Annotated in this window: 53 protein-coding genes and 1 tRNA gene (1 of these 54 running past the window's edge); 27 read left to right on the forward strand and 27 right to left on the reverse strand. The window is 62.7% G+C overall.

The features are described from left to right. Positions 1-583, reverse strand: partial view of an aminopeptidase N gene (pepN, locus tag IHE39_RS02130; protein ID WP_184769291.1) — the beginning only. 2,063 nt of this gene lie to the left of the window's left edge; the window shows 583 of its 2,646 coding nt (coding positions 1-583); the start codon lies at positions 581-583; the stop codon falls past the left edge of the window. Positions 584-732: 149 nt separating this feature from the next. Here pepN and IHE39_RS02135 point away from each other — a divergent pair, with 149 nt between their 5' ends. The 3 genes from IHE39_RS02135 to IHE39_RS02145 all read left to right on the forward strand — a co-directional run bounded on the left by IHE39_RS02135 (position 733) and on the right by IHE39_RS02145 (position 5,074). Beyond that, positions 733-3,042, forward strand: a complete 2,310-nt coding sequence (locus IHE39_RS02135) for a xanthine dehydrogenase family protein molybdopterin-binding subunit (RefSeq protein ID WP_192565360.1) — start codon at positions 733-735, stop codon at positions 3,040-3,042. Continuing rightward, complete coding sequence (locus tag IHE39_RS02140) at positions 3,039-3,986, forward strand: DMT family transporter (protein WP_343070048.1); 948 nt, start codon at positions 3,039-3,041, stop codon at positions 3,984-3,986. The genes IHE39_RS02135 and IHE39_RS02140 overlap by 4 nt, the downstream gene beginning before the upstream one ends. Before the next feature lie 86 nt (positions 3,987-4,072). Then, positions 4,073-5,074: a Stealth CR1 domain-containing protein gene (locus tag IHE39_RS02145; RefSeq protein ID WP_192565361.1), complete on the forward strand. Its 1,002-nt coding sequence runs from the start codon at positions 4,073-4,075 to the stop codon at positions 5,072-5,074. Here the strand turns inward: IHE39_RS02145 and IHE39_RS02150 are convergent. Further along, positions 5,052-5,846 (reverse strand): helix-turn-helix domain-containing protein, encoded by a 795-nt coding sequence (locus IHE39_RS02150; protein ID WP_184769288.1) that lies wholly within the window; start codon positions 5,844-5,846, stop codon positions 5,052-5,054. The genes IHE39_RS02145 and IHE39_RS02150 overlap by 23 nt on opposite strands. Positions 5,847-5,982: 136 nt before the next feature. On the opposite strand from IHE39_RS02150, the gene IHE39_RS02155 reads away from it, so the two are divergent. Continuing rightward, complete coding sequence (locus IHE39_RS02155) at positions 5,983-6,387, forward strand: hypothetical protein (protein WP_184769287.1); 405 nt, start codon at positions 5,983-5,985, stop codon at positions 6,385-6,387. Positions 6,388-6,398: 11 nt separating this feature from the next. On the opposite strand, the gene IHE39_RS02160 is transcribed toward IHE39_RS02155, so the two are convergent. Next, positions 6,399-7,271, reverse strand: coding sequence for a uracil-DNA glycosylase (locus IHE39_RS02160; protein ID WP_192565362.1), 873 nt, complete (start codon positions 7,269-7,271; stop codon positions 6,399-6,401). Between the two features lie 36 nt (positions 7,272-7,307). Further along, a complete protein-coding gene (locus IHE39_RS02165; protein WP_343070049.1) occupies positions 7,308-7,949 on the reverse strand; it encodes a hypothetical protein in 642 nt (213 codons plus the stop codon). A gap of 265 nt (positions 7,950-8,214) precedes the next feature. Between IHE39_RS02165 and IHE39_RS02170 the strand changes: the two genes are divergently transcribed. Then, complete coding sequence (locus IHE39_RS02170; protein ID WP_192565363.1) at positions 8,215-9,897, forward strand: electron transfer flavoprotein-ubiquinone oxidoreductase; 1,683 nt, start codon at positions 8,215-8,217, stop codon at positions 9,895-9,897. 67 nt (positions 9,898-9,964) lie between these two features. On the opposite strand, the gene IHE39_RS02175 is transcribed toward IHE39_RS02170, so the two are convergent. Further along, positions 9,965-10,999 carry an endonuclease/exonuclease/phosphatase family protein gene (locus IHE39_RS02175; RefSeq protein ID WP_246485363.1) on the reverse strand — a complete coding sequence of 345 codons (1,035 nt, stop codon included), beginning with the start codon at positions 10,997-10,999 and terminating at the stop codon, positions 9,965-9,967. Between the two features lie 226 nt (positions 11,000-11,225). On the opposite strand from IHE39_RS02175, the gene IHE39_RS02180 reads away from it, so the two are divergent. Together IHE39_RS02180 and IHE39_RS02185 are read left to right on the forward strand one after the other, a co-directional pair. Continuing rightward, positions 11,226-11,828, forward strand: coding sequence for a DUF922 domain-containing Zn-dependent protease (locus IHE39_RS02180; protein ID WP_192565364.1), 603 nt, complete (start codon positions 11,226-11,228; stop codon positions 11,826-11,828). Between the two features lie 128 nt (positions 11,829-11,956). Further along, a complete protein-coding gene (locus tag IHE39_RS02185; RefSeq protein ID WP_192565365.1) occupies positions 11,957-13,117 on the forward strand; it encodes a hypothetical protein in 1,161 nt (386 codons plus the stop codon). A gap of 26 nt (positions 13,118-13,143) precedes the next feature. On the opposite strand, the gene IHE39_RS02190 is transcribed toward IHE39_RS02185, so the two are convergent. Continuing rightward, positions 13,144-14,646: an AMP nucleosidase gene (locus IHE39_RS02190; protein WP_184769282.1), complete on the reverse strand. Its 1,503-nt coding sequence runs from the start codon at positions 14,644-14,646 to the stop codon at positions 13,144-13,146. A gap of 64 nt (positions 14,647-14,710) precedes the next feature. Beyond that, positions 14,711-14,905: a hypothetical protein gene (locus tag IHE39_RS02195; protein ID WP_192565366.1), complete on the reverse strand. Its 195-nt coding sequence runs from the start codon at positions 14,903-14,905 to the stop codon at positions 14,711-14,713. Positions 14,906-15,246: 341 nt separating this feature from the next. On the opposite strand from IHE39_RS02195, the gene IHE39_RS02200 reads away from it, so the two are divergent. Further along, positions 15,247-15,969, forward strand: coding sequence for a glutathione S-transferase family protein (locus IHE39_RS02200; RefSeq protein ID WP_192565367.1), 723 nt, complete (start codon positions 15,247-15,249; stop codon positions 15,967-15,969). A gap of 98 nt (positions 15,970-16,067) precedes the next feature. Here the strand turns inward: IHE39_RS02200 and IHE39_RS02205 are convergent, their stop codons facing one another. Continuing rightward, positions 16,068-16,409, reverse strand: a complete 342-nt coding sequence (locus IHE39_RS02205; RefSeq protein WP_184769530.1) for a DUF2147 domain-containing protein — start codon at positions 16,407-16,409, stop codon at positions 16,068-16,070. A gap of 438 nt (positions 16,410-16,847) precedes the next feature. On the opposite strand from IHE39_RS02205, the gene IHE39_RS02210 reads away from it, so the two are divergent. From IHE39_RS02210 to IHE39_RS02225, 4 genes are all read left to right on the forward strand, one after another. Beyond that, the gene (locus IHE39_RS02210; RefSeq protein ID WP_067964272.1) at positions 16,848-17,114 is read left to right on the forward strand and encodes an SEL1-like repeat protein; all 267 of its coding nucleotides are present in this window, start codon (positions 16,848-16,850) and stop codon (positions 17,112-17,114) included. 403 nt (positions 17,115-17,517) lie between these two features. After that, a complete protein-coding gene (locus tag IHE39_RS02215; RefSeq protein ID WP_184769279.1) occupies positions 17,518-18,603 on the forward strand; it encodes a DUF1353 domain-containing protein in 1,086 nt (361 codons plus the stop codon). Between the two features lie 167 nt (positions 18,604-18,770). Continuing rightward, a complete protein-coding gene (locus IHE39_RS02220) occupies positions 18,771-19,889 on the forward strand; it encodes an ABC transporter substrate-binding protein (RefSeq protein WP_192565368.1) in 1,119 nt (372 codons plus the stop codon). A 150-nt stretch (positions 19,890-20,039) separates the two neighbouring features. Beyond that, positions 20,040-20,702 (forward strand): peroxiredoxin, encoded by a 663-nt coding sequence (locus IHE39_RS02225; protein ID WP_184769277.1) that lies wholly within the window; start codon positions 20,040-20,042, stop codon positions 20,700-20,702. Between the two features lie 52 nt (positions 20,703-20,754). Here IHE39_RS02225 and IHE39_RS02230 read toward each other — a convergent pair whose 3' ends face one another. The 5 genes from IHE39_RS02230 to IHE39_RS02250 form a co-directional block, all read right to left on the reverse strand. After that, positions 20,755-21,375 carry a YitT family protein gene (locus tag IHE39_RS02230; protein ID WP_184769276.1) on the reverse strand — a complete coding sequence of 207 codons (621 nt, stop codon included), beginning with the start codon at positions 21,373-21,375 and terminating at the stop codon, positions 20,755-20,757. Positions 21,376-21,483: 108 nt separating this feature from the next. Continuing rightward, entirely contained in the window at positions 21,484-23,439 is a 1,956-nt protein-coding gene (locus IHE39_RS02235) for an acetyl/propionyl/methylcrotonyl-CoA carboxylase subunit alpha (protein ID WP_192565369.1), read from the reverse strand. Between the two features lie 14 nt (positions 23,440-23,453). Further along, positions 23,454-25,061 (reverse strand): carboxyl transferase domain-containing protein, encoded by a 1,608-nt coding sequence (locus IHE39_RS02240; RefSeq protein WP_192565370.1) that lies wholly within the window; start codon positions 25,059-25,061, stop codon positions 23,454-23,456. A 118-nt stretch (positions 25,062-25,179) separates the two neighbouring features. Next, the gene (locus tag IHE39_RS02245; RefSeq protein ID WP_343070050.1) at positions 25,180-25,551 is read right to left on the reverse strand and encodes a type II toxin-antitoxin system VapC family toxin; all 372 of its coding nucleotides are present in this window, start codon (positions 25,549-25,551) and stop codon (positions 25,180-25,182) included. Positions 25,552-25,553: 2 nt separating this feature from the next. Continuing rightward, positions 25,554-25,892, reverse strand: coding sequence for an AbrB/MazE/SpoVT family DNA-binding domain-containing protein (locus tag IHE39_RS02250; RefSeq protein ID WP_184769273.1), 339 nt, complete (start codon positions 25,890-25,892; stop codon positions 25,554-25,556). A 122-nt stretch (positions 25,893-26,014) separates the two neighbouring features. On the opposite strand from IHE39_RS02250, the gene IHE39_RS02255 reads away from it, so the two are divergent. Next, positions 26,015-26,329 (forward strand): hypothetical protein, encoded by a 315-nt coding sequence (locus tag IHE39_RS02255; protein WP_184769272.1) that lies wholly within the window; start codon positions 26,015-26,017, stop codon positions 26,327-26,329. Positions 26,330-26,370: 41 nt separating this feature from the next. Here IHE39_RS02255 and IHE39_RS02260 read toward each other — a convergent pair whose 3' ends face one another. The 8 genes from IHE39_RS02260 to IHE39_RS02295 all read right to left on the reverse strand — a co-directional run bounded on the left by IHE39_RS02260 (position 26,371) and on the right by IHE39_RS02295 (position 36,743). Next, positions 26,371-27,531 (reverse strand): isovaleryl-CoA dehydrogenase, encoded by a 1,161-nt coding sequence (locus IHE39_RS02260; protein ID WP_192565371.1) that lies wholly within the window; start codon positions 27,529-27,531, stop codon positions 26,371-26,373. Further along, positions 27,497-28,141, reverse strand: coding sequence for a TetR/AcrR family transcriptional regulator (locus IHE39_RS02265; protein ID WP_192565372.1), 645 nt, complete (start codon positions 28,139-28,141; stop codon positions 27,497-27,499). Before IHE39_RS02265 ends, IHE39_RS02260 begins: the two co-directional genes overlap by 35 nt. 95 nt (positions 28,142-28,236) lie before the next feature. After that, positions 28,237-29,661, reverse strand: a complete 1,425-nt coding sequence (locus IHE39_RS02270; protein WP_192565373.1) for an HlyD family type I secretion periplasmic adaptor subunit — start codon at positions 29,659-29,661, stop codon at positions 28,237-28,239. A gap of 2 nt (positions 29,662-29,663) precedes the next feature. Further along, on the reverse strand, positions 29,664-31,403 hold the full coding sequence (locus IHE39_RS02275; RefSeq protein WP_192565374.1) for a type I secretion system permease/ATPase: 1,740 nt from the start codon (positions 31,401-31,403) through the stop codon (positions 29,664-29,666). A gap of 84 nt (positions 31,404-31,487) precedes the next feature. Continuing rightward, entirely contained in the window at positions 31,488-32,732 is a 1,245-nt protein-coding gene (locus IHE39_RS02280) for a CAP domain-containing protein (RefSeq protein WP_192565375.1), read from the reverse strand. Between the two features lie 195 nt (positions 32,733-32,927). After that, positions 32,928-34,040 carry a pyridoxal phosphate-dependent aminotransferase gene (locus IHE39_RS02285; protein WP_192565376.1) on the reverse strand — a complete coding sequence of 371 codons (1,113 nt, stop codon included), beginning with the start codon at positions 34,038-34,040 and terminating at the stop codon, positions 32,928-32,930. Positions 34,041-34,491: 451 nt separating this feature from the next. Further along, complete coding sequence (locus IHE39_RS02290; protein WP_246470721.1) at positions 34,492-35,367, reverse strand: tyrosine-type recombinase/integrase; 876 nt, start codon at positions 35,365-35,367, stop codon at positions 34,492-34,494. 317 nt (positions 35,368-35,684) lie between these two features. Beyond that, positions 35,685-36,743: a porin gene (locus tag IHE39_RS02295; protein WP_192565377.1), complete on the reverse strand. Its 1,059-nt coding sequence runs from the start codon at positions 36,741-36,743 to the stop codon at positions 35,685-35,687. Between the two features lie 451 nt (positions 36,744-37,194). Between IHE39_RS02295 and IHE39_RS02300 the strand changes: the two genes are divergently transcribed. Continuing rightward, positions 37,195-37,285: transfer RNA gene (locus IHE39_RS02300), tRNA-Ser, on the forward strand. A 149-nt stretch (positions 37,286-37,434) separates the two neighbouring features. After that, on the forward strand, positions 37,435-38,412 hold the full coding sequence (locus IHE39_RS02305; RefSeq protein WP_192565378.1) for a porin: 978 nt from the start codon (positions 37,435-37,437) through the stop codon (positions 38,410-38,412). Positions 38,413-38,614: 202 nt separating this feature from the next. Here IHE39_RS02305 and IHE39_RS02310 read toward each other — a convergent pair whose 3' ends face one another. Both IHE39_RS02310 and IHE39_RS02315 read right to left on the reverse strand, forming a co-directional pair. Then, entirely contained in the window at positions 38,615-39,544 is a 930-nt protein-coding gene (locus IHE39_RS02310) for an alpha/beta fold hydrolase (RefSeq protein WP_192565379.1), read from the reverse strand. Positions 39,545-39,644: 100 nt separating this feature from the next. Then, positions 39,645-41,687, reverse strand: a complete 2,043-nt coding sequence (locus IHE39_RS02315; protein WP_192565380.1) for a lytic transglycosylase domain-containing protein — start codon at positions 41,685-41,687, stop codon at positions 39,645-39,647. Positions 41,688-41,918: 231 nt separating this feature from the next. Between IHE39_RS02315 and dapA the strand changes: the two genes are divergently transcribed. The 4 genes from dapA to IHE39_RS02335 all read left to right on the forward strand — a co-directional run bounded on the left by dapA (position 41,919) and on the right by IHE39_RS02335 (position 44,935). Further along, on the forward strand, positions 41,919-42,800 hold the full coding sequence (gene dapA, locus IHE39_RS02320; RefSeq protein WP_192565381.1) for a 4-hydroxy-tetrahydrodipicolinate synthase: 882 nt from the start codon (positions 41,919-41,921) through the stop codon (positions 42,798-42,800). A 234-nt stretch (positions 42,801-43,034) separates the two neighbouring features. Beyond that, positions 43,035-43,514 (forward strand): SsrA-binding protein SmpB, encoded by a 480-nt coding sequence (gene smpB / locus IHE39_RS02325; RefSeq protein ID WP_184769260.1) that lies wholly within the window; start codon positions 43,035-43,037, stop codon positions 43,512-43,514. Between the two features lie 562 nt (positions 43,515-44,076). Then, on the forward strand, positions 44,077-44,295 hold the full coding sequence (locus tag IHE39_RS02330) for a hypothetical protein (protein ID WP_192565382.1): 219 nt from the start codon (positions 44,077-44,079) through the stop codon (positions 44,293-44,295). Positions 44,296-44,713: 418 nt separating this feature from the next. Further along, positions 44,714-44,935, forward strand: coding sequence for a hypothetical protein (locus tag IHE39_RS02335; protein ID WP_192565383.1), 222 nt, complete (start codon positions 44,714-44,716; stop codon positions 44,933-44,935). Between the two features lie 234 nt (positions 44,936-45,169). On the opposite strand, the gene IHE39_RS02340 is transcribed toward IHE39_RS02335, so the two are convergent. Together IHE39_RS02340 and IHE39_RS02345 are read right to left on the reverse strand one after the other, a co-directional pair. After that, positions 45,170-45,835, reverse strand: coding sequence for a uracil-DNA glycosylase (locus tag IHE39_RS02340; RefSeq protein ID WP_192565384.1), 666 nt, complete (start codon positions 45,833-45,835; stop codon positions 45,170-45,172). Further along, positions 45,835-46,416, reverse strand: a complete 582-nt coding sequence (locus IHE39_RS02345; protein ID WP_184769256.1) for a LabA-like NYN domain-containing protein — start codon at positions 46,414-46,416, stop codon at positions 45,835-45,837. The genes IHE39_RS02340 and IHE39_RS02345 overlap by 1 nt, the downstream gene beginning before the upstream one ends. A gap of 276 nt (positions 46,417-46,692) precedes the next feature. Between IHE39_RS02345 and rpoZ the strand changes: the two genes are divergently transcribed. The 7 genes from rpoZ (at position 46,693) to era (ending at position 53,291) form a co-directional block, all read left to right on the forward strand. Beyond that, positions 46,693-47,088: a DNA-directed RNA polymerase subunit omega gene (gene rpoZ / locus IHE39_RS02350; RefSeq protein WP_184769255.1), complete on the forward strand. Its 396-nt coding sequence runs from the start codon at positions 46,693-46,695 to the stop codon at positions 47,086-47,088. 269 nt (positions 47,089-47,357) lie between these two features. Next, on the forward strand, positions 47,358-49,592 hold the full coding sequence (locus IHE39_RS02355; RefSeq protein WP_192565385.1) for a RelA/SpoT family protein: 2,235 nt from the start codon (positions 47,358-47,360) through the stop codon (positions 49,590-49,592). 131 nt (positions 49,593-49,723) lie between these two features. Continuing rightward, positions 49,724-50,302, forward strand: coding sequence for an orotate phosphoribosyltransferase (pyrE, locus tag IHE39_RS02360; RefSeq protein ID WP_192565386.1), 579 nt, complete (start codon positions 49,724-49,726; stop codon positions 50,300-50,302). A 97-nt stretch (positions 50,303-50,399) separates the two neighbouring features. Further along, positions 50,400-50,816 carry a holo-ACP synthase gene (gene acpS / locus IHE39_RS02365; protein ID WP_184769253.1) on the forward strand — a complete coding sequence of 139 codons (417 nt, stop codon included), beginning with the start codon at positions 50,400-50,402 and terminating at the stop codon, positions 50,814-50,816. 77 nt (positions 50,817-50,893) lie between these two features. Next, positions 50,894-51,640, forward strand: a complete 747-nt coding sequence (gene lepB / locus IHE39_RS02370; RefSeq protein WP_184769252.1) for a signal peptidase I — start codon at positions 50,894-50,896, stop codon at positions 51,638-51,640. A gap of 2 nt (positions 51,641-51,642) precedes the next feature. Then, positions 51,643-52,365 (forward strand): ribonuclease III, encoded by a 723-nt coding sequence (gene rnc / locus IHE39_RS02375; protein WP_184769251.1) that lies wholly within the window; start codon positions 51,643-51,645, stop codon positions 52,363-52,365. Between the two features lie 29 nt (positions 52,366-52,394). Continuing rightward, positions 52,395-53,291 carry a GTPase Era gene (gene era / locus IHE39_RS02380; protein ID WP_192566020.1) on the forward strand — a complete coding sequence of 299 codons (897 nt, stop codon included), beginning with the start codon at positions 52,395-52,397 and terminating at the stop codon, positions 53,289-53,291. Between the two features lie 53 nt (positions 53,292-53,344). Here era and IHE39_RS02385 read toward each other — a convergent pair whose 3' ends face one another. Next, the gene (locus tag IHE39_RS02385; RefSeq protein WP_192566021.1) at positions 53,345-54,247 is read right to left on the reverse strand and encodes an AraC family transcriptional regulator; all 903 of its coding nucleotides are present in this window, start codon (positions 54,245-54,247) and stop codon (positions 53,345-53,347) included. Between the two features lie 100 nt (positions 54,248-54,347). Here IHE39_RS02385 and IHE39_RS02390 point away from each other — a divergent pair, with 100 nt between their 5' ends. Further along, a complete protein-coding gene (locus IHE39_RS02390; RefSeq protein ID WP_192565387.1) occupies positions 54,348-55,091 on the forward strand; it encodes an SDR family oxidoreductase in 744 nt (247 codons plus the stop codon). Between the two features lie 576 nt (positions 55,092-55,667). Here IHE39_RS02390 and IHE39_RS02395 read toward each other — a convergent pair. Continuing rightward, on the reverse strand, positions 55,668-56,180 hold the full coding sequence (locus tag IHE39_RS02395; protein ID WP_184769248.1) for a GNAT family N-acetyltransferase: 513 nt from the start codon (positions 56,178-56,180) through the stop codon (positions 55,668-55,670). Positions 56,181-56,616: the final 436 nt, after the last annotated feature.

A 56,616-nucleotide genomic window follows, 5' to 3' on the forward strand; every position in this document is an offset into this window, starting at 1 on the left:
CAAACAGATAGGACGGCTTGGGGAAGGGGTCGTGCCAGACGGCGTAATGCCAGCCGTCTTCGAGGTCGCCATGCTCGACCGGGTTGCCGTTGGAGAGCAGCAGCGGCGCCTCGGTGCGCAGCGCCTCCATTCGTACCGTGTAGACCGACAAGACATCGGGTCTGTCGAGGAAATAGGTGATGCGGCGGAAGCCCTCGGCCTCGCATTGCGTGCAGTAGACATTGCTGGAACGGTAGAGGCCCATCAGCGCCTCGTTGCGCGAGGGCGCCAGCTCGGTTTCGATCAGAAGCGTGAAGCGGCCCGACGCTGGTGGCGTGTGGATGACCAACCGGTCAGGCGTCGCGTCGAAGTCGGCTGCGTCGAGTGCTTCGCCATCGACCTCGATGCGGCGCATCGTCAGGCCGTCGCCATCGAGCTCGAGCTGCACTGGCTTGTCGACACCGGCGCGCCGCTCGATCGTCAGCCGCGCCACCACCTTGGTGCTGTCTTCGCCGAGCCGGAAGTCGAGTTCGGTTCTCGGGATCAGGTAGTCGCTGGGCCGGTAGTCTTCGAGACGAAACACCTGTCCAGTGTCAGTGCGCATGTGATGGCCTTCCTGTCGACTTCCGGATGCTGGCCGCAGGCTGGTAGAATAAATATGCGGCCGCTGCTCTTTACACGAAACGCCCCCTCGGCAAAACTGTTCAGGACCGCACATTCGCTGCGCTCCCCACCAATCCTCACGAGGCAGATATGACAATCGTCACGCCGAAATTCGGAATGGGCGCGTCCGTATTGCGCGTCGAGGACGGTGCCTTCATCACCGGCACGGGCCGCTACACCGACGACATCGCAGCCGCCTCGCAGCTCCACGGCTTTGTCTTGCGCTCGCCCGTCGCCAAGGCCAGCTTCGAGATCGGCTCCCTCGATGATGCCCGCGCAGCACCAGGCGTGCGGCTGGTGCTCTCAGGTGCCGACGTCGCTCATCTCGGCGATCTCAAGTCGACGGTCATGCAGAAGCAGCCGGACGGCACGCGTGCGCCGACCCGCGACATTCCGATCTTGTGCCGTGACCGGGTCCACTATGTCGGCGATGCCGTTGCCTTCGTCGTCGCCGACAGCCGCGCGCTGGCTCAGGACGCCGCCGAACTGATCGAGGTCGACTATGACGGCGAGGACGCCGCCGCCAATACCGCGACCGCGCTCGACGACGCGGCACCGCTGGTGTGGCCGGAACTCGGCACCAACCGCGCCTTCACCTATCATCTCGGCGACAAGGCGAAGACCGACAGCGCCTTTGCCAAGGCCGATCACGTCACCCGCGTCGAGTTCATCAACAACCGCCTGATCTGCAACTACATGGAGCCGCGCTCGGCGATAGGCGAGTGGCGCAATGACGAAGACCGTTTCGTGCTGACCACCGGCTCGCAAGGCGTGCATTCGATGCGCACCGTGCTGACCGGCCAGGTCTTTGGCGTCAGTGCCGACAAGCTGCGCGTCATCACGCCCGACGTCGGTGGCGGCTTTGGCACCAAGGCCTTCGTCTACCGCGAACACGCGCTGGTGCTGGAGGCCGCCAAGCGGCTTGGCCAGCCGGTCAAATGGGCCAGTGACCGCACCGAGCATTTCCTCACCGATGCCCAAGGGCGTGACAATGTCGTCACGGCCGAGATGGCGATGGACAAGAACGGCCGGTTTTTGGGCCTGCGCGTCGAACTGATCTCCAATCTTGGCGCCTATGTCTCGCAATATGGCCCCGCCATCGCCCATATCGGCGCCAGCATGTCGACCGGCGTCTATGACATCCAGGCACTCGATGTGACGATCCTGGGCGCCTACACCAACACCTGTCCTGTCGATGCCTACCGTGGCGCGGGGCGACCGGAAGCAGCCCTTTTGGTCGAGAAGCTGGCCGATGCCTGCGCCCGCGACCTCGGCCTGTCGGTCGACGAAATCCGCCGCCGCAACTTCATTCGCCCCGAACAGTTCCCGTACCGCACTCAGACAGGTCGGCTCTACGATGTCGGTGAGTTCCAGGCCCATATGGATCTGTCGATGGAACGTGCCGGCTGGACGAGCTTTCCCGACCGCCTTGTGGAGGCGAAGACGAGGGGAAAAATCCGCGGCATCGGCATGGCGACCTATATCGAAGCCTGCGCCTTTGCCGGCTCCGAGCCGGCGCGGGTCGAACTCAATGCCGACGGTACCGTCTCGGTGTTCATCGGCACCCAGTCCAACGGCCAGGGCCATGCGACGGCCTACGCCCAGTTCGTCTCGGAAAAGCTCAATCTCGACATCGCCAGCATCAGTGTCCACCAGGGCGACACCGACCAGCTTGCCAAGGGCGGCGGTACCGGCGGGTCGCGCTCGATCCCGCTCGGTGGCGTCTCTGCCTCTCGCGCGGGTGCCGCCCTTGCCGACAAGCTGAAGAAGATCGCAGCCGACGAACTTGAGGCCGCCGCCGCCGACATCGAACTCGGCAATGGCGAGGCGCGCATCGTCGGCACTGACCGCGCGATGACTTTCGCCGACCTCCATGCGGCGGCGAAAAATCCTGATGATCTCAAGGCGATGGGCGAATTTGTTCAGGACGAAGCGACCTATCCCAACGGCACCCACATCTGCGAAGTCGAGATCGACCCGGAGACCGGCACGACAGAGGTGATCGCCTACACCATCGTCGACGATTTCGGCGCGACCGTGAACCCGATCCTGCTTGCCGGCCAGGTTCATGGCGGTGTCGTGCAGGGCATCGGCCAGGCGTTGCAGGAAGAGGCGGTCTATAGCGAGGACGGCCAGCTGCTGACGGCGAGCTTCATGGACTACACCATGCCGCGCGCCGACAGCGTGCCGTCCTTTCATTTCGAGACGCGCAACGTGCCCTCGACCACCAATGCCATGGGCATGAAGGGCGCGGGCGAGGCGGGCACCATCGGCGCGACGCCGGCGGCGCTTAACGCGGTGACCGACGCGCTTTACCGCGCCTACGGCATCACCCACATTGAAATGCCCGCGACGCCGTTGCGCATCTGGGCAGCGATAGAGGCGGCACGGCAGCAGTGAAGCAAAACGTGGTTCAGGCGGCTTCGTCGCCGCTTACGGGTATCGCGCTCAAGGTCATATCAGTGGCGATCTTCGTCGGCATGTCGACGGCCATCAAGCTGGCCGGTCAGGTGCCCGCCGGCCAGATCGTGTTCTACCGGTCCTTCTTTGCCATCTTTCCGATCCTCGTCTTCCTCGCCGTCCGCGGTGAGTTGCGCACGGCGGTCGTCACCACGCGGCCGTTCGGGCACATCATGCGCGGGCTTGCCGGCGTCACGGCCATGGGCTTCGGCTTCTTTGCGCTGACGCAGCTGCCGCTGCCCGAGGCGATCACGCTGAATTATGCCCAGCCGCTGCTTGTCGTCGTCTTCAGCGCCATCTTCCTTGGCGAGAATGTCCGCTCCTACAGGTGGACGGCGGTCGCCGTCGGCCTCCTGGGCGTACTCATCGTTTCCTGGCCGAACCTCACCTTGTTCACTTCGGGCGCAGGCATGAGCGACAGGGCGGCGATGGGCGTGGTAGCTGCCCTGGCCGGTGCCGCACTTTCGGCTGTCGCCATGCTCCTGGTGCGCAACCTCGTCCATACGGAACGCACTGCGACGATTGTGCTGTGGTTTTCGCTGACCGCAAGTGTCATGTCCCTCATCAGCATCCCATTCGGCTGGCAGTCGCTGACGTGGGAGCAGACGGCGCTGCTCGTCACCGGTGGTTTCTGCGGCGGCATCGCCCAGCTGTTCATGACCGAGGCATACCGCCATGCCGAGGCGTCGACAGTCGCGCCCTTCGAATATACCTCCTTGCTCCTAGGTATCGTCGTCGGCTATCTCGTCTTCGGTGATCTGCCGACGATCCACACGCTCATCGGCGGTGCCATCGTCATCGGCGCCGGCATTTTCATTATCTGGCGCGAACAGCGCCTTGGCCTGGAAATCCAGGCCGCCAAGAAGGCATCGTCACCGCAATAGGCGACTGTGGCCGTGCATCTGGAGCCTGCCCGCTCCTCAAAATGATCTGAGGCGACCGGTTTTCGGTCGAAGGGCGAGGCATTGTCTTGAGCGAATTTTCCGACCCGATCGATGTCGTCATGCCGTGGGTCGACGGCAGCGACCCTGCCCATCGCGACAGCCTGTTGCGCCGCTGGCCGAGGCTGCCCTGGCTCAGGCCCGCACCCTATCGATTTCGCGAGAACGGCGAGCTGCGTTATGCGCTGCGTTCGATCCATTTCCACATGCCGTGGGTCCGGACCATCCACCTGGTCACCAACGGCCAGGTGCCGCCATGGCTCGATCTGGATCATCCCAGCATCAATCTCGTCAGGCATGCGGATTTCTTCGCTGATCCTTCAAGCCTGCCGGTCTTCAGTTCCAGCGCCATCGAAGCCAATCTTCACAGGATCGGCAGAGTAGGTGTCGCCAGCCGCTTTTTGCTGTTCAACGACGACTTCTTCGTTGGCCAGACGGTGGCCCGGGAAGAATTCATCACGCCCGATGGCAATCCCCGCCTTCATGTCATGTCGGCAAGGCTGCCAAGGTTTCGGCTGCGGGCCGACCGCTACAGGCATACGCTTGCCTTCAACAATCTGCTGCTGTGTTGCGCGTTTCGCCGCCGGCGATGGTCCTATCCGCCGCATCTGCCGCTGTTGCTGGAGCTCGACAGACTGGCCTGGCTGAACGCCAAATTTGGCTTCTGGCTGCATCGTACGGCGCGGCATCGTTTTCGCCAGCGAACGGACGCGCTGGCGCGGGTGCTCTACATCAATGCCGTTCCCGAGCGTGATCGCGGCCGACCAGATGGCGCGCTGCAAGTGAAACTCACCTGCGAACATGTCATTGCCGTCAGGGACGACGATGCGTTCAGCCGGTCGCTGGCACAACTGGTCAGGCAGCCGCCAGCCTTCTTCTGCCTCAATGACGAGATCGACGACGATGCACGCGCTGCGGTGAGGGCTTTGGAGATGCAGGCGGCCCTGGGGGCGATCTTTCCAGAGCCGGCGCCGTTCGAAAAGGATCGTCGCGCGATCGGGCTTGAACCTACTGAACGGCCAGGCACCTGAGCCGTGCTGCCGTCTCTTCGTCGGCCGGGAAAAACGACTCGATGGCGATTTCCGACAAGGTCACGTCGAGCGGCGTGCCGAACACGGTGATCGTGCTGATGAAGGACAGCACATCATCACCCACGCGCAGCCGCAGCGGATGGGCGATTGCCAGCGGGTCGGCCTGCATCGGGCGCCCGGTTCGCGGCCCGTCGGGATAGCTCAGCAACTCCTGCTCCAGTGCCTTCAGCACCGGATCGCCTGCCGTGTCGTTCTGGTGTTTCAGCCGCTCGAGCAGATGCGAGCGCCATTCATGAAGGTTGACGATGCGTGGCGCCACGCCCTTGGGATGCAGGCTGAGCCTGAGCACATTGACCGGCGGCTCGAGCAACGAGGCATCCACCCCGGTGAGCATGGGGCCGAGTGCCGCGTTGCCCTCGATCAGGTTCCAGTGCCGGTCGACCGCGATCGCGGGGTAGGGCTCATGCCCCTTGAGCACCATCCGCACCGCCTCCATGGCCGGCGCGAGCGAGGGGTGGTCGAGCGGCTTTTCGCTGAAGCTCGGCGCGTATCCGGCGGCCAGCAGCATCTGGTTGCGCTGGCGCAGCGGGATCTCCAGCTGCTCGGCGAGATGAAGCACCATGTCGCGCGAAGGTGCCGAGCGCCCGCTCTCCATGAAACTCAGGTGCCGCTGCGAGATTTCGGCTTCCATGGCGAGATCGAGCTGGCTCATGCGGCGTCTGGTGCGCCATTCGCGGATGAGGTCGCCTACCGAATTTTGTGTCGTTGTCATGCAGTTACATTATGCGGGCGGAGCTCTGATTGCTATTACCTCCAGCGTAATCGCTTTGGCCCAAGCGTGGTGTGATGTTCGGTTTCAGGAAGGCGGTTGCAGACTGCCTCCAGCAACCGAACCAGGAGCTTCAGTCATGTCCATCGCCGTCACCCCCTTCGTCCGCAACGTTCTCAACGCCGATGCGCTGATCAGCGGCGCGGCTGGCATCTTGATGATGCTCGGCGCGCCACTGCTCTCGCCGCTGCTCGAACTGCCGGCTGAACTGCTGTTCTGGGCTGGCCTGGCTTTGGTGCCCTTCGTCGCCATGCTGGTGGTCATCGCCCGGCGTCCGAGCGTGTCGAAGCTGATGATGATCGACATCATTGCCATCAACGTTGTGTGGGTCATCGGCAGCTTCGGCCTGCTGCTCAGTGGCGTGGTCGCGCCGAATGCGCTCGGCATCGCCTTCGTCGCAGCCCAGGCACTGGCGGTCGCGGTCTTCGCAGAGTTGCAGTTCATCGCCATCCGCCGCGCCGCCTCCGTGGCATCCGCGGCCTGAGCGACGCTGGGCTAGATACTGCCCAGTTCCCGCAGCTTCGCCTTGACCTCCAGGAAGTCCCGCCACGCAAGTTTCTTGTGGGCGGGATTTCTCAGCAGATACGCCGGATGCAGCGTCGGCATCACCGGAATGACCGTGCCGTCCGCTGTCACATGGCTCTTCCAACTGCCGCGCAGCCTTAGAATTCCATCCTGCGAGCCGACAAGCAGTTTGGCCGAGGGCCCACCGAGCGTCACCAGCACCTTGGGTTTGGCCAGCGCGATCTGACGTTCGACGAAGGGCCGGCAGATTTCCGTTTCATGCGGTGTCGGTGTGCGGTTGCCAGGCGGGCGCCACGGAATCACGTTGGCGATGTAGGCCGACTTCCGGTCGAGACCGATGGCCGCAAGGATGCGGTCGAGCAACTGGCCGGAGCGGCCGACAAATGGCAACCCTTCGAGGTCCTCGTCACGGCCTGGCGCTTCGCCCACCAGCATCAGGTCGGCCTCCGGGTTGCCGTCGGCAAAGACCATGCTCTTGGCCGTGGCCTTGAGGTTGCAGCCGTCGAACCCTTCCATGATTTGCTTGAGTTCGTCGAGTGACGTTGCCTTGGATGCAAGCTCGCGTGCCGCTGCTGCCTGGACCTCGTCGGGCACGGCGGCAACTGCCGCGGGACGTGGTGGAGCAGCCGGGGCCGACCTGTCCGCACCGGCGCGCGGTGCCTCTCCAGCCGATGCGGCCTGCTGTGCCGGTGCCGCCTGCCGTTGCGCGCTTTCGGCAAACCGGTCGATCGGATCATCGACAAGCGCGTCGTCGACGCCCGCCGCCGCATAGAAGGCGAGCAGATCGCGCAGATCCGGAAATTCGTTTCCCGAAATGGAGGCGTTTCCCGAAATTGAGGCCATGCCGCAGTTTCGGCGTTACGCCGTCGATTTGCAAGTTCACGAGGAGGGAATGCGCGGGTCCTGCACCAGATAAAAGCGCCAGCGTGGTGTGTAGTCGGTGACCAGGAAGTTGAAACCCGTCATGGCGAGCGGGTCGACCTTGCCGTCGATGTAGCGCAGCCGGTCATAGGGTTCGAAGTCGCGGCTGTACTGCGCGAAGTTGCTGGAGGAAATGTTGACGTTGTCGGTGCGGCGTTGGTCGAAGGATAGCCCGTCGCCGAACACGCTGGCCTGGCCCTCTTGCTCCTGCAATTCGAACTCGAACTCGACCCAGGCCTGGCCGCTGTTGTTCAGCGCCTCGATGCGCATGAACATGATGCCATTGGCGTAAAGCCCCGAATTGTCGAAGGGGCGGATCGGCCGGATCGTGCGAATGGTCAGTGTCACCGGCGTCGCCGATTCCAGCTCCTCCTTGACCACGAAGGGGTCGTCCCTCGTGCCGGTTCCCGAAACGCCGGTGATTTTGAAGCCGCCGAGTTCGTCGGAAAACGAGTAGGCGCCGGCATTCCAGACCTTTTGATCGGCCTCAGTCTCCTGCGAGCGACCTTCGCTGACAAGGCATGTCGCAATAAGAAGGGCAGCCCCAGCCAGGATGTGGCGTTTGGGGTGAAAGCGCTCCAGTCCGGTCCTGCAAGGCACGTGTTGGCGCATGTAGAATCAATGGACGAATAGGTTGTTGAACAACACCTGTTTTGTGACAGTACGGGCCATAACGCACAGCTGAAAGGTGAAATCTTTTGACCTTTACGTTAACGTAAGATAATTCATTGCTTGGAGGAGCATCATTAGACCAAACAGCCGATGTGCGGATTGGTCCGTTTGACGTTTGCCAACGATGCGCTATGCAGCGCCTAGCTAGCTACAGATTGCCCTTGGGACAGGGCCAGCCAACGCGGAGGGATTGATGAGCGATATCGAACGCGAGAGCATGGAATTCGACGTTGTGATCGTCGGCGCCGGCCCGGCAGGTCTGGCTGCGGCGATCCGGCTCAAGCAGGTCAATCCTGAACTCTCCGTCGTCGTGCTCGAAAAGGGCGGCGAGGTCGGCGCCCACATCCTTTCAGGCGCGGTCGTCGATCCGATCGGTATCGACCGCCTGCTGCCCGACTGGCGCGCGGACAGCGATCATCCGTTCAAGACGCCCGTCACCGACGATCATTTCCTGATCCTCGGCCCGGCAGGTTCCGTCAAGCTGCCCAACTTCGCCATGCCGCCGTTGATGAGCAACCACGGCAACTACATCGTCTCGCTCGGCAATGTCTGCCGCTGGCTGGCGACGAAGGCCGAAGCGCTTGGCGTAGAGATCTATCCCGGCTTCGCCGCCGCCGGCCTCATCTACAATGATGAAGGTGCTGTCACCGGCGTCTACACCGGCGACATGGGCGTCGAGCGCGATGGCTCGCATGGTCCGTCCTTCGCGCCCGGCATGGCGCTGATGGGCAAGTATGTGCTGATCGGCGAGGGCGCGCGCGGCTCGCTCGCCAAGCAACTGATCGCCAAATACGATCTCGGCGCCGGCAAGGAGCCGCAGAAGTTCGGCATCGGCCTCAAGGAACTGTGGCAGGTCGCGCCAGAACATCACAAGCCTGGCCTCGTCCAGCACTCCTTCGGCTGGCCGCTCGGCTTCAATACCGGTGGCGGATCGTTCCTCTACCACCTCGAAGACAACATGGTAGCTGTCGGCTTCGTCGTTCACCTCAACTACAAGAACCCGTATCTGGCGCCGTTCGAGGAATTCCAGCGTTTCAAGACGCATCCGGCGATCCGCCACACCTTCGACGGCGCCAAGCGCCTGTCCTACGGCGCGCGCGCCATTACCGAGGGTGGCTACCAGTCGGTGCCGAAGCTGTCGTTCCCCGGTGGCGTCTTGATGGGCTGCTCGGCCGGCCTGGTCAATGTTCCCCGCATCAAGGGTTCGCACAACGCGGTGCTGTCGGGCATGCTTGCCGCTGAGCATGTGGCTGAGGCCATCGGCGCCGGCCGCGCCAATGACGAGCTTGCCTCCTACGAAGCCGCCTGGCGCTCGACAGATATCGGCAAGGACCTGAAGAAGGTCCGCAACGTCAAGCCGCTGTGGTCGCGCTTCGGCACCATCCTGGGTGTCGGCCTCGGCGGCCTCGACATGTGGCTCAACACGCTGTTTGGCGTCTCGCCCTTCGGCACGCTGAAGCATGGCAAGACGGACGCCGAGTCGCTGGAGCCGGCGGCGAAGCACAAGAAGATCGACTACCCCAGGCCCGACGGCGTTTTGACCTTCGACCGCCTGTCGTCGGTGTTCCTGTCCAACACCAACCACGAGGAAGACCAGCCGGTCCACCTCCAGGTCAAGGACATGGATCTGCAGAAGCGTTCGGAGTACGAAATCTTCGCTGGCCCGTCGTCACGCTACTGCCCGGCTGGCGTCTATGAGTGGGTCGACGCCGACGGCAATTCGATCGCCAACGATCCCGGCCATGCCGACGCGAAGTTCGTCATCAACGCGCAGAACTGCGTCCACTGCAAGACCTGCGACATCAAGGACCCCAACCAGAACATCAACTGGGTGCCGCCGCAGGGTGGCGAAGGTCCGGTCTATCCCAACATGTGATCGCGGCCGTCTGGCCTCTGGCTGACAAACGAAAAGGCCCGGAAATCTCGTAATTTCCGGGCCTTTTTTAGCTGTGGGGCGCCGATGCGCTTTCGGTCGCCACCGTCTCTGTTGCGCTGTCTTCCGGGTGGGTGGCCGTGTCGCGGAACGAGAACTCGACCAGCAGCGGCCGGTGGTCAGAACCGGCGTCCTCGCCCATCGCCACCGAATGCACCAGGACGTCGCCCTTGGCCATGACATGGTCGATTGTAAGGCCAGCGAAGCGCATGAAGTCGGGCAGCATGAAGGTCAGCCAGGTGCGTCCGGCGGCCGGCATCAGCGTCAGCCCGCCGATCCTGGTAACGCGGGCCACGGCAGCGCTCCATGGCGTGGCATTGAAGTCGCCGCCCAGGATGGCGTTCTGGCCAAGCGCTGCGAGATTGCCGCTCAGCTCGCCAATCTGCTGCGATTGCTCGAACGGCCAGGGCCAGCCCAGATGGATGGAAACGATGTCGCTGGCGCGGCCGCCGAAGTCGACCCTGGCGACGGCAAGCGCACCTTCGCCGAAACATTGCGGCTCGCTGCCTTCGGCAAATGGCCGCCGCGACAGGATCGCCACGCCGAAGATGCCGTTCGGATAGGGGCACATCATGCGGTAGGGGTAGCGTGCGAACAGCGGCTGCAGCTTGCCTTCCCACATCGCCGACACCTCCTGGAAGGTGATGACATCGGGTTGCCAGCGCCCAACCAGCGACAGCACCTTCTCAGGCTCGGTGTTCTTGAAGCGCAGGTTCATCTGCAGCATCTTGTAGACAGGCCTGCCTTCGGCGCGCGGCTGGAACGCGGCATGCACCGGCCCGAGGCCCGGAAGCGGCAGCGAACTTGAGGTGGTGGAGAGGGCGGCGGCGCCAAATGCCAGCGCGGCAACCGCCTGCCAGCGCAGCGACGTGAGCAGCAGCGGCAGAGCTGCCAGCATCATCGCCACCGCAAGATGGACCCTGAAATGCGCGAACGAGTCGAGCGCGGGATGCCAGGCACCGAAGAACCCGGCAACCAGCGGCACCGACAAAAGCATCATCGCCAGGAAGCAGGCGATCCTGCCCAATCTGTAAGACGTCGTCATTCTGCTTTCATGTAGCAACAAATGCGGCCCCTTGATGATCGATCACGGGATGATCGATTATGGGCCGCTTGCGCTTTGCTGGAAAGCTCTGTCGGCGCCGCCGTGCAGCATGGCTGCAGCCATGACCGGAGGTTGAAATGCCGCGCGACTCGTGAGACCGATGGCGCGGAAATGGGCGTGTTGCGCGCTCTTCGTGCGCAACTGCATCGGCCTTGCGGAGTATCGAATGAAATCAACCGCCCATCGTTGGCTGCGGGCATGCGCGGCACTGATCGCCATCGCCCCGCTTGCCGCGAACGCCGAAGGACAGGTCGTCGAGCAGGTCAAGACCTACGCTATCTCCGGGACCTCGGCCCCCGAGCTCTACGCCTCGATCGGTGAGCGCGGCCCCAAGGCCGGCATCGGCCGCGCCATCGCGCACACCAACTTCAAGCTCACCTGGCAGCGCAACTACGTGCCGCAAGGCGGCACCTGCACGCTGGTCTCGGCCAAGCCAAAGCTCATCATCACCTACACCTTGCCCAAGCCGGCCTCACGCTTGCCTGATGGGCTCAAGCAGCGCTGGGACGTCTTTTACGAGGGCGTCCGCCGCCACGAGCTGGTGCATGGCCAGATGATCAAGGACATGGTCGCGACCATCGAGCGGACCACGATCGGCCTGTCGGTGGCGGGCGATCCCGGCTGCAAGAAGATCAGGCAGGAGATGATCAAGCCACTTTCGGAGGCGTCCCTGGCACAGCGTCAGCAAAGCAGCGACTTCGACCGTGTCGAGCTCAACGACGGCGGCAACGTCCATCGCCTGATCCTGTCCTTCGTCAACGGCCAGTAGCCGGCGTCCGCAAGCGCTGGAGTTCGAGCTGAAGCAAGGGGATTTTTAACCACCGCTTGTGGTTGTGCTGGAAGTTAACCTTGCTTTTGCGGCCAAATGGCACCGTTGCCTTGACGCGAGGTGCAACCATGACCGGCAGGTACACCAACAACATCCAGGCAGCGATCCTCTACGAGGGCGGCGACGAGATCCATCCGTCACTGCATCTCAATGCGTTCCGCATGGAGATGCTCAACAAGCAACTGCCGCTCAAGGTCGTCCAGGAAGACCGCAACTTCGTCCTGATAGCGGGGCCTGGCGAGTTCCGGATCCTGGTTACCTACTTTGCGCGTGCGGCTGATGTGGCGGTGTTCGCCCCGACCCTTGGGTCCGCCGTGACGACGCTGCTGATGCCCGACGCCAGGGAGCGCGTGCGCCGGCACACGGCGCATGTCCTTGTCGAAGTCCACCATGGCGTCATGGGAGGCGTGACCGACAAGCCCGAGATTGCAGGGTTCTTCAACCAGATCGGCATGCAGCGGCCCGGTGCGACGCTTCGCGAGTTCAACATGCGCGTCGAGATCCTCGGCGAGGTCTGCCGTCATCTGCTCAAGGTGCAGCCTGCCAGCGTCATCCACTGGACCCAGAGCAACATGCTTATTGCCGGCGAGCAGTTCACGGCGTTTCTGAACCAGCAGCAGCCAAGCATGCTGACTGTTCATCCCAAGCTTTTCGCCGGCAAGCCGGTGCCGGGTTTCAGTGAGACGCCGGCCGGCGTGCTGACCCTGGGCGGTGCCGACTATATCGGCCGTGAAATCTATGTCGCTCCCGCGCCCATTCCGTGGGTCGATCTCTACGAAGCCGTGCTGGCGTTCATGCGCGTTGCGCTGGTGCCCAACGGCTATATCGTCCCTCACGATGAGACGTTCGGGCCCGAAAACGGCGACTATTCCTATCGCGTCAGGCATCTGGCCGCTGAACAGCATCCAATCGGAATGCGCGAGCCGAGCTACGCGCTGACCCTGCGCTTCTCCCGGCAACACAGCTACACCACGATGGAACACGAGACCCGTACGCTCGTTCCCGGCGGCATGCGAAGCGTCGCCGCCTCGGTCGAGGCGGACAAGGACAGGCGGCGCGAACTTGTCGCCGACTGGGAGCAGAAGGAGCGCGCGGCGAAAGCCGTGGGCAACAGCCTGCAGCTCTATCGAAAAGGCGAGGGCGGGCCGGACGACGCGTCGCCGGGATCGCCGCCGCGCTTTGGCGGTGGGTTCACCCGCCGCAACGCCGTTTTCGGCCGCAAGCACTAGCCTGAGGCCGGCCGGTCCGCCGCAGCTTACTGGAACGCGGTCTCGGCGAAGCTGCGCAGCTTGCGCGAATGCAGCCGCTCATTGGGCATCTCGGCGAGCTTTTCCAGCGCACGGATGCCGATGGTCAGATGCTGCGCCACCTGCCGCTTGTAGAACTCGGTCGCCATGCCAGGCAGCTTCAGTTCGCCATGCAGCGGCTTGTCGGACACGCACAGCAAGGTGCCGTAAGGCACACGGAAGCGGAAGCCGTTGGCGGCGATCGTCGCCGATTCCATGTCGAGCGCAATCGCGCGTGACTGCGACAGCCGCTGCACCGGCCCGCGCTGGTCACGCAGTTCCCAGTTGCGGTTGTCGATGGTGGCGACCGTTCCCGTGCGCATGATGCGCTTGAGGTCGTAGCCGGAAAGCCCCGTCACCTCGGCGACCGCCTCCTGCAACGCCACCTGCACCTCGGCCAGCGGCGGGATCGGAATCCACACCGGCAGGTCGTCGTCGAGCACGTGGTCTTCGCGCACATAGGCGTGGGCCAGCACATAGTCGCCGAGCGCCTGCGTGTTGCGCAGGCCGGCGCAGTGGCCAAGCATCAGCCAGGCATGCGGCCTGAGCACGGCGATATGGTCGGTGATGGTCTTGGCGTTGGACGGGCCGACGCCGATATTGACCATGGTGATGCCGGCATGACCCGGCTTCTTCAGGTGATAGGCCGGCATCTGCGGCAAGCGTGCCGCGGGGGTGCCTTCGGACGGTGCCGTGTCGCCCGCCTTGGTCACCACGCCGCCCGGCTCGACGAACTCGGTGTAGCCGCCGCCGCCCTTGGCCATCAGGTCGCGGGCCAGCACCACGAACTCATCGATGTAGAACTGGTAGTTGGTGAACAGGACGAAGTTCTGGAAGTGATGCGGCGTGGTTGCCGTGTAATGCGCCAGCCGGTGCAGCGAATAGTCGATGCGCTGGGCGGTGAACGGCGCCAGCGGCCTCGACTCGCCCGGCATGATCTCGAACGTGCCATTGGCGATGTGGTCGTCGGTGCCATCGAGGTCCGGCACGTCGAACAGGTCGCGGATCGGCCGCTGGATGCGGTCTGCGGCGGCACCATCGACATGGGTGCCCTCGAGGAAGGCGAAATGCAGCGGGATCGGCGTCGTCGATTCCGAAACCGTCACCGGGCCGCCGTGGTTGCGCATGATCAGCTTGAGCTGCTCGGTCAGGTAGCTCTGGAACAGGTCCGGCCGGGTGATCGTCGTCGAGAAATGTCCCGGCGTCGGCATGTGGCCGTAGGCCTGGCGGGAGTCGACCTGGGAGTAGGATGTCGTGGTGACGCCGACTTCGGGATAGAAGGCGCGGAAGCGCACATTGGTGTCGGCACCGGCCGCGAGCGAGGCGAAGGCCTCGCGCAGGAAGGCCGTGTTGCGGTCGTAAAGGGCCTGCAAGGCAGCAACCGCCTTGCCAGCATCAGTAAAGCTTTGCCGTGGAAACGGCAGCGGTGAAGAGATCGATTCGATGGGTTGAGGATAGATTCGCTTTTCCATGACCTATTATAGAGATCAATCATGACGGCTGCGAGAGGGTCGCGCTGCGCCTCTTTCAAATCTCTCAGCTGCGCTGCAGGCTGACCAGGAGCACGAAGCCGACGCCGCTCTTGCGGGCGGCAGGTGCTTCGATCGTCGAACCGTTGTCGGCGCGAAGCTGCGGAACGGCCAGCACCGGAGCGGCGAGAACCATCAGGATCATGGTGGCGCGCGGCAGAAGCCGGAGCGTCTTTATGATCTGGGTTGCGGTGCGGGTCATTGGCGTTGCTTCTCTTTGGGTTTTGGGTGTTTCGTTATTTGGTCAGTGGCGGTTTGCAGGTTGTTCCCAGGACCGCGCCGGGCGGCTGGTCTCGGCGACCAGCGTTGCGAACATGATCCCGAACAGGGCACTCAGCAGACAGACGATGGTGAACCGGCGAGCGAGCATTGGTGTCTTCCCCTTCAATGGATCGGACTATGCCAAGCTGCGACTGAACGGGTTCTGAGACCTCCGTTCATCTTCGGTTCAAATTTATTGACAGGCCTTAATGTGTCTTCAGGGTTGTGTTTCGCCCTGCCGCGCATATCTCCAGAGCATCGCTCACCAACGGAGACTGCGGAATGACCAGTCAGACATTGCCGATCGAACTCTATTACTGGCCCACGCCCAATGGCTGGAAGATTTCGATCATGCTGGAGGAACTTGGCGTTCCCTACACGGTCAAATACATCAACATCGGCAAGGGTGAGCAGTTCGAGCCGTCATTCCTCAAGATCGCCCCCAACAACCGCATGCCGGCGATCATCGACCCCGAAGGGCCGACATCGGACGGCAAGTGGGGCGGCGCGCCGATCTCGATCTTCGAATCCGGCGCCATCCTGCAATATCTCGGCCGCAAGTTCGGCAAGCTTTACCCAGCCGACGAGCGTGGCCGCGCCGAGGTCGATCAGTGGCTGTTCTGGCAGGTTGGCGGCCTCGGCCCGATGGCCGGCCAGGCCCATCATTTCCGGCAGTACGCGCCGGAGAAGATCGCCTATGGCATCGACCGCTACACCAACGAGGTCAATCGGCTCTATGGGGTGATGAACAAGCGCCTTGCCGATCGCGAGTTCCTTGCCGGCGACTATTCGATCGCCGACATCGCTTCGCTTGGCTGGGTCAAGCCCTACAAGAACCAGGGCCAGGAGCTGGAAGACTTCCCGCATCTCAAGCGCTGGTTCGACACGCTTCTGGCCCGTCCGGCAGTCATCCGCGGCCTGTCGGTCGGCGAAGACCATCGCCGCAATCTCGCCGACGACAAGGAAGCCCAGAAGGTGCTGTTCGGGCAACGGGCGAGGGCATAAGGCAAACGGGCATAGCGAATAGCGATGAGGGGCTCTTGACCGCCAGGGTCGTTGCGAGCCGTCTATTCGCTATTCGCTATTCGCTATTCGCTATTCGCTTACAGCTTTTTCCAGTTCTGCGTTTTGCAGATCAGGCCGCCGAGCACGCAGCCGCTCATCTTGAGCGTCGAACCGGCCACTGAAGCCTTGCCGGTATAGGTCTTGTCATTGGCAGGGTCGGTGATCTTGCCGGCATAGGTGCCGCCATTGGCATTGAATGTGCCGATCTTCTTGCCGGCGTGCTTGCCGTCCTTCAGCGTGATGCAGAAGCTGCCGCCGCAGGTTGTGATCGCGGCGGTCGAGCCGGCTTCTGTCTTCCAGTTGCCCTCGATCGGATCGGCATAAGCAGCGCCGGCCATCATCAGGGTGGCCGCGATGGCCAGGCTCATCTTGCGAAGCATTGAAGTCCTCCCGGTTGAAACGTTGGTCACAGGCACTCTCCCTGCCTGACGTTTACGCAAACGTAAGCGTAATGCAGCTGCCGGCAAAACGAAAGTGGTGCCGCCAGGGAAGTTTTCAGCCTTTTTAAGACCCTCAAGACGCGCCATCGGAGCGGCAAAGTTCATCTGTCGCAGTCGGTCAATGCTTCGCGTGGTTATCAAAGACTTATCTCCCGACAGTAGAATTTTCATCGCATTTTCTTGAAATCCCAGCCGGCCCAAGGACTCCTATCCTTAATGAATTCCGAGCTTTACCCTTTGTTTTCAGTTTGTTTTCTTCGAGTTAAGCACACCGTTTAACGACGGATTCAAGGCTCCACGGCATCCTCGGAAGCATCGAAAGAGCAGCTCCGGGACACCAGCGGAGCGGCTCTCAGGAGACAGGCAGGGGATAAGAAAATGGCACGTTTCGAAATCTTTGACGCTGGCTTCGGCGCGATGGGAACCACCGCTCAGGCCGACATTCTTCTCGAGTTGGGCATGATGTATGCGACCGGCCGCGATTGCGAAGTCGACGTCGTTGCCGCGCACAAGTGGTTCAACATCGCTGCGATCAAGGGTTCGGCCCGCGCCGCGGCACTGCGCTCGGAGCTCTCCGGCACGATGTCCAAGCTCGACATCGTCAAGGCACTGCGCGAAGCGCGCGAATGGATGACGATGCACTGAGTGCATGACCCCGAAAATCGTTTTGGATTTTCGGAAAGGATCATGCGCCACCACAAGAACTGCTTCCGGGGCAAGACCGAGGACGCCGGCACGGAAGCCTCCAACAATAACAACGCGACGGTTTGAAGGACAAGCCAGGCGCGACAAGGACATGGCCTCCAGCATGTCCCCTGAACGAGACAGACCGAGTTAGACAGGGCAGGCGAATGTCCGACGGGCCGAAGATGCTCGCGGTGTTTTCCATGACAAAAGCCGCGACCGATCACCATAAGATCGGCGCGGCTTTTTCGTCTTTGCTGAAGCATGCTATCTTTGCTTGGCAAAATCCGAAAATTGGGGGGGTGGCATGCGCAGATATTTGCTTCGCAGTTCGACTACGCTCATACTCTTGCTTGCAGCCGATATGTCGTGGGCTCAGGACTATTATGGCGAATTCGCCGATCTTCCCATCGCATTGGAAAATCGGACCGATGCCTCGCCCAAGCCATTCAGGATCATCAAGGCGCTGAATTTCAAGGATCCCAACGGCCTTGTCTGGAGCGTGCCGGCGGGAAGCTACACGGATGGTGCTTCCATTCCCTGGCTGTTCGAGCTCATCGTCGGCGACAATTATGACGGGCCATACTTTCCGGGGTCGATCGTCCATGACTATTTCTGTTGCGTGCAGACGCGGACAGCGCACGACACGCACCGCAATTTCTACTACGCGATGCTGGCCAATGGCACGCCACCCTGGCAGGCTATGCTGATGTATTCAGCCGTCAGGATCGGTGGTCCCGATTGGACTCTGACACAGCAATCCCTGGCAAACGACGGCACCAACTGCTTCGATGAGATCGGCTCCCTGTTCGCGCCGCCAGCCAGCAGCGAGGCAAGCCCGGCCGCCGCGCCCGAACCCAGGATCTCTTCTCCGTCCCGCAAGTTCGATATCTTCATCAAATCCGCCGCGCGGGCGCAGAACCAACGCGAGACGTTCCTGGTCAGCAAGCTGATGGCGGTCGCCAAGACCCTGCAGGATACGGATGGCAAGGTTATCGATCTGACGGCAACCGGCGAAATCCCGGCCACCTTCGAAGGCGTCGAACAGCTCAAGGCCATGGTGGACGGGGCAACGACTTTCGCTGGCTACAGCCCGACGGAAGGACGCGCCAATTTCACCGACTTTGGATTGCTGGTGCCGATCGAAGGCAGTTCCCAGCAGGTCGTGGCCAGCGTCAAGGCAGAGGGCGGGCTGGTCAAGACGGGAGGCGGCTGGAGCGCTGTCGAACTCGGCAATATCGGCATTGCCCAGGCGAAGCTGCCGAAGATGCTACCGGATAGCTACCTGGTCGAGGCGTCCCAGATCAACGGTCTCAAGGGCACGGGCATTGAGTGGGCCGCCACCAAGTCTGTGGCCGAGCGTGCCGAATGGAACAAGATCATCGAAGCCGACCGAAGCTATCAGAACTGGCTGACCTCGCCTAATGTGCTCATGCCGCAAGGTGGCTGACGCTCGACGTAACCATTCTCCGCACCAGGTGATTGTGTCAGGCGGCACAGGCACAATATCCTGACGCCGATGCGCCAAGACAAGTCGCAGCTCTGGTGAAAGGTTTCCGGCGCGTTGCACGTAGAACGCGAATCCGGCATGCCAAGCGTGCTCAAGGGGAGGAACACATGCACTTGAAAAGTTCTATCGGCGCGTTGCTCGCGCTGTCGCTCAGCGCCGGCGCTGCCTATGCGCAGGACATCGGCATTGCCGTTGCGGGCCCGATGACCGGCCAGCTCGCCAACATCGGCGACCAGTTCAAGCAGGGTGCCGAAGCCGCCGTCAAGGCGATCAATGAAAAGGGCGGCGTCATGGGACGCCAGCTCAAGCTGTCGATCGAAGACGACGTCTGCGATCCCAAGCAGGCGGTTTCGGTTGCCAACCGCATCGTTGCCAATGGCATCAAGTTCATCGACGGCCATGCCTGCTCGGGCTCGAGCATTCCGGCGTCCGCCGTCTATGCGGAAGCCGGCGTGCTGATGATGTCGCCCGCATCCTCGAACCCGGTGCTGACAGACGATGCCGCCAAGAAGGGCTGGCCGACGATCATGCGGCTTTACACGCGTGACGACGCCCAAGGCGCCTTCATCGGCCCCTGGATCGCCGAGAAATACAAGGGCAAGAACGTCGTCGTGCTGCACGACAAGAGCGCCTACGGCCAGGGCGTGGCCGACGCCGTCAAGGCGACGATGAATGCCGGTGGCCTGACTGAACTGCTCTACGAAGGCATCAATGCCGGCGAAAAGGACTATTCGGCACTTGTCACCAAGCTCAAGGAACTGAAGGCCGACGTTGTCTATTTCGGCGGCTATCACCCCGAAGCCGGCCTCATCTTGCGCCAGTCGGCGGAGCAGAACTTCAAGTACCAGCTGATCATGCCCGACTCGATCGCCTCGCCTGAGTTCTGGCAGATCGCCGGTCCGGCCGGCGAAGGAACGATGTTCGTATTCCCGTCCGATCCGCAGGCCAAGCCCGAGGCCAAGGAAGCGGTCGAGAAGATCAAGGCCGGCGGTTTCGTGCCGGAAGGCTTCACGCTGTTCTCCTACGCCACCGTCCAGGCTTTCGCGCAGGGCATCGAGCGCGCCGGCACCGATGATCCGATGAAGGTCGCCGAGGCGCTCAAGGACGGCGAGCCGATCAGCACCGTCGTTGGCGACGTCGTCTTCGACGAGAAGGGCGACCTCAAGAACGCCAGCTACGACATCAACCAGTGGCATGACGGCAAATACGCGCCGATCAAGCAGTAAGCCTCATCGATGCGTTCAATGGCCGGGCATGTCCCGGCCATTGTCGTTTTCACAAGCTTGGCGCAAAATGAGATTTTCGCACACGGACGCCAAAATCAGGCCGTTCTGGCCGGCGCCAGCCGTGGGCTTCGCATTCAGGAGGAAGCGACCATGAGCCTTCGCATCAATGACACCGCCCCGGATTTCAAGGCCGACACCACGGAAGGCCCGATCAACTTCCATGACTGGATCGGCGACGGCTATGCCGTCCTGTTTTCGCACCCCAAGGACTTCACCCCGGTCTGCACCACCGAACTCGGCTACATGGCCGGGCTGAAGGCGGATTTTGCCAAGCGCAATGCCAAGATGATCGGCATTTCGGTCGATCCGGTCGAAAACCACCACAAATGGAAGGCCGACATCGAAACGCTGTCGGGCAACAAGGTCGACTATCCGATGATCGGCGATCCGACGCTGGCCGTCGCCAAGCTCTATGACATGCTGCCGGCCACCGCCGGCGACAGCTCGGAAGGGCGCACGCCCGCCGACAACGCCACCGTGCGTTCAGTGTTCGTCATCGGCCCCGACAAGAAGGTCAAGCTGACGCTGACCTACCCGATGTCGACCGGCCGCAACTTCGATGAGATCCTGCGCGCGCTGGATTCGATCCAGCTGACCGCCAAGTACCAGGTGGCAACGCCGGTGCAGTGGAAGCAGGGCGACGACGTCATCGTCACCGCCGCTGTCTCGGACGAGGATGCGATCAAGCGCTTCGGTTCGTTCGAGCGCGTGCTGCCCTATCTGCGCAAGACCAAGCAGCCGACTGCCGGCTGATCGATCGGAAGCGCATGCGAAAAGGCCGCGCCATTGGCGCGGCTTTTTCGTTTCAGCTCATGCCGACATAGCGGCCGGGGCGGTGGTTGATCGCGATGATCAGGTTGAGCACGGCGGCACCCAGGACCGACAGCGCGACCTTGTCGAGCTCGATGTAAAACAGCGATACGACCAGAATGACCAGGTCGACAGCCAGCTGAAAATAGCCGGCGCGGATGCCGTAATTGTCCTGCAGGTACAGCGCCAGGATGTTGAAGCCGCCAAGGCCGGCGCGGTGGCGGAACAGCACCAGCAGCCCCATACCCATCAGTCCGCCGCCGGCAATCGCCGCGTAGAACGGGTTCAGATGCTCGATGCCGATCCAGTCGGGCGTCAGCTGCGACAGAACCGAAATCAGCGCCACCGCAACGAAGGTGCGCAACGCGAACGGCCAGCCCAGACGCTTCACAGCGAGATAGTAGAAGGGCAGGTTGATGACGAAGAAGACGACGCCGAAGCCATAGCCGGTGGCGTACTGGACAAGCAGCGCCAGTCCGGCCGAACTGCCGGTGATCAGCCCAGCACTGGTGTAGAGCACCAATCCGAGCGCCACCAGCATCGTACCGGTGAGCAGGGCCAGTAGGTCCTCGTACTGACGATGCGGTAGGGCATCCCTGTTGCTGATGTTGGTCACTGCGCTCGCCTGTCGATGTTTGCTGCATTGCAGCAATACGGTACCAGCCCGAAAATCGATACAGATTTTCGGGCTGGGCTGGCATGCGCAAATCGCAATGGTCGTGCGTCAGTCCTCGAAGCGCACCAGCACCGTTCCGTCGGTGACCTGCGAGCCCTCAATGGCGATCTCGCTGATCACCCCGTCATGGGTGGCGGTAATGGTGTGTTCCATCTTCATCGCTTCGAGCACCAAAAGTGGCTGGCCCTTGGTCACCTTGTCGCCCTTGGCGGCGCGCACCAGCTTGACCAGGCCCGGCATCGGCGCGCGCATGCTCGACGTGCCTTCGCCGATCTCGGCGGCGCGGGCGAACGGATCGCTGATGGCGAAGTCGAACGAGCGGCCGTTTTCGAACACCGTGACATGGCCGGGCCACGCCGCGACGGTCGCACCGGCATCGCTCGCACCCGCTGCAAGCACGAAAGCCTCGCCGCCTTCCGGCCTGACGTCGAAACGCCCGTCCGGCCGCGCCGTTATGTGGGCGACGATATCGGCGCCGCCAAACGACAGCGTTGCCCGCCGGGCCAGCGCATTGAAATGGGCGTAGCCGGCGAGGCTAGACCACGGATCATCCGAGGCAACCGGTGCTGTTGCCCCTGTGGCCGCCAGCGCGGCAAGCGCGATGGCCCGGCTGCTCGGCGGCGGTGCAGCAGTCAGTTCATCCTGCTTGCGCCCGATCAGGCCGGTGTCGACATCGCCTGATGCAAAGTCAGGGTCACGGGCGAGTGCTGCCAGGAACGCCGCATTGGTCGTCGACCCCGCCACTTCGGTGCGGGTGACGGCGTCGGCCAGCGCGTCGAGCGCGGTGGCACGATCCGGTCCATGGGTCACCACCTTGGCGATCATCGGATCGTAGAACGGCGAGATCGCATCGCCCTGGCGCACGCCGGTTTCAACCCGGATTTCGGTGCCCGGAGCGGCTTCGCTAGGGAAGCTGAGATGATGCAGCGTGCCGATCGCCGGCAAAAAGCCCTTGGCCGGGTCCTCGGCATAAAGCCTTGCCTCGAAGGCATGGCCGGAAAGCGTAATGTCTTCCTGCGCCAGCGGAACCTGCTCGCCCGAAGCGACCCGAAGCTGCCATTCGACCAGATCGACGCCCGATATCATCTCGGTCACCGGATGCTCGACCTGCAATCGCGTGTTCATTTCCATGAACCAGAATCGATCCGGCTTCAGCCCATCCGAGGCGTCGACGATGAATTCGATGGTGCCAGCGCCGGAATATTTGATCGCCTTGGCCGCCTTCACCGCGGCGTCGGTCATCGCCGCGCGCAATTCTGCCGTCATGCCGGGGGCAGGAGCTTCCTCGATCACCTTCTGGTGGCGGCGCTGCGCCGAGCAGTCGCGCTCGAACAGGTGCACAGCATTGCCAAAATTGTCGCCGAACACCTGCACTTCGATGTGGCGCGGCTTGTCGACATATTTTTCGACCAGCACCCGGTCGTCGCCGAAGGCGGCCTTGGCCTCGCGCCGCGCGCCGGACAGCGCATCGGCGAAATCGTCAGGGTGGTCGACGCGGCGCATACCCTTGCCGCCGCCGCCGGCCCGCGCCTTGATCAGCACGGGGTAACCGATCTCGCGCGCCTTGCTGGCGAGGATGACGATCTCCTGCGCTTCGCCATGATAGCCTGGAACCACCGGAACGCCGGCCTTTTCCATCAGCCTCTTGGCCGCGTCCTTGAGCCCCATGGCGCGGATCGAATCCGCCGACGGGCCGATGAAGACGAGGCCCGCCTGCGTCACCTGATCGACGAAGCCTGGGTTTTCCGACAGGAAGCCGTAGCCCGGATGGATCGCATCGGCGCCCGTCGCTTTGGCTGCCGCAATGATGACGTCGCCGCGCAGATAGCTCTCGGACACCGGCGAGCCGCCAATATGCACGGCCTCGTCGGCCATGGCGACATGCAGCGCGCGCGCATCGGCGTCCGAATAGACCGCAACCGTCTTCACACCCATCTTGCGGGCGGTGCGGATGACGCGGCAGGCGATTTCGCCGCGATTGGCGATGAGGATTTTTGAGAACATTGCTTGATCCCCCATCACATCCTGAACACGCCGAATTTGGTATCTGATATCGGCGCGTTGAGCGCAGCCGACAGGCTGAGCGCCAGCACCTCGCGCGTCTTCGCCGGGTCGATGATGCCGTCGTCCCACAGCCTGGCCGACGAGTAGAGCGGGTGCCCCTCGCGCTCGTATTTCTCGAGGATCGGCGCGCGGAACTCGGCCTCTTCTTCCTTGCTCCAGGTGCCGCCCTTGCGCTCGATGCCCTCGCGCTTGACCATGGCGAGCACGGTGGCCGCCTGTTCGCCGCCCATTACCGAGATGCGGGCGTTGGGCCACATCCAGAGGAAGCGTGGCGAGTAGGCGCGGCCGCACATGCCGTAGTTGCCGGCACCGAACGAACCGCCGATGATGATCGTCACCTTCGGCACCTGTGCGGTCGCTACCGCCGTCACCAGCTTGGCGCCGTCCTTGGCGATGCCTCCTGCCTCATATTTGGCCCCCACCATGAAGCCGGTGATGTTCTGCAGGAACACCAGCGGGATCTTGCGTTGGCAGCACAGCTCGATGAAATGCGCGCCCTTCAATGCGCTCTCGGAAAACAGCACGCCATTGTTGGCGATGATGCCGACCGGCATGCCGTGGACATGGGCAAAGCCGGTGACAAGCGTCGTGCCGTAGTTTTGCTTGAACTCGTCGAACTCGGAGGCGTCGACAACGCGCGCGATAACTTCGCGCACATCATAGGGCTGGCGCAGGTCGGCGGGGATCACGCCATAAACCTCTTCCGGCGCATGAACAGGCGGAATCGATTTCTTCAGGACCAGCCCGATGTCTTTCTTCCGATTCAGGTTTTTGACGATGCGCCGGACAATCGCCAAAGCGTGTTCGTCGTCGACGGCATAGTGATCGGCCACGCCCGACACCCGCGTGTGCAGGTCAGCACCGCCCAGTTCCTCAGCACTCACATCCTCGCCTGTCGCCGCCTTCACCAGTGGCGGGCCGGCGAGAAAGATGGTCGCCTGGTTGCGGACCATGACGGTTTCGTCCGACATCGCCGGCACATAGGCGCCGCCAGCCGTGCACGAACCCATGACGCAGGCGATCTGCGGAATGCCCGCCGCCGACATGTTGGCCTGGTTGAAGAAGATGCGGCCGAAATGATCGCGGTCGGGAAAGACCTCGTCCTGGTTGGGCAGGTTGGCACCACCGGAATCGACGAGATAGATGCAGGGCAGATTGTTCTGCAGCGCGATCTCCTGCGCCCTGAGGTGCTTCTTCACCGTCAGCGGATAATAGGTGCCGCCCTTCACCGTGGCATCGTTGACCACCACCATCACCTCGGTGCCTTCGACCCGGCCGATGCCGGCGATCAAACCCGCCGAAGCGATGTCGCCGCCATAGAGGCCGAAGGCGGCGAACTGGCCGATCTCGAGGAAAGGCGAGCCGGCGTCGAGCAGTTGCGCCAGCCTTTCGCGCGGCAGGAGCTTGCCGCGCGAGGTGTGCCGCTTGCGCGCATCCTCCGAACCGCCACGCTCCACCGTCACTGCCTTGTCGCTGATGTCAGCCACCAGCGTTCGCAGGCGCGCGGCATTGGCCTTGAAGCTTTCGGAGGAGGGGGAGAGTTGGGAATGAAGCGTCGGCATTTTTCCTCTTGGAGTGATACCCATGCGCTGCCGCGCCCAGGGCGCGAAGCAGTCATGGTGGGTGGCGAATCTAACGCACTAGCCTCGTATTTTCGGCGAAGTCCAGCATCGTCTGGCTCTAACGTATGACCTCTATATTGCAGCCGACGTCGAGGTCGGCCCATTTCCTGTCGGCGGTAACAGCGGTTCGTTCGGTCAGTATCGCCAGCGCCAGGCAGGCGCGGTCGCCCAGCGACAGGCCTTTGTGGCGCGTCGACGCACGAAGGTGCCCGGCGACCAGCGCAAGGTGATGGTCGAACGACACCACTTCAAGATGCATGTTCTCGTACTGCTGCCGCACGGCAACTTCGTCGTAGCCCTTGTCGATGAGCTTCGAAATGACCTCCGTGACATTGACCGCGCAAATCACGCTCTTGTCGACGAGTGCATGCACCCGGTCGGCTCCAGGCTCTTGCAGCATGGCAGCCAAGACCGCCGAAGCGTCGAGCACGATCACTCTTCACCCCACATCGCGCGGCGCTCGGCCAGGAACTCGTCAACAACGCTCTCGCCCGGCTTCTTGTACTTGGCCATCTCCTCCTGCACCTGGGTTAGGGCCATCTGGTGCGAGATCAGCCTGAGTTCTCCGTTCTCGACGTGAGCGACGAGATCGTCACCGGGCTTGATGCCCATTTCCTCACGCATGGCAGCGGGGATGACGACGCGGCCGCCGTCGCCGACGCGCAGGCGCTCGAGCTTCGGCGGCTTGCGCAGCAATTCGTCCCTGATCCTGGAGCTGTATGGCTTCTGCGGCTCCTCGGCGAAGCCCTTGGGTGTCTCTGGCTCAGTCATGGCATGAACCTCGATCTGTGGCAGAAAGCGAGATCATGCCATGAACGGCTGTTTGCGGCAAACTGCAGCCTAGGGCGTTGCGAAACCCCTGATTGTTTTGGCTTGATAACGCCACGGAATGCGTGAGTCTGCCCAGCTGCCCGGACTGGATCCTGGCCGAACTGCGTGAGCAGTTCGACTGGTTCGATGCGCATTTGCCGGTACCCGACAGGATCAGCCGCCACTTCAAACGGCGTAACTCGATCTGGGGCATCTGCTGGTTCGCCCCGGACGCCGCCGAGGCCATCAGCCGTGCGCGCTACTGCGCCTGGCTGATCGGCGAAGGCGGCCTGCCGGTTCGGAGCATCAAGACTGCCGGCCAACGCGAGGTCATCTGGCGCGATGCCCATCAGATCGTGTCGAAGCCGACCGACGATCTGCGAAGGGCTTTCCAGTGATCGGGCCAGTGACCGGGCCAGTGACCGGGCCGGAGCCGTCATCAGCCTTCCGCCATGATCTCGCGGCCGATCAGCCAGCGCCTGATCTCGCTGGTGCCGGCGCCGATCTCATAGAGTTTGGCGTCGCGCAGCAGCCGTCCGGTAGGATAGTCGTTGATGTAGCCGTTGCCGCCAAGCAGCTGCAGCGCATCGAGCGCCATCTGCGTGGCCTTTTCCGCTGCGAACAAAACGCAGCCGGCTGCGTCCTTGCGCGTCGTCTGGCCGCGGTCGCAGGCGGCGGCCACCGCATAGACATAGGCGCGTGCGGCATTCATCGTCGAATACATGTCGGCAAGCTTGCCTTGCACGAGCTGGAACTCGCCGATCGGCTGGCCGAACTGCTTGCGGTCGTGCACGTAGGGCACGGCCACGTCCATGCACGCCGCCATGATGCCGATCGGCCCGCCGGCCAGGACCACGCGCTCGTAGTCGAGGCCCGACATCAGCACTTCGACGCCACGGCCTTCCTCATGCAGCACGTTTTCGAACGGCACCTCGACGTTCTCGAACACCAGTTCGCCGGTGTTTGATCCGCGCATGCCGAGCTTGTCGAGCTTCTGCGCCACCGAAAAACCCTTCATCGTCTTTTCGATGATGAAGGCGGTGATGCCGCGCGATTTCCGCTCGGGATCGGTCTTGGCATAGACCACCAGCGTGTCGGCGTCAGGGCCGTTGGTGATCCACATCTTAGAGCCATTGAGCACATAGACATCGTTGCGCTTCTCGGCGCGGAGCCTGAGCGAGACGACGTCAGAACCCGAGCCGCTTTCCGACATGGCGAGCGCGCCGACATTTTCGCCCGAACACAGCTTGGGCAGGTATTTCGCCTTCTGATCCGGCGTGCCCCAGCGCTTGATCTGGTTGACGCACAAGTTCGAATGCGCGCCATAGGACAGGCCGACGGAGGCCGAGGCGCGGGAGATTTCCTCGACGGCGACGACATGGGCAATGTAGCCCATTTCCGAGCCGCCATACTCGCCTTCGGCGGTGATGCCGAGCAGGCCGAGCGCGCCGAGCTCCTGCCACAGATGCGCGGGGAATTCGTTCGAGCGGTCGATGTCGGCGGCGATCGGCGCAATGCGCTCCTGGGCGAAGCGCCGCACCATCTCGCGCAGGCTGTCTATGTCCTCACCGAGCCCGAAGTTCAGCGTCTTGTCGTACATGGCGGTCCTCCGCATTGGTCTTGGCGCCGGTCAGGCGCATCGTCATGGCAAGGTAGGTCGCGGTCACTTCGTCGACCGACAGTCTCTCATCGGGACGAAACCACACGATGACGCCCGTGATCATCTGGATGATCGCCATTGCGGTCAGTCCGGTGTCGTCGATATCAAGCAAGCCCGCGTCAGCACCGTCGCGCAGGATTGTCCTGAGCTCCTTTTCGTAGGCCGTGCGGAGCTTGAGGATGCTGGTCAGATTATCGCGCGAAAGGCTGCGCAGTTCCATGTTCGAGACATGGGTAGCGTGGCGGCGTTCGACGTGGAAACGGATGTGGTTGGCGACAAAGCTGGTCAGCCGCGCCACCGGATCGTCATTGTCGGGGCGGGCACCTTCCCAGGTCGCGGCCAGCTCTTCCATGTGCTCGCGCATCAGCGAATGGAGCAAGTCTTCCTTGGTCGGGAAATAGCGGTACAGCGCAGCGGCCTGGACGCCGACTTCCGCCGCCAATTGGCGCATCGTCACGGCTTCATAGCCATGGCGCGCGATCAGCTGCACGGCCGCCTCGCGTATCGCCGCCTCCGTCCTGCCTCCGTCCGAACCCGCAGTTCGCGCCATTCAGTCATTCCTCTCGAATGGTTGAATTAATAAAACGAACGTTTCATTAATTCAAGAGGCGACCGTCAGCTCACTGTGGACTGACCTGGTGTGGCTCAGTCGCTGCGGAAGGCGCGGCTGGCCTGGTCGGTCAGCGGCTTGAACAGATAGGAAAGCACCGTACGGTCGGTGGTCTTGAGGAACACCTCGGCTGGCATGCCTGGCTTGAGGTCCGGCTTGCCCGCCTGTTCCAGGCTCTTGGCCGACAGGGTGATGCGCACGCCATAATAGGCGATGCCGGCCTTCGGATCCTCGATCATGTCGGGTGAAATACGGTCGACAGTGCCTTCTACCTCGGGCGTGGTCTGCTGGTTGAACGCCGAGAGCCTGAGCGTTGCCGGCTGGCCGATGCGGACCTGGTCGATGTCCTGCGGCGCAATTCGGGCCTCGACCACCAGGGCGTCCGCCGTCGGCACGATCTGCATGATCGCTTCGCCGGGGGCGACGACGCCGCCGACGGTGTGAATGGCCATCTGGTGGACGCGGCCCGATTGCGGCGCGCGGATGTCGATCTGCCTCAGCGACTGCTCGGCGGCGACCTGCCGTTCCCTGAGCTCGCCTGCCTTGGCGTCGATCTCGCGCAGTTCGCTCGCCACCTGGCTGCGCATATCCTGGTCGATCTGGATGATCGCCAGTTCCGTCTCGCTGATCCGGCCGCGCGTCTGCGCAGCAGATGCTGTCAACTGGCCGTCCTCGCCGTCGAGCTGCGCCTGCGCGCGCTGGCGGTCCGCCAGGCGGGAGAGGGGCACGAGCTTCTTCTTCCACAACACTTCCATGCCATCGAGTTCGACCTTGATCAGGGCGATCTCCTGCTTTTTGCTCTTCTGCTGGGCCTCGATCCCGGAGATTTCCTGGCCGAACTGGGCAATGCGCTCGCGCAACTGCGATACCTGGCCGTCACGTGCCTGCCGCCTGAGCGAAAACACCTTGTTTTCGCCTTCGATCAGCTGGGCGATTTCAGGATCGGACGCACGCGTCGTCAATTCCGCGGGATAGACGACCGTGTCGGCGCCGTCGCGCTCGGCCGTCAGCCGTGCGCGTCGCGCAGTCAGCTCGTCCAGGCCATTGTCGACGATGGCGAGATTGGCCTTGGCGACGGTGTCATCCAGCCTGACCAGCACTTCGCCTGCCGAAACGACGCTGCCATTGTGCACGTTCAGCGCCCCGACCACACCGCCTTGCGGATGCTGCACTGCCTTGACGTTGGAATCGACGACCAGGTGACCTGCAGCGACCACTGCACCCGACAGGCTGCTCATCCCTGCCCACAGGCCAAGCCCGCCGACCAGTGCCAGCGCGGCAACGCCGCCCAGCCGCACGTTGCGCCTGATGGCATGGCGCAGCCTCAGCTGTTGCGGCGATGCGCCTTCGATAGGCTTGGCGCCTTTGTCGAGCAGCGCAAGTGCCCGGCTCTTCACGGAAGCCGCAAGATCCCGCGCGGTCTTGAGGTGTGCAGCAGAAGGGGTCGTCACAAGTGTCATGGTCAGCCTGCCGTCCCCACCGCATGCAGCGGCACTGGCACCGGTTGCAGCGCCTGCCGCGCGATGTCGCTCTTCAAGCCAAAGGCCTGCTGCCTGCCGCCGCCAAGGACCAGCAGATGGTCCAGTGCCGCAAGCGCGCTCGGCCGGTGCGCCACCACGATAACGATGCCGCCGCGCGCCTTGATGCGCTCGATGGCTTGCGTCAGTGCCTGGTCGCCGGCTGCGTCGAGGTTGGAATTGGGTTCGTCGAGAACGACGAGGAACGGATCGCGGTAGAGCGCCCGCGCCAGCGCCACGCGCTGACGCTGCCCGGCTGAAAGGGCGGCGCCGCTTTCGCCGATCTCGGTCTGATAGCCTTCAGGCAGGCGCAGGATCATGTCGTGCACGCCGGCCGCCTTCGCCGCCGCGATGATCGTCTCCGACAGCACTTCGTCCTCAAAGCGCGAGATGTTCTGGCCGACGGTTCCGGCGAACAGCTCGACATCCTGCGGCAGGTAGCCGACGTGGCGGCCGAGGGACTGCGCCGGCCATTGCTCGAGCGCTGCGCCGTCAAGCCTGATCTTGCCACGCGTCAGCGGCCATACACCGACAAGCGCGCGCGCAAGTGACGATTTTCCCGAACCACTGGGGCCGATAACGCCCATGCCGGAACCAGCCTGGAGCGAGAATTCGGCGTCCTGCACCACCAGCCGCCGGCCACCGGGCGCAACGACACTGACACCTTCCACCGCCAGTTCGGCGGTCGGTGGCGGAAGCTCCATGCCGGCTTCTTCGGCGGGCATGGCAGCGAACAGATCGTCCAGGCGGCGCCAGCTCTGGCGGGCATTGAGGAAGCCCTTCCAATGGGCAATGGCGAGTTCGATCGGCGCCAGCGCGCGCGAGGTCAGGATCGAGCTGGCAATGATGATGCCGGGCGTCGCCTGCTGGTAGATGACAAGGTAGGCGCCGAGCGCCAGCACCATCGACTGCAGCATCATGCGCAGGATGCGCGACACCGCGCCAAAACCACTGGTCAGGTCGCTGGCGCGCTCCTGCGCCTCGCGAAAATCGCTGTTGGCCTTGTTCCAGCGCGTCGCCAGCCGCTCGCTCATGCCCATCGCGGCCAGCACCTCGGCATTGCGGGCGCTCGACTGCGCAATGGCGCTTCGTCTCGTGCTGAAAGCCGACATCGCCTTGGTCGGCCCCCGCACCAGCCGGTCAGTCAGCACGGTCAGCACAACAAGCAGCACCGCGCCGACAAGCGCCGCGACGCCAATCCATGGGTGAAAGAGAAAACAGATGCCGACATAAAGCGGCATCCAGGGCAGGTCGAACAGCGCGGCGGGGCCGGGGCCTGAGAGAAAACCGCTGACCTGGTCGAGGTCGCGCAGCGCCTGCAGGCCTTCGCCGCGGTCGCGGGTGCGCAGCGGCAGGCGCACGATGCAGCTGAAGACCCGGTTGCTTATGGTTTCGTCGATACCGGCACCGATCCGCGTCAGCACCCGTGCCCGCACCGCTTCCAGCACGCCCTGGAATGCGTAGAGCACCGCCACCAGGATGATCAGCGCCACAAGTGTCGGCACGCTGCGGCTCGGCAGCACGCGGTCATAGACCTGCAGCATGAACAGCGAGCCGGACAGCATCAGGACATTGATCAGGCCGCTGAAGCCGGCAACGGCGACGAAGGCGCCCTTGAACGAATGCAGCGCCTTGAAAAGCTCTGACGTGCGGTTCAGGTCAGTGGACGGTTGAGACAGGGTCATTCCCCTCGATGGCGGTCAATTGATTGACTGCAATGCGGCGGGCCTCGCCGAAACAAAGCCCGCCTTTTTGGCGTCGCCAGAAAATCAGGCGACGACGTCGGCGTTCTGATGGCCCGAATGGGCCGCCATCTGCGCCAGGATCTTGGCGACCGCTGCCTGGGCTGCGTCGCCTGCATCTGCCACCGCGTGACCATCCGCCGGCAGATGGGCCTGCAGCGTCGCGACAACGTGGTCGATGGCCTGCTGCACATGCCTGCCATCGACGATGTCGTTGACGTGATCGGCATTCACATGTGCTGCCACCTTCGAGCTGAAGCTGAAGTGGTCGCCGTCGAGCGTCACCGACTTCTTGGCAGAAGTCTCAGTGGAGCCGGCCACCTCGCGTACGCCGCGCGTACCCTGGTCGCCGCGCGTACCCTGGTCCTGGCCGAAGTGGTCCATCTTCTTGAAGAAGTCGGCGAGCCAGTTGTTTGCTGGGTTTGCGCCCGCATTGTTGCCGCCGGTCGTAGCGCCGCCGGTATCGGTGCTGTCGGCAACGTCGACCACCTTGGTCGGCGTCGTCGGCGCGGCCGCGCCTGCATCATCAGCCGAAGCCGTTGCTGCGAGCGTGCCCGACTTCATCACCGGATCGATCAGGTCCTTCTTGACGTTCTTGGTGCCGATCGTCGCCGTCTGAGTCGACGTCGCGATGTTGGCGCCCGAGAAGGTGACCGTGTAGGTGCCAGGCTTCAGCACCAGGTCGTAGCCGCCCGCCGCTGACGTCGTGGTCTTGAAAGTCTGGCCGGCGGCGTTCTTGGCCGTCACCGTGATCGCGCCAAGACCTTCGCCCGGGTCGTAGAAGCGGTCGCCGTCCTTGTCGTCGAAGGTGACGCCGGTCAGGAACAGGTCGGAACCTGTCTTGGCGAAATCTTCGGTGACGAAGGCTGATGAGCGGCCCTTGTAGTCGCCGACCTCGAATCCAAGCCCGACTTCGCGGAAGTTCGGGTTGAGGATGTTGGCCCGGTGACCCGAGGAATTCATCAGGTTGGTGTGAAGCAGCTTCACTTCATCGACATAGCCTGTCGGCGCGCGGGTGGTCGCCCAGGCGATGTTTTCGCCGGTTGCCCAGGAGCCGCTGAGCGTATAGCCGGCCGCCTTCATGCGTGTTGTCGGCGACGTGCCGCCGGAACCTGTGTGTGAGAAGACATCCGCCGAGAGCATCCACTTGTCGTGGTTTTCGGCGGCTTCACTCAGGTCGTTGTCGAATGCCAGAGGCTGGGCGCCGGTCTTGGCGCGCTCCGCGTTGATGAGCTCGAGCAGATACTGCTCGTTGGCACTGTGTTGCGGCATTGGGTATCCCCGATTTGGTTCTTGACTGGTGTTGAACCCCCTGTGTCCCCGTCCGCCCGACATCCGGCCTAGGCAGGAACTGTGTTGATGATGCGGCGTGGAAATGAATAAATTAGGATATACGCATATATCTTCGCGCAGGCATACACTGTAGCGATTCTGCCGCCTACCGACGGTTGAAAATGCCTGTTGCGATCAGCAGTCGCGGGCCGCAGCGATTGCCTTCGGAAGCTCCTCGGCGAAGATGTCGAGTTCGTGGTCGAGGCCGACGCTCACCCGGATGCAGCGGTCGAGTACCGGCGCCATCGGTTTGCGGATGAACACGTCACGCTCGAGCATGTTGCGCATCACCGCCAGCGCAAACGCAGCGTCGCCGCCGCAGTCGATGGTGACGAAGTTTGTCGCCGAAGGCAGCGGCTTCAGCCCGTTGTCCCCAGCGATCCTGGCGATTCGCTTGCGTCCGGCGTCGACCTTGGCGACGACGTCAGCGAGATAGGCCTGGTCGGCGAGCGCTTCTTCACCTGCGATCTGTGCCATGCGGCTGACGCCGTAGTGATTGCGCACCTTCTCGAAACTCGCGATCACCTCGGCGTCGCCAAAGGCATAGCCGCAACGGATGCCGGCAAGCCCATACGCCTTGGAGAAGGTGCGCATGCGCACGACATTCGGCCTGGAGATGTCGACCGGCGGCAGCGCCGAGGCGGGTGCGGTCTCGCCATAGGCTTCGTCCAGCACCAGCATCGTCGTTTCGGGCAACGCTTCGATGAAACGCAGCACATCGTCCGCCTCCCACCAACTGCCCATCGGATTGTCGGGATTGGACAGATAGACGATAGGCGCATTCTCGCGCTTCACCGCGTCGAGCAGGCCTTGAAGATCTTCCTTGTCGTTGCGGAACGCAACCGGCACCAGCCGGGCACCGACGCTGGCGACATGGAAATTGAAGGTCGGGTAGGCGCCGAGCGAAGTCACGACAGGCGTACTCTCGGTCGCATACATGCGCACGACGAGGTTGAGCAGGCCGTCGATGCCTTCGCCGACAACGACATTGTCGACGCCGAGCCCGAGATGGCGCGCCAGTGCGACCTTGAGATCGTAATTATCCGGATCGCAGTATTTCCACATCTCGGCCGCGGCCTCGGCCATCCGTGCGATCACGCGCGGAGAAGGTCCAAAACCGCTCTCATTGGCACCGATTCGGGCGCGAAACGGCGTGCCGCGATCGCGCTCCTGTGCCTCCGGCCCGACAAACGGCACGGTAACAGGCAGGGCGTTGATGACGGGCGTGAGGGCAGGGCGGTTGATCATGGCAGCATACTCGATGGCGTCATCCGCCCCGAACCAGGTGCGGAAATCTCTGGTGCATGACCCCGAAAATCGGAATCGATTTTCGGAAAGGCTCATGCACCGTTTCAAAAATCTCTGGTGCATGACCCCGAAAATCGGAATCGATTTCGGAAAGGATCATGCACCGTTTCAAAGTGCTACAGCGTCCTTTGCGCGTCCAATTGGACGCGCGGCGCTGTAGAACTTCGCCTATACGACAAAACCGGCAGCGCTTGCATGCGGTTTGTGATGGCCAACCTTGTTGAAAGGCAAGGCCAACCCACGGCATGAACCTCGTGCTGGTCCCATGCCGCTCAAGTTTGCCGCAGGCTGCCGTGGCGCCAACGAATCGCATCTCCAGCGCCGCTTCGGTACGCCGTCGAGGCCGTTGGTCGCGAGATGCGCATAGCGCATCCGCTAGCGAATCGCGTCTTCAGTGCCGCTCCAGCACCACCACGCAGCGGTCGAGATCGTTTGTCGCCAAATGCGCGTAACGCATCGTCATCGACAGTGTCTGGTGCCCGAGCCACATCTGCACGCGTCGGATGTCGATGCCGCCCTGGACGAGTCGTGAAGCGCAGGTGTGGCGCAGGATATGCGGCACCACCTGGTCATCGGCGCCCAAGCCGACCTCAGCCTTGGCTTCGTTCCAGATGGCCCGGAATTGCGGCTGTGTCAGCATGGCGAACGGTCCTTTCGGACGCGGTCCACGCTCAGCCGGCCATTTGGTGGTTTCTCTGGCCCGCCCTGTCAGGGGAATCGTGCGGCTGCGCCCGGATTTGGTGATCCAGAAGCTGACGCGGGTGTCCTGGATGTCGTTCCAGATCAGCCCGATCGCCTCGCCGAGGCGGCAGCCGGTGTCGACCAGGAATACCGAAAGACGGTAGGCGTCTTCGCTCTTGGCCTTGATGGCAGCAAAAAGCCTGTCTTCTTCCTCGAGTTCGAGAAAGCGGATTCGCCCCGCCCGCTCCTTCTGGCGGCGGAACTCGGGCAGGCTATGGATATCTCCCATTTTATAGGCCTTGCGCAGTAGTTTACTCAAAGCGGCCATCTTTCGATTGATGGTCGCGTTGCTGTTACCGCGTTGGCGCAGGGAGCCTGTCAGGCCGTCGAGCGTCTCTTGGGAAAAAGCACTGAAGCGTTCGCCAAGTAGAATCTCGTCGATCTCACCAATGAAGGAGCTGACGTTGTATTTGTGCTTACCGTCGTCCCAAAGAATGTCTTTATAAGATATAAAAAGGTCTATGACCCTGAATGACTTTACTTCTTTAACGCTATTGAAATTGTACGTTACCTTGCAATTCGTCATCAGGGCGGCAGAGTGATGGCCGCTCACAATGTGGTCCTTTGAAGTTGCTTTCTTCATGAAAATTCCGGCAACCCTGCGGCGAAAAGCAGCCAAACGCTACTCTACGACGGGGCAACCGGCAAGCTGACGGTAAAAGCTTTCGGTTCGTGACGATCAGGGCAGGGGGAAATATCAATCCTGGCCTCAGCACCACGCGCCATACACTGTCGTTGCTCGTCCTCCGTTTGGCTCGATATCCCAGCGCATGCGGCTGGTAGAAAAACGGCCCGGGTCTCTTGCGAAACCCGGGCCGCCTTATGCCTTACGACGTCAGTCGATTAGAACGAGGCGTCGAGACGGAGGAAGCCGTTGAACGAACCGTCCGTGAAGCTGTCGCCGTCGTCGTAATTGACTGCCAGCTTGGCGTTCAGGTTCTCGACGATCTTGTAGTCGATGACCGCACCAATCGACCAATCGTCGTTGCCGACCTCGGTGGTGGTGTTGGTGATGAAGTTGCCGAAGTGGCTGTCAGCAAAGTACTGAGCGCCAGCGCCAACAGTCAGGCGGTCGTTGACGGCATACTTCAGGTAGCCACCGACCGACCATTCGTAGCCAGCGTAGAAGTTAGCAAGACCGAACCAGGTAGCACCCGACTCGTAAGCTGCGAGCAGCTCGAGCGTCAGAGCGTCGGTTGCCTTGATCTTGGCAGTGCCCTTCAGAGCGAACTCCGAGAAGCGATCGTCATAGGCGGCGAACAGGTCGACCGAACCCCAGCCCTGAGCGATCGAGACCTTGCCGACAACCAGCGGCACGTAGTCGAAGTTGTTGTCTTCTTCTTCGAGAGCCACCGAAACCGCGATGCCGTTGCCGGCGTCGAAGGTGTAGCGAATCGAGTTGATGAAGTCGCCGCCGCCGGCATCGAACTCACCCGAAAGGGCACCGTCCCACAGCGTGTCGTTACGGCCGACCATCAGGCCGCCGAGTTCGAAGAACGCATAACGAATGCCGAAGCTGGAAGCGTCGGAGTACGGACGGTAGCCAGTGACGGTGTTAAGAACACCAAATTCGCCACCATCGTTGGAAAAGTTCAGTTCAATGAAGCGACGGAACGTGCCGTATTCAGTCTCGGAACGAGCGTCGAGGTTCACACGAGCGGTGGTTGCCTTGCGCCAACCTTCATCCTGATCGTCGAAGTTGATCTGGTAACGAACGAGGCCGCCGATCTTGAGGCAGGTCTCGGTGCCGGGGATGTAGTAGAAGCCCGCGCCGTAAACGTCGCAGATGCGGACGTATTCCATGGGTTCCGGCTCAGCGACGACGACAGCGTCGGCCGCACGAGCGCCGGAGACTGCGAGCAGAGCCGCAGCGGAGCCGAGAAGAAGGCTCTTAATGTTCATTTTCTGACCTCCAGTCAAAAGTTTCAAAAGAGGGTCTGGGTATTTTTTGCTGAAGGACAGCGTTCCCTGCCCCATCCCCGTTTGAAAAAGATGCGCACCGCGCTCCCTCTTCGACCCCGACATTACCCATGAGCCGCCGCGGTTCAACAACCAACGCAATCGGCAAGGCCCTCGGAACGCTCTATCGCCGGGCCATGTTGCACAAATGACACGATTTGATGCCCCCTATAAAGAAGTCATTAAGATATGGAGCCATTCGAGCGCAGCTTTTGTGCCTGGTGCGGACTGGGCTTGAGTTCTCGTGCCGCAGAATCGTGGGTGATCCGATTCCCCAAGAGCTCGGCTTCGCGGACGATTCGTTCATTGAGATCACCAGGCGACGCTTTTTCCCGCCGATATGTAGAATGACTTGTTGATTGTGCCGCGCCTTTTCTTTATCCAGCGGCGCAACGGAGAGGTGGCCGAGTGGTCGAAGGCGCTCCCCTGCTAAGGGAGTAGAGGTCAAAAGCTTCTCGTGGGTTCGAATCCCATCCTCTCCGCCAGCCCAATTCCATCTCCTTCCAAAAACCGCTGAACCTCCAGAGATTTCAATCGCTTGCGGCATCGCCGTCGGGCTGCACGAACCGTTTAATCGCGGCTTTGCGTTCTCATTTCTCGATCTTCAGTCGCGATTCTGACTGGAGGTCAGAAAATGAACATTAAGAGCCTTCTTCTCGGCTCCGCTGCGGCTCTGCTCGCAGTCTCCGGCGCTCGTGCGGCCGACGCTGTCGTCGTCGCTGAGCCGGAACCCATGGAATACGTCCGCATCTGCGACGTTTACGGCGCGGGCTTCTACTACATCCCCGGCACCGAGACCTGCCTCAAGATCGGCGGCCTCGTTCGTTACCAGATCGACTGGACCGACAACGACGACGGCTGGAAGAAGACCACGACGGCTCGTCTGAAGCTCGATGCCCGTTCGGAGACCGAGTACGGTACGTTCAAGCGTTATATCGAGACCTCGATTTCGAACGCAGGCAGCATGACCCTGCGTTATGCCTACTTCGAACTCGGTGGCCTGATGATCGGCCGCAACGACACCCTCTTCGACGGTGCGCTGTCGGGCGAGTTCGACAAGGGCGGCGGCGACTTCATCAACCAGATCCGTTACACCTTCGACGCCGGCAACGGCATCGCAGTGTCGGTGTCGCTCGAAGAAGCTGACACCAACTACGACTACACCCCGAACGTCGCCGGCAAGGTGTCGATCGCTCAGGGCTGGGGTAGCGTGGACCTGTTTGCTGCCTACGACGCGACCGCTGAAGAATACGCAGTGAAGGGTGTTGCCAAGTTCAAGGCAACCGACGCCCTCACTCTCGAGGCCCTGGCAAGCTACAACTCGGGCCTCAGCTTCTACGGCATCGGCTACGAGTGGTCGGTCGGCGGCTACGCCAAGTACCAGGTCAGCGAGAAGCTGGCGATCGGTGCCGGTGGTCAGTACTTCGGTGACCGCTTCGAAGACGCCGCTCCGGCTGTCGTCCTCGGCAACAACGACTGGGCCATCGGCGCAGTTGTCGACTACACGGTCGTCGAGAACCTGACCGCCAAGCTGGCAGTCAACTACAACGACGGCGAAAGCTACGCCGACGGCGCTTTCTCGGGCTTCCTGCGTCTCGACGCTTCGTTCTAATCAGCTCACAAGCTGATTTAAGGAAAACCCGGCGGGCAACCGCCGGGTTTTTTGTGCTGTCGTCTTGTATGTCAGACAACGCGGCGCATCGCGGCTCTCAAGGCGAGCCGTTAGCAATTTGCCCAATGTGCCTTGCAATCCGTCTGCTGTCGGCAGTCTAGCTGCGAGGCCAGCCCGATCGCTGATCAGGCCGGCAAGCCGGTCAGGCTTTTGCGGAAAAGGCCGTCGCAGTGTCTGCTTCTCGCAGAAAGGCTGCGATCGTCGCCGGCAGGTTTCCCGTCTCCAGAAGCGGCGCGTGGCCTTGGCCTTCGACGGTGATCGCTTCGAAGCGAGGATGACGCCGGCGCATCTCTTCGAGCGTTTCCGCTGACAGCAGCCGCGAGTTGGCGCCGCGGATCGTCAGCACCGGCACGGATGCAAGCGCTTCGAACTGCGGCCAGAGATCAGGCAATGGCCGGGTGAGATCCATCGCCAGCACGGTGTTGAGCAGGGCCGGGTCGTAATCGGCGACCGGCGTGCCCGCCTCGTCGCGATAGATGGCGTGGACGAAGCGGTGCCAGTCGGCATCCGACAACGCCGGAAACGCCTCGCCATGGACGTCTTTTTGAATCCGGACAGCCTCCGTGAAGTCAGCCGGGCGAGGGGCATTCCCCAGATATGAGCTGATATGGGCAAGGCCTGCCGTCTCGATCACCGGGCCGATGTCGTTGAGCACCACCGCCTTGATCAGGGCAGGGCGCATCATCGTGAGCACATGGATGATCAGGCCGCCGCGCGACGTACCGATGAAGGCCGCTTGGCCGACGCCGAGTGCGTTGAGGCCGGCGATGACGTCGGCTGCTTCGACCCCGACATTATAGTTCTGCCAATTCGAGTCGTAGGCCGACCGTCCCCTTCCGCGATAGTCGAAGCATATGATTCGGCGCGGCTTTTCGGGAGCGTTGGCGAGGTGGAGCGCCAGATTGTGGAAATCCCTGGCGTTGCGGGTCAGGCCGGGCAGACAGACGACCGGGCAGTTGCCGGGGTGAGCGGCTGGGCCATAGTCTGCCTCGGTGCCATAGATTCGCGCATGCAGCTTCAGGCCGTCATGAGACGCATAAAAGAAGTCCGAATAGCCGTCTTCGCTGGCCACCAATTGCATCCCCCATGGCATACGTGCCTGCTGCACCGGCCCGAACTAGCTACCGGGGCGGTCGGGGGAGGTCAATTGCGGGCGCGGGGCAGGGCAGATGTCAGCGGCCGTTCACCAGGTCGCCATTGATGTCGTAGCTGCCCGACAGCCGCATCTTGTAGACCTGATAGTTCTCCATCACGCGCTGGACGTAGCTGCGCGTCTCCGCGTAGGGGATGCGCTCGATCCAGTCGACGACGGTGTCGACGTCCTTGCCACGCGGGTCGCCGTAGCGCGCGATCCACTGGTCGGCGCGGCGCGGGCCGGCATTATAGCCGGCGAAGGTCAGCACATAGGAGCCGTTGAAGCGGCCGAGCTGCTCGCCAAGGAAGCTCGCCCCCAAGGTGGCGTTGTAGCCGGCGTCAGAGGTCAGGCGTTCCTGCGAAAAGGCCATGCCGGCCTTTTTCGCGAGATCCTTAGCCGTCCCCGGCATCAGCTGCAGCAGTCCACGCGCGCCGGCGCTTGAGACGGCCGAGACCTTGAACTCGCTTTCCTGACGCGCGATGGCGTAGGCCAGCGCTTTGCCCGAGCCTGAAATATTGGCCGAGCCGGGAATGACCCCGATCGGATGCGACAAGGCGCCGACGTCGAGGCCACGCTGGGCGGCGATCTTGCCGACGCGCAGGGCCAGATAGTGGTTGTCCTGCTTCTCGGCCATGACCGCGAGCAGCGCCAGTTCGCCCGGGCTGTTCAGCTGCGAGGCGAGATCGCGATAGAGCATCTCGGCGTATGCCGGGTAGCCGGCGCCCTCGAGCCGGGTGATCGCGCTGACGGCTTCGCGGCCGGCAAATGTCTGGCGGTCGGCAGCGGTCGGCGCGGGATAGGCGACGTTGAGCGCCTTGCGGCCGATTCGTTCGGCGGCAAGCTGGCCGTAGAAGCTGGTGCCATAGGTGGCGGCGCGGGCGAAATAGTCCTTGGCATTGCCGGGCCCACCTGCCTCGGCCGAGCGGCCGAGCCAGTAATAAGCCCGCGACAGCGAGATCGGGCTGCCGGCGATCTTGGCGATGCGCTCGAAATGGCCCGCAGCCAGCTTGGCGTCGTTGAGACCGCGCAGCGCATACCAGCCGGCGTGGAATTCGGCATCGGCGGCATTCGTTGCGTTTTCGGCCGAGTGTGCTGCGGCGATCCGGTAGGCAGTCCTGGCGTCGCCCTTGTCGAGCAGTTCGCGCGAAAGCACGCGGCGTTCGACCCACCAGCTGTCGGGGTCGATCAGGCTGGCGCGGTCCTTCGGCGCCTTGAGCATGACGGCTGCGGCTTCGGTGAACTTCTCCTGCTTGCGCAGAAGACGCGCCTTGGCAAAGACATAGCCGGCCGACCGCTGGCTTGTGGGAACCGCGTCGAGCAGTGCTGCCGCCTTCTTGTCGCCCTTGATGACGGCTGCCCAGGCGTCAGCCAGCGGCTTTGCTCCGGCAAGGTCGGCGACGCGGGCAGCGGAATTCACCCGGTCGGCATAAAGCATCCGCTCCATGCGAATGCGATGGTCGGCGACGGGGATCAGGCCGCCAAAATCCTTGAGGACGGCGAGCTCGTATTTGGCGTCTAGCTTTTCATTGCGCCAGTAGGGCAGCAACGTGGCCAGTGCCACCTTGGCATTGCCGAGCTGCATCTGGGCGCGGGCGAGCAACAGCGCGCCTTCGATCGTCTGCGGCTCGCTGCCGGCAAAGGCCTGCACGACGACGTTGGGACCTGGCGCTTCGCGCGCCATGGCACGTTCGCTGTTGCGGCGAAGCGTGGCGAGCCCGGGCCAGCCGGGCAGGGCCCGTGCTGCGGCCGCGATATCGGCGCTCGGCACCTGGTCGCCGCCATTGAGGGCGATCGCCCACATCAGGATGTGGCGGTCGAGCGCGGTTGCGGGCAAGGCGTCGCGCACGGCACGCGCCTGCGCCAGATCGCCGCTCGACAGGGCGTCGAGCCCGCTCTTGAGCTGGTCGATGGCGCCGAAGGCGGCGCGGGCCGCATCTGCCTTGCCGATCGAGGCAAACGGGATGGCCGACGTTGCCTGCGGGTCGAGCGCAGAGCTCCCGGCGGGGAGGGGTGCCAGGGCAATGAAGGCGCTCAACAGCGCAATATGATGCGGCCTGGCAGCCGGAATGATCTTGGTCATTCCTTATCCTTGCAGCTTACGATCAGGAGCGGGGCTTTCGAGCCTAGGTTCATGTGGTGAAGAGCGGGTTAATGAAAGGTTAGCGCGGTCGTTCGATTCGGCCCGATATAGGGTGCGGCCACACTTGCCGCAAATTGGTGTCGAGACTATGGTGCGCGGCCCTGCTTTCGGCTAGAAAGCCGGCGACATCAAAATGACCGCGAAACCGTAGGGTTCCTGGAGTTGGACGACATGCTGAGAGGCTCACTTACCGCGCTCGTGACACCATTCGAAAAGAATGGCCGTCTCGACGAGAAAGCCTTTCGCGAACTCGTCGAATGGCAGATCGCCGAAGGCACCACGGGTCTCGTTCCGGTCGGCACGACAGGCGAGTCGCCGACGCTGACCCATGACGAGCACCGCCATGTCGTGAAGATGTGCGTCGAGGTTGCCCGCGGCCGCGTGCCCGTCATAGCCGGCGCCGGCTCGAACAACACCGAAGAGGCCGTCGGCCTGGTCAAGTATGCCGAGAGCGTCGGCGCGGACGCCGTCCTCGTCGTCACGCCCTATTACAACAAGCCGACGCAGCGCGGCCTTTATGCGCATTTCGCCGCCGTTGCCCAGGCAACGACGCTGCCTGTCATCATCTACAACATCCCGCCGCGTTCGATCATCGACATGATGCCGGAGACGATGGGCCGCCTGGCCCACGACTTCAAGAACATCGCCGGCGTCAAGGACGCGACCGGCAAGGTCGAGCGTGTCTCCGAACAGCGCATCACCTGCGGCACGGACTTCATCCAGCTCTCGGGCGAGGACGCTTCGGCCCTCGGCTTCAACGCGCATGGCGGCGTCGGCGCCATCTCGGTCACCTCGAATGTCGCGCCGCGTCTGTGCGCCGAGTTCCAGATCGCCAGCCTGGCCGGCGACAAGGACAAGGCGCTCGAACTGCAGGACCGCCTGATGCCGCTGCACAAGGCGATCTTCATCGAGCCGGGCGCTTCGGGCGCGAAATACGCGCTGTCGCGCCTTGGCCGTATCGAAAACGTGCTGCGCTCGCCGCTGGTGACGATCGAGCAGTCGACCGCCGAGAAGATCGATGCGGCGATGAAGTTTGCCGGCCTCATCAACTGAGTGCCCAAGGGTTGCGGAATTGCCACTTCGCAGCCATGTAAGCGCTCTAGGAATTGTGCCTCCTTCGAGGCTCGCCCTTCGGCTTCGCACTTCGCGATGAAGGAAATCAGCAACCGCAGCTGAAATCATGTTGCGCCATTCGCGCATGATTTTGGATGTGTGCTGCTTCCCCATCCCGAGGCTCGAAACCCGAACGGCAAGCCGTGAAGGCCGCACCAAACACGTAGCGACGTCATGAGCCAGGGCAAGAAATCCGACCCCAACAACAAGGTCGCCGCGGAAAACCGCAAGGCGCGCTTCAACTATGAGGTTCTCGACACGCTCGAGGCCGGCCTGGTGCTGAGCGGCACCGAGGTCAAGGCGCTGCGCCTGGGGCAAGCCAACATCCAGGACTCCTATGCCTCGTTCGAGGGCGGGGAGCTGTGGCTGATCAATTCCTACGTGCCGGAATATCTGCAGGCCAACCGCTTCAACCACGAGACACGCCGCCGCCGCAAGCTGCTGGTCAACAAGCGCGAAATGGCCAAGCTCGCCCAGAGCATCGAGCGTGAAGGCATGACGCTGATTCCGCTCAAGATCTATTTCAACGACCGCGGCATGGCCAAGATGCTGCTCGCCGTCAGCCGCGGCAAGAAGCTGCACGACAAGCGCGAAACCGAAAAGCAGCGCGACTGGAATCGCGAAAAGGGCCGGTTGCTCAAGGAACGCGGCTAGGGAGCGCTTATCCTTTTTCTCCAAGTTGGAGAAGATTGACAGCAGGGCGGATGAGCGCTCGTCATCCTGGGCGAGCGCAGCGAGACCAGGCACCTATTGATGGGCGATGGTGTCCTGCGACGCCGACCTTCTGTGTCCCGATCCTTCGCACCCCCCTCTGGCCTGCCGGCCATCTCCCCCGCAAGGAGGGAGATTACGCCTGCGTCGGCGCCTCGCCCAATCATCGACGTAGCAAGGCTAATCCTTGCGGCATCACAGGATGAGCGCCGGCGGCGACGAGATTAATCTCCCTCCTTGTGGGGGAGATGGCCGGCAGGCCAGAGGGGGGTGCGAAGGAGCGCGACCGGGCCAATCCTGGGGTGCGAAGGTCGGTGCAAACGTGAGTTAACCAACGCCTCGAATCGGCCTTCAGCGGCTGTCGAAATACGCCATTTGCCGTATGCCAAAATCGGCGTCTTTCGGTCATTTCTCGGCGCAGACCACGATTTGGCGCCGCGTGGTTCGGCACCGGAGGCGGCGCCAGAGCGTCTTGGGCCGGACATCCGGTGAAAGGAACACATCGATGAAGACGATCTTGATAGCAACGGCGGTGTCGCTGATGTTGGCGCCGGCGGCATTTGCCGCGGTGCCAGTTGCGGCAAACGCGGCCTCAAACGCCGTTGCCACCAGCCAGGCTACAAAAGACGGAGCCGTTCTGCTGGCCGCCGGACCCAATCGTACCGGAACCATCTCCATTCCGCGCGGCAAAGGCTTCATGGCGGGCAAGGGCTTTGCCGGTTGAGGCTGTCACTGAGGGGATCATCCAATCCGAGTGGTTGGCCGGCTCGGGCATTTGCCAAGCCGTGCCGTCCTCAAGATGGATGATGGCCTGACCAGAACCTTGCGGCTGGCGCCGCAGCCAGCCGTTCCATTTGCCAAGTGCCCCTTGCCCGGTTGTCGCCCCACAGCGCAACCGGGCTTTTTCACTGGCGGCAAGCCGGGGCAAGGCAAGTTTTCCGTAAACCATCGGCTAACCAAGTCGCCGCAATCCAGGCCTGGCCGGCGTCGAAATACGGCATCTGCCGTATGCCAAAGTCCCGAGTTTGCTTCCATTTCTCCGTGCAGACCGCGTTTTTGGCGCAGGCGTGGTCCGGCACCAAGCGGGGGCGGTGCCATTTGCGTCACGCGACGGCCGGATGGCCAATGAAGGAGGTGAACCAATGAAGACGATCATGATAGCAGCAATGGCAGGGCTGATGCTGTCGCCGGCGGCATTCGCCGCAGCACCGATGGCGGCAAAGACAGTGTCCAAGCCTGCGCTGAGCAGCCAGACGACAAAGGGCGGGGCGATCCTGCTGGTCAAGGGTAACGACAAGCCAACCAAGGGTGGTGCCTCAAGTAGCAAAGGCCCGGGAAAGAGTTCGTTTTTCGATCGCCGCTGAGATTTGGGCGGGTTCTAATCCTGATTGAGCATGATCCTTGCCGAAGGCCGCTTTCGATCGGCCGCAGGCGAAATTGCCGTTCGGGATGCCGCTCCCGTGACCTCACGGCTGACGCTTCGCCGCGAGAAGCCAGCCGCTCCATTTGCCAAGTGCCCCTTGCCCGGTTGTCGCCCCACAGCGCAACCGGGCCTTTTTATGGGAAACGTAACGGCGAAGAGCCGGGCTGCGCGGAAACTATTTCTGCAGGAATTCGGCTACGTCACGGAATACGTTGACGAACATCTCTTCCGTCAGCACGCCCGTATTGGTGTTGTAGCGCGAACAGTGATAGCTCGAAAACACCGCGAGATCGCCGACGTCGCAACGGGCACCGTGCTTGAACGGCACCGCCGCGACGCGCGCGCCGAGCGCCCGCACCGTCGACTGGTGGCCGATCGAGCCGAGCGTCAGGATCGCCTTCAGGTTGGGAAAGCGCGCGATGGTCGGCACCAGGAAGGTGCGGCAGGTGTTGATCTCTGCACCCACCGGCTTGTTGTCTGGCGGCACGCAGCGCACCGCATTGGTGATCGCCGTGCCGATCAGTTCGAGGCTGTCGTCGGGCCGCGCCTCGAACTCGCCGCGGGCCATGCCGAAGCGCTTCAGCGTCGAATAGAGCAGCTCGCCGGCATAGTCGCCGGTGAACGGGCGACCGGTGCGGTTGGCCCCGCGCACACCCGGTGCCAATCCGACGATCAGGAAACGCACCGCCTCTTCGCCTTCGGGAGGAAGGAAGGAGCGGACGGGCGCGTTGTACCAGCCCGGCTCGCGGGCGCGCCAGCTCGCGATAAAATCGTGCAGGCGCGGGCAAAGCGGACAATCCCGGTCGGGATCGACCGTCAGGGCTGGCTGGAGACTGGGCATCAAATGTCTTGGGCTGGAGGTTCGACCGGGTCGACCTTGCGCGCCGGACGTTCGGAAGGCTCGCGGCCGATCTCGGCCTTCAGCGTCATCAGGTCGATGAAATGGTCGGCCTGACGGCGCAGGTCGTCCGAGATCATTGGTGGCTGCGAGGCCATGGTCGAGATCACCGAAACCTTGCGGCCGCGGCGCTGCAGCGCTTCCACCAGCGTGCGGAAATCGCCGTCGCCGGAGAAGATGACGTAATGGTCGACGACATCGGCGAGCTCGAGCGCATCGACTGTCAGCTCGATGTCCATGTTGCCCTTGATCTTGCGCCGTCCGGTGGCGTCGGTGAACTCTTTGGCCGGCTTGGTGACGACCTTGAAGCCGTTATAATCGAGCCAGTCGATCAGCGGGCGGATCGAGGAGTATTCCTGGTCTTCGACCAATGCGGTGTAATAATAGGCGCGCAGCAGGTAGCCACGCTTCTGGAAGCTGGAAAGCAGTTTTCGGTAGTCGATGTCGAAGCCGAGGGAGCGCGAAGTGGCGTAGAGATTAGCTCCGTCGATAAAAAGTGCGATTTTCTCGCGAGGATCAAACATAGGAAAATTTCCTTGTTGAAATAGGCTGACGCCAAATACGCTGAACCGAGCGCCCGTTCCCCCAAATCAATGACTTACCCCATTGCGGCAAATATCGCTCGCGTTGAGTCATTCCAAGGGGGGGCAGGGGCTGAGCAGTAAAATAATCGTTTGTGGACGGCTGTCCGGATTCCGACGCTTCGGTGGCAAAGCAGGCTTGATGCTTGAATTGCGTGGCCGTTCAGGTTATGGCACGCGTCAGCTTTCCGTCAAATCCATGCATGAAAGGGGCATTTCATGGCCCGCGTAACCGTTGAAGACTGCATTGACAAGGTCGACAACCGCTTTGAGCTGGTGTTGCTCGCCGGCCACCGCGCCCGCCAGATCTCGCAGGGCGCGCAGATCACGCTGCCGCGCGACAACGACAAGAACCCTGTCGTGGCGCTGCGCGAAATCGCCGACGAGATGCTGTCGCCCGACGATCTCAAGGAAGACCTGATCCATTCGCTGCAGAAGCATGTCGAAGTCGACGAGCCGGAGCCGGAAGCTCCCGAGCCGGCGGACCAGACCACTGCTTCCGCCGTCGACGCCGACGAAGCCGAAGAAAACATCAACTTCGACCGCATGTCGGAAGAAGACCTGCTCGCCGGCATCGAGAGCCTGGTGGCGCCCGAAAAGAGCGACGACTACTGAGACCTGCTGAGAATTCTACCCTGCCGGCCACCTGACGCGGCTTTCTCCGCTTCCGGTGCTCACGGACCGAAAGTCCGCTCCGCTCCGGTTCTCGCAAGCCACGCCATCTGACTCGGCAGGGCGAATTCTCAAAAAGGTCTCGCGTCGCGCTAAAACGCGCGCCAAACCGGCCAATCGGCACTTCCGCGCCGCCACATCAGTGTTTATCTATGACATGCGTCGCAAGCCCTTGCGGCGCATGATTCATTTCGAGTTCCGGGAAGCCGCCCATGATGCGTCAGTATGAGCTTGTCGAGCGCGTCCAGCGCTACAAGCCTGACGTCAACGAGGCACTGCTCAACAAGGCCTATGTCTATGCCATGCAAAAGCATGGCCATCAGAAGCGCGCCTCGGGCGATCCCTATTTTTCGCATCCACTCGAAGTGGCGGCGATCCTCACCGACATGCATCTCGATGAGGCGACAATCGCGGTCGCGCTTCTGCATGACACCATCGAGGACACCAGTGCCACGCGCGCCGAGATCGACGAGCTGTTTGGTCCCGACATCGGCCGGCTGGTCGAGGGCCTGACCAAGCTCAAGAAGCTCGACCTCGTCTCCAAGAAGGCCGAGCAGGCGGAGAACCTGCGCAAGCTGTTGCTTGCGATCTCCGAGGACGTGCGCGTTTTGCTGGTCAAACTCGCCGACCGGCTGCACAACATGCGCACGCTGCACCATGTGCCCGACAGCAAGCGCCAGCGCATCGCCGAAGAGACGATGGACATCTATGCGCCGTTGGCCGGTCGCATGGGCATGCAGGGCATGCGCGAGGAGCTCGAGGAACTCGCCTTCCGCTACATCAATCCCGAGGCGTACCGCACCGTCACCGAGCGGTTGGCGGAGATGTCGGAGCGCAGCATGGGCGTGCTTGCCGACATCGAAAAGGCGCTGTCGGCGCAGTTCGAGAAGTACGACATCAAGGCGACGGTGAAGAGCAGGCAGAAGAAGCCGTGGTCGGTGTTCCGCAAGATGGAGACCAAGGCGCTGTCGTTCGAGCAGCTGTCCGACATCTTCGGCTTCCGCGTCGTCGTCGACGGCGTCGAGGACTGCTACCGCGCGCTGGGGGCCATCCATACGACCTGGTCGATGGTGCCGGGGCGGTTCAAGGACTACATCTCGACGCCGAAGCAGAACGACTACCGTTCGATCCACACCACAATAGTTGGTCCGTCGCGCCAGCGCATCGAGCTGCAGATCCGCACCCGCGAGATGAACAAGATCGCCGAATATGGCGTCGCCGCGCATTCGATCTACAAGGACAATGCCGGCAAGACCAATGGCGGTGGCCACACCATCTCCAAGGAAACCAACGCCTATGGCTGGCTGAGGCGGACGATCGAGCAACTCGCCGAGGGCGATAATCCCGAGGATTTCCTCGAAAACACCAAGCTCGAGCTGTTCCAGGACCAGGTCTTCTGCTTCACGCCCAAGGGCATGCTGATCGCGCTGCCGCGTGGCGCGACGCCAATCGACTTCGCTTATGCCGTGCACACCGACGTCGGCGACACCTGCGTTGGCGCCAAGGTCAACGGCCGGGTGATGCCGCTGATGACCGAGCTCAAGAACGGCGACGAGGTCGAGATCATCCGCTCCAAGGCACAGGTGCCGCCGGCGGCGTGGGAATCGATCGTCGTCACCGGCAAGGCGCGCTCGGCGATCCGCCGTGCCACCAAAAATGCCATCCGCAAGCAGTATTCGGGCCTCGGCGCCCGCATCCTCGAACGCGCCTTCGAGCGCGCCGGCAAGAAATTCTCCAAGGACAGCCTGAAGTCGGTGCTGCACCGGCTGGCGCGCAAGGACATCGAGGACGTGCTGGCGTCCGTCGGCCGTGGCGAGCTGTCGTCCAACGACGTCGTCCGTGCCGTCTTCCCCGACTACAAGGAAGAGCGCGTCACGCCCGCCGCCGCCAAGCCGCGCGAAGAGGGCTGGTCGAAGATCCGCAACGCGGCCGGCATGCTGTTCCAGATCCCCGGGCGCTCGTCGACCCCGCCGCGAAAGGAGCAAAGGGCGCAAGGCAGCGCCGTGCCGATCCGCGGCGTCAGCGGCGACCTGCCGGTGCGCTTCGCGCCCGAAGGCGCGGTCCCGGGCGACCGTATCGTCGGCATCATGCAGCCGGGCTCGGGCATCACCATCTATCCGATCCAGTCGCCGTCGCTGATGGCCTTCGACGACCAGCCGGAGCGCTGGATCGACGTGCGCTGGGACCTCGACGAAGGCTCGAAGGAGCGCTTTCCAGCGCGGCTTTCGGTTACCGCGATCAACGCGCCGGGCTCGCTCGCCGACATTGCCCAGGTGGTGGCGGCCAACGACGCCAACATCCACACGCTGTCGATGATCCGCACAGCGCCCGACTTCACCGAAATGTTGCTCGATCTCGAAGTCTGGGATCTGAAGCACCTGAACCGGCTGATCTCCCAGCTCAAGGACAACTCCAGTGTCAGTGATGCCCGCCGCGTCAATGGCTAGAGCCTATTACATTCCGATGAATCGGAATGGGGCTCTATCTTTTTGTTGTAGCATGATCTTTTCCGAAAACCGGTCACCACTTTTCGGGATCATGCTATAGCGCGCTGGACTGACGACGAGGAAAGACGACGATGCAGACAAAAGACGTTCTCGACATTTTCCGCTCGGCGGGCGCCGTGCTCGAAGGCCATTTCATCCTGACGTCGGGCCTGCGCAGCCCGGTGTTCCTGCAGAAGGCACGCGTCTTCATGCATGCCGACAAGACCGAAGCATTGTGCAAGGCGCTGGCCGACAAGATCCGTGCCGAAGTTGCGGGCGACATCGACTATGTCGTCGGACCGGCGATCGGCGGGCTGATCCCTGCCTATGAGACGTCAAGGCATCTCAAGGTGCCGGCGATCTGGGTCGAGCGCGAGCAGGGCACGTTCCGGCTGCGCCGCTTCGAGATCGAAAAGGGCGCACGCGTCGTCATCGTCGAGGACATCGTGACCACCGGCCTATCGATCCGCGAGACCATCGCGTGCCTGAGCGAGCTTGGCGCCGAGGTCGTGGCGGCTGCCTGCATCATCGACCGTTCGGCCGGCAAGAGCGACGTTGGCGTGCCGCTGGTGGCGCTCGCCGAATACGAGGTTCCGGCCTATCCGGCCGACCAACTGCCGCCGGAGCTGGCGGCGATCCCGGCGATCAAGCCCGGCAGCCGGAACATCTAGGAATGGTGCACCCGGCCACCCCTCTCTGGCCTGCCGGCCATCTCCCTCGCAAGGGGGAAGATCGGCAGCTTGGGCGTGGCAGCGTGGAGGGGAAAGTATGATCCTCGGCATCGGTAGCGACCTGGTCGACATCAGGCGGATCGAAAAATCGATCGTCCGCCACGGTGAGCGCTTCATCCAGCGCATCTTCACCGAGGTCGAGCAGGAACGTGCCGAAGGCCGGCGCGGGCGCATTGCCTCTTATGCCAAGCGTTTCGCCGCCAAGGAGGCCTGTTCCAAGGCGCTTGGCTGCGGCATATCAGAAGGCGTGTTCTGGCGCGACATGGGCGTGATCAACCTGCCGGGCGGCAGGCCAACGATGGAACTGTCCGGCGGAGCGGCAAAAAGGCTGGCGACGATGCTGCCTGAAGGGCATCGCGCCGTGGTTCACCTGACGATCACCGACGATTTTCCGCTCGCGCAAGCCTTTGTGATCATCGAGGCGCTGCCGGTCGAACAACCGCCACTATCTTAGGGTTTTGGCGGCGGCTGAGACATTGCCCCGGCGACGGCGAGCCCTTATACCCATCGCGACCTACAATCGAGGACGACATGAGCGTGGCTGAAAAACAGAAGAAGTCTGGCGGGCTCGGCGAGACCGTGAGCGTCATCGTCCAGGCACTGCTGCTGGCGCTGGTGATCCGGACGCTGCTGTTCCAGCCGTTCTCGATCCCGTCGGGCTCGATGCGCCCGACGCTGCTCGAGGGCGACTATCTGTTCGTCACCAAATGGGCCTATGGCTATTCGCGCTATTCGCTGCCTTTGTCGCCAAACCTGTTTTCGGGCCGCGTCTTCGGCTCGGATCCGGAGCGCGGCGACGTCGTCGTCTTCAAGTTCCCGCCTAATCCGTCGCTCGACTACATCAAGCGCGTCGTCGGCCTGCCCGGTGACCGCATCCAGATGAAGGACGGCCAGCTCTATATCAACGGCACCGCCGTGGCGCGCGAGAAGGTCGGCCAGATCGACAATCCTGACGTCACCGAGGTCAATCGTCCGGTCGACGTCTATCGCGAGACGCTGCCGAATGGCGTCTCCTACGACACGCTCGATCTGACGCCGGATTCGATCGGCGACAACACGCGTGAATTCATCGTGCCCGAAGGCCACTTCTTCATGATGGGCGACAACCGCGACAACTCGACCGACAGCCGCTTCAATGTCGGCTTCGTGCCGGGCGAAAACCTCGTCGGCCGCGCCAACATCATCTTCTTCTCGATCGCCAGCGGTGCAAGCCCGCTGGAAATCTGGAAGTGGCCGACCGAGATGCGCGCCTCGCGCCTGTTCAACTTCGTCCGATAGGCATGGCAGGCAAACGGCTCACCGCCACGGAACTCGCCGACGCGCTGCAACTCCGCACCGGCCATATCTTCCGCGATCACCAGCGCCTGCAACGGGCGCTGACGCATGGCAGCGCACGCAGCGCCAATGCCGGCGTCGACTATGAGCGTTTCGAGTTCCTGGGCGACCGGGTGCTGGGCCTCGCTGTCGCCGACATGCTGCTGTCCGACTTTCCCAATGCGCCCGAAGGCGAGCTTTCGGTGCGCCTCAACGCACTGGTCAATGCCGAGGCACTGGCCCAGATCGCCGACGAGATCGGCCTCGCCGAACTGATCCGCGCCGGCTCGGAAGTGCGCAATCTCGCCGAGCGCAAGCGCGTCAACCTGCGGGCAGATGCGCTGGAATCGCTGATCGCAGTCATCTATCTCGACGGTGGACTGGATGCCGCGAAGCGCTTTATTCATAAGTACTGGAAGCCACGCGCCGAGGCCGCCGGCGCTGCCCGCCGCGACCCCAAGACCGAATTGCAGGAATGGGCGCACCAGGCGTCGACAGCAGTGCCTGCCTACCAGATCGAAAGCCGCACCGGCCCGGATCACGACCCCGTCTTTTCGGTGAGCGTGCGGGTCGGCAAATTTCTGCCCGCTACCGGTACCGGTCGCTCCAAGCGCGAGGCCGAGCAGAACGCAGCCTCCGCCCTTTTGGTGCGTGAGGGCGTATGGAAGAACGAGGAGACCGCATCGTGACTGATGCCCCTGAGACCACCACGCCTGCAATGCGTGCCACCCGTTCGGGCTTCGTTGCGCTGATCGGCGCGCCGAATGCCGGCAAGTCGACGCTGGTCAACCAGCTTGTCGGCGCCAAGGTGTCGATCGTCACCCACAAGGTGCAGACGACGCGCGCCATCGTCCGCGGCATCGCCACCCACGACAACGCCCAGATCGTGTTCATCGACACGCCCGGCATCTTCAAGCCCAAGCGCCGGCTCGACACCGCGATGGTGACGACAGCCTGGGGCGGGGCCAAGGACGCCGACCTGATCCTGGTGCTGATCGATGCCGAGCGCGGCATCAAGGGTGATGCCGCAGCCATCCTCGAACGGCTAAAGGACGTGCGCCAGCCCAAGGTGCTGATCCTCAACAAGGTCGACCGGGTCGATCCCGAAAAGCTGCTGAAGCTGACGGCGACGGCGAATGAGAGCGTCAATTTCGAGCGCACCTTCATGGTTTCGGCGCTGACCGGTTCGGGCTGCAAGGACCTGCTTGACTTCCTGGCCAAGCGCCTGCCCGAAGGCCCGTGGTATTACCCCGAAGATCAGATCTCCGACCTGCCGATGCGCCAACTCGCCGCCGAGATCACCCGCGAAAAGCTCTATCTGCGTCTGCACCAAGAACTGCCTTACTCGTCGCATATTGAGACCGAGAAGTGGGAAGAGCTGCCCGACGGTTCGGTGCGTATCCAGCAGGTCATCTTCGTCGAGCGCGACAGCCAGAAGAAGATCGTGCTCGGCCACAAGGGCGAAACCATCCGCGCCATCGGCCAGGCGTCGCGCATGGAGATCGGCGGCATCCTGGAACAGAAGGTGCACCTGTTCCTGTTCGTCAAGGTGCGCGAGAACTGGGGCGACGATCCCGAGCGCTACCGCGAAATGGGGCTGGATTTCCCGCATTAGGCGGGGGCAGGGCTGAGCGCATAGCGGTCAGCCCGGCTTTTTCAGATCCCTCTTCACGCCCGGTCGCTGCGCGCGTAGCGGCCCGGCGATTGGCCGACATGGCGGCTGAAGGCCGTGCTGAAGGTGCTGGCCGAGCCGTAGCCGACCCGCCGCGCGACCTCGTCGAGCGCGATCTCCTTGGTGCCGAGCAGGTTTTTCGCCAGCGCCATGCGCCAGGCGAGCAAATATTCCATAGGCCGCAGCCCGACGGTGCGCGTGAAGCGGTCAAAGAAGGCCGAGCGCGACAGACCGGCCACGCCGGCGAGTTCGACCACCGTCCACGGCCGCTGCGGATCACTGTGCATCTGCCGTATCGCCCCTGACACCCTTGCATCGGCCAGCCCGCGCAGGAAGCCCGGCGGCGAGCCTTTTGCCCGGCTTGCCCTGAGCGCTTCGATCAGCAGGATTTCGACGAGGCGGCCGAGCACGAGATCGCGGCCGGCATTGTGCTGGCTCGCTTCTTCGCCGACGAGACGCACCAGCGTCGACAGCCGCTCGACGCCGCGCACGTGGACCATCGCCGGCAGCAGCGACACCAGCAGGGCCGCATCGGGCGAGCCGAAGACGAAATAGCCGCCGAGCAGGCGGACATCGGCCGGGCCGTCCTGTCGGCCGTGGCGAACCTCCTCCGTCGGCACCGGCGTTGTTTTGGGATCGATATGCCTCGGCGTCACCGGCTCGAAGCCGGACATGGTGAAGGCAGGGGTCGCCGGCAACAGCACGAAGTCGCCCTGTTCGAGTGTAACAGGCACTTCGCCGTCGACGGCGAGGCGGCAACTGCCTTCGATGACGGCGCAGAAGCCGGGCTGGCCGAACTCGGAATAGCGGACGCCCCAACGTCCGGCGCCGCTGATCCCCTTGGAGAACACGGTGCGCGGCTGGAGCAGTTCGATGACCTGGGCGAGGGGGTCGGGCATTTCAGGACTATTGCCAATGAATAGCGTACTCATGATTGATGATAGTCCTGATTTTGGACGGTATTTTCATGGCGTCAACATCAATCAGGAAAGAAAGTTCATGAAAACCGTACTGATCACCGGCTGCTCGTCAGGCTATGGCCTCGAAACCGCCCGCCACTTTCATTCCCAGGGCTGGAACGTCGTCGCCACCATGCGCAATCCGCGCCAGGACATCCTGCCGCGCTCGGAGCGGATGCACGTTCTGCCTCTCGACGTGACCAATGACGAGAGCATTGCCGCAGCGCTCGACGCCAGCGGCCCGATCGACGTGCTCGTCAACAATGCCGGCATCGGCCTTGTCGGCGCCTTCGAGGCGATGCCGATGGCGCATGTGCGCAAGCTGTTTGAGACCAACACCTTCGGAGTGATGGCGATGACCCAGGCGATGATCCCGCAGTTCCGGGCGCGCAGGGCAGGCGTGGTGGTCAATGTCACCTCCAGCGTAACACTTGCCCCGATGCCGCTCGCTGCCGCCTACACCGCAAGCAAGACGGCGATCGAGGGCTTTACCGGGTCGCTGGCTCATGAACTCGGCGCGTTCGACGTGCGGGTGAAACTGGTTGAACCAGGTTATGCGCCCAGCACGCGCTTTGCCCACAACACCGAACTGCGCGTCGAGGATCTCATCCCCGAGGCATATGCCGCCTTCGCTGGCCCGATCTTTGCCGGCTTTGCGACGCCGGCACTGGTGACGAAAGAGATCGACGTCGCCGAAGCCGTGTGGCTGGCCGCGAACGATGCATCGGCACAGCTGCGCTTTCCGGCTGGGCCGGACGCGTTGGCCCTGGCGCGGGCGAGTTAGAGCAATTCCAGGAAAAGCGTGAAGCGGTTTTCCATCAGGAACTGCGCAAAAACAGCAAGATAAAAAGCAGAAACGCTTGTCTTACGACTTTCGCTGCCGAATGGGCGAAGAAGGACCGCCGGGAGAGGGTGCCAGCCCTCTCGTCGGCGGCGAGGGTCGGATCGGTGAAACGCTGACCGTTTGACGGGTCGAGCTAGAGTTGGATCGCCCTCGTCTTTCCCTTGAGGCCTGAACGGATACCCGCAGCCAGGCTGCGGACGACAAGCACAGCACAAGCGAAGGATGATCAACGATACCATCTGGGTCGACATCTCGAAAGACCATCTCGACGCCCACCGCATGAGCGACGGCGCAAGCCGCCGTTTCGCCAACGACACAAGGCCGGCCACGCGGCATTCACCGCCTGGGTGGGAGCGACCGGCGTGTCGTCTATGAGCCAACCGGCGCCTACCACCGGGCCTTCGAGCGCAGGAAGGCCATCACAGCCATCATGCGAAAGCTGATCGTGCTCGCAAACGCGCTCATCAGAGATGGTCGTAAATGAGCGCCATCCCTTCCTTGACCAACACGGATACTCTAGGCCCGGGTGAGGTCGTAACGTAGCACGTGGTTGGGGTAGGACTGGTCGTCGATCTGGAACCGGGTTTCGCCAGCCTTGGCAAACCCCTTCCTCAGGTAGAACTCCGTGGCGCGCTGATTTTCGGCATTGACTGCAAGCCAAACGTCGGGTCGGCCGGTGTCGGCGCACACGTCGAGCCCCGCCGCAAGAAGCCTGCCGCCGACGCCCGAGCCCTGGTGGCGGGGCTGGACGTAGAGCTTGGCGATTTCCAGGTCGGAACAATCAGGCACAGGTGCGGGGGCTCCCGATGCGATATGGATGAATCCGTCCAGGCCGGCGGAATTTTGCGAGACCAGGACGGTCTGGTCTGTCCGCGCAAGGACCTCTTCGAAACGGGCGGCAGTGAAGTGCTCCAGCGCATAGCCGGCGAAGAATGCGTTGACGCCGTTGCGGACGTAGGTGTTCAGCCAGACTTCCAGCCCGATCGCGGCGAGGCTGGAAGCATCCATCAAGTCGGCCGGCCTGATCATGTCTCGATCCAACATATCCTCTAAAAGCAAGCAGCGAATAAAGGATGGTCTTATGTTTGGGAAGGCGTGATCCAGCAGCCGCGGTGTTGCCGGTTGGAAGCTGACCCCGCGTGAAATAGAGCTCCAAAGTCGCTGCTTCGTTGGAACAGGAAAGGATGTGGAGCGTTGTTTAGAGTTGGAGTGCGATGAACAGGCAATCCACCGCTCCGTGAAAAGAGTGGCGGGAGCTCAAGAGCACTCGCAGGAGACAGACATGGATACCACCACTCTTCTCATCATACTTATCGTACTTGTTCTGCTGGGCGGCGGCTGGTTCGGACGCGGCCGCTGGTATTAATCAAGCTTTCAAGAGCGAGCGTTGAGCCAAATATTGCCGCTTTTCGTTAGGCAAGACGTCTGGACGTAAGTCGTGCCGCCCGTCTAACAACTCGCACGG

This window comes from Aminobacter carboxidus (assembly GCF_014863355.1).
Taxonomy (GTDB): Bacteria; Pseudomonadota; Alphaproteobacteria; order Rhizobiales; family Rhizobiaceae; genus Aminobacter; species Aminobacter carboxidus.

Bases quoted from the DNA above. Each gene is read 5' to 3' on its own strand.
- IHE39_RS02135 (WP_192565360.1), top strand. From the start codon at position 733: ATGACAATCGTCACGCCGAAATTCGGAATGGGCGCGTCCGTATTGCGC.
- IHE39_RS02150 (WP_184769288.1), bottom strand. From the start codon at position 5,846: ATGACAACGACACAAAATTCGGTAGGCGACCTCATCCGCGAATGGCGC.
- IHE39_RS02155 (WP_184769287.1), top strand. From the start codon at position 5,983: ATGTCCATCGCCGTCACCCCCTTCGTCCGCAACGTTCTCAACGCCGAT.
- IHE39_RS02160 (WP_192565362.1), bottom strand. From the start codon at position 7,271: ATGGCCTCAATTTCGGGAAACGCCTCCATTTCGGGAAACGAATTTCCG.
- IHE39_RS02170 (WP_192565363.1), top strand. From the start codon at position 8,215: ATGAGCGATATCGAACGCGAGAGCATGGAATTCGACGTTGTGATCGTC.
- IHE39_RS02175 (WP_246485363.1), bottom strand. From the start codon at position 10,999: ATGACGACGTCTTACAGATTGGGCAGGATCGCCTGCTTCCTGGCGATG.
- IHE39_RS02180 (WP_192565364.1), top strand. From the start codon at position 11,226: ATGAAATCAACCGCCCATCGTTGGCTGCGGGCATGCGCGGCACTGATC.
- IHE39_RS02185 (WP_192565365.1), top strand. From the start codon at position 11,957: ATGACCGGCAGGTACACCAACAACATCCAGGCAGCGATCCTCTACGAG.
- IHE39_RS02190 (WP_184769282.1), bottom strand. From the start codon at position 14,646: ATGGAAAAGCGAATCTATCCTCAACCCATCGAATCGATCTCTTCACCG.
- IHE39_RS02195 (WP_192565366.1), bottom strand. From the start codon at position 14,905: ATGACCCGCACCGCAACCCAGATCATAAAGACGCTCCGGCTTCTGCCG.
- IHE39_RS02200 (WP_192565367.1), top strand. From the start codon at position 15,247: ATGACCAGTCAGACATTGCCGATCGAACTCTATTACTGGCCCACGCCC.
- IHE39_RS02205 (WP_184769530.1), bottom strand. From the start codon at position 16,409: ATGCTTCGCAAGATGAGCCTGGCCATCGCGGCCACCCTGATGATGGCC.
- IHE39_RS02210 (WP_067964272.1), top strand. From the start codon at position 16,848: ATGGCACGTTTCGAAATCTTTGACGCTGGCTTCGGCGCGATGGGAACC.
- IHE39_RS02215 (WP_184769279.1), top strand. From the start codon at position 17,518: ATGTCGTGGGCTCAGGACTATTATGGCGAATTCGCCGATCTTCCCATC.
- IHE39_RS02220 (WP_192565368.1), top strand. From the start codon at position 18,771: ATGCACTTGAAAAGTTCTATCGGCGCGTTGCTCGCGCTGTCGCTCAGC.
- IHE39_RS02225 (WP_184769277.1), top strand. From the start codon at position 20,040: ATGAGCCTTCGCATCAATGACACCGCCCCGGATTTCAAGGCCGACACC.
- IHE39_RS02235 (WP_192565369.1), bottom strand. From the start codon at position 23,439: ATGTTCTCAAAAATCCTCATCGCCAATCGCGGCGAAATCGCCTGCCGC.
- IHE39_RS02240 (WP_192565370.1), bottom strand. From the start codon at position 25,061: ATGCCGACGCTTCATTCCCAACTCTCCCCCTCCTCCGAAAGCTTCAAG.
- IHE39_RS02250 (WP_184769273.1), bottom strand. From the start codon at position 25,892: ATGACTGAGCCAGAGACACCCAAGGGCTTCGCCGAGGAGCCGCAGAAG.
- IHE39_RS02260 (WP_192565371.1), bottom strand. From the start codon at position 27,531: ATGTACGACAAGACGCTGAACTTCGGGCTCGGTGAGGACATAGACAGC.
- IHE39_RS02265 (WP_192565372.1), bottom strand. From the start codon at position 28,141: ATGGCGCGAACTGCGGGTTCGGACGGAGGCAGGACGGAGGCGGCGATA.
- IHE39_RS02270 (WP_192565373.1), bottom strand. From the start codon at position 29,661: ATGACACTTGTGACGACCCCTTCTGCTGCACACCTCAAGACCGCGCGG.
- IHE39_RS02275 (WP_192565374.1), bottom strand. From the start codon at position 31,403: ATGACCCTGTCTCAACCGTCCACTGACCTGAACCGCACGTCAGAGCTT.
- IHE39_RS02280 (WP_192565375.1), bottom strand. From the start codon at position 32,732: ATGCCGCAACACAGTGCCAACGAGCAGTATCTGCTCGAGCTCATCAAC.
- IHE39_RS02285 (WP_192565376.1), bottom strand. From the start codon at position 34,040: ATGATCAACCGCCCTGCCCTCACGCCCGTCATCAACGCCCTGCCTGTT.
- IHE39_RS02290 (WP_246470721.1), bottom strand. From the start codon at position 35,367: ATGACGAATTGCAAGGTAACGTACAATTTCAATAGCGTTAAAGAAGTA.
- IHE39_RS02295 (WP_192565377.1), bottom strand. From the start codon at position 36,743: ATGAACATTAAGAGCCTTCTTCTCGGCTCCGCTGCGGCTCTGCTCGCA.
- IHE39_RS02305 (WP_192565378.1), top strand. From the start codon at position 37,435: ATGAACATTAAGAGCCTTCTTCTCGGCTCCGCTGCGGCTCTGCTCGCA.
- IHE39_RS02315 (WP_192565380.1), bottom strand. From the start codon at position 41,687: ATGACCAAGATCATTCCGGCTGCCAGGCCGCATCATATTGCGCTGTTG.
- dapA (WP_192565381.1), top strand. From the start codon at position 41,919: ATGCTGAGAGGCTCACTTACCGCGCTCGTGACACCATTCGAAAAGAAT.
- smpB (WP_184769260.1), top strand. From the start codon at position 43,035: ATGAGCCAGGGCAAGAAATCCGACCCCAACAACAAGGTCGCCGCGGAA.
- IHE39_RS02330 (WP_192565382.1), top strand. From the start codon at position 44,077: ATGAAGACGATCTTGATAGCAACGGCGGTGTCGCTGATGTTGGCGCCG.
- IHE39_RS02335 (WP_192565383.1), top strand. From the start codon at position 44,714: ATGAAGACGATCATGATAGCAGCAATGGCAGGGCTGATGCTGTCGCCG.
- IHE39_RS02340 (WP_192565384.1), bottom strand. From the start codon at position 45,835: ATGCCCAGTCTCCAGCCAGCCCTGACGGTCGATCCCGACCGGGATTGT.
- IHE39_RS02345 (WP_184769256.1), bottom strand. From the start codon at position 46,416: ATGTTTGATCCTCGCGAGAAAATCGCACTTTTTATCGACGGAGCTAAT.
- rpoZ (WP_184769255.1), top strand. From the start codon at position 46,693: ATGGCCCGCGTAACCGTTGAAGACTGCATTGACAAGGTCGACAACCGC.
- IHE39_RS02355 (WP_192565385.1), top strand. From the start codon at position 47,358: ATGATGCGTCAGTATGAGCTTGTCGAGCGCGTCCAGCGCTACAAGCCT.
- pyrE (WP_192565386.1), top strand. From the start codon at position 49,724: ATGCAGACAAAAGACGTTCTCGACATTTTCCGCTCGGCGGGCGCCGTG.
- acpS (WP_184769253.1), top strand. From the start codon at position 50,400: ATGATCCTCGGCATCGGTAGCGACCTGGTCGACATCAGGCGGATCGAA.
- lepB (WP_184769252.1), top strand. From the start codon at position 50,894: ATGAGCGTGGCTGAAAAACAGAAGAAGTCTGGCGGGCTCGGCGAGACC.
- rnc (WP_184769251.1), top strand. From the start codon at position 51,643: ATGGCAGGCAAACGGCTCACCGCCACGGAACTCGCCGACGCGCTGCAA.
- era (WP_192566020.1), top strand. From the start codon at position 52,395: ATGCGTGCCACCCGTTCGGGCTTCGTTGCGCTGATCGGCGCGCCGAAT.
- IHE39_RS02385 (WP_192566021.1), bottom strand. From the start codon at position 54,247: ATGCCCGACCCCCTCGCCCAGGTCATCGAACTGCTCCAGCCGCGCACC.
- IHE39_RS02390 (WP_192565387.1), top strand. From the start codon at position 54,348: ATGAAAACCGTACTGATCACCGGCTGCTCGTCAGGCTATGGCCTCGAA.
- IHE39_RS02395 (WP_184769248.1), bottom strand. From the start codon at position 56,180: ATGATCAGGCCGGCCGACTTGATGGATGCTTCCAGCCTCGCCGCGATC.